Source organism: Micromonospora siamensis, assembly GCF_900090305.1.
Taxonomy (GTDB): domain Bacteria; phylum Actinomycetota; class Actinomycetes; order Mycobacteriales; family Micromonosporaceae; genus Micromonospora; species Micromonospora siamensis.
Window position 1 is genome coordinate 3,734,455 of record NZ_LT607751.1, and the last position, 55,153, is coordinate 3,789,607.

The window sequence follows — 55,153 nt, forward strand, 5'->3', positions numbered from 1 at the left end:
GTCCGGGTGCGGTGGTGGTCGGTGGTGGGGTGCGGTACGAGGGGCGCCGGTTGCTGCCGGATGTGGACGAGTCGTGTGCCGAGGTGGCGGGGGCGATCACGCCGCGGGTCGGTGGGGTGGGTCCGACGACGGTGGCGATGTTGTTCCGTAACGCGTTGGAGGCTGCCCGGCGGTCGACGGGGGTGGCCTGAGTCAGTTCGGCCGGGCGAGCCAGGTGGAGAGCCAGTCGAAGGCGGGGTCTTCCATGGCCTGCCAGGTGGGGCCGTTGTGGCCGCCGCCGGGCAGGTAGGTGGTGGTGACGGTCAGGGGTGGGTGGGCGAGGCGGGTGAGGGTGCGGGCGTCGTTGGCGCTGTCGTGGTCGGCGCGGCCGGTGGCGAGGTAGAGGGCGACGGGCGGGGCGGGTAGGTGGCGTAGTCGCCAGGCGTCAGGGCGAGGGCCTGGGTGAGCAGCACGGCGGCGGGGCGGAACAGCAGCCGGGCGCGGTGGTGGCGGTGCCAGCCGGCGGCGGTGCCGGTGGCGGCGGCTGCGGTGGCGATCGCGGTGAGGATCAGCAGCGGTACGCCGGTCAGTGTCATGACGGGCACTCCCCTCGTCCTGCCAACGCTGCCACGGGTGGCGGGTCGGGTGGGGAGGTTCGGTGAGTTGTGCCGCCCGGGGGTGGGTCGATGGTGGCGCGGTGGGCTGGGAGGTTGCTGGGTTCAGCCGAGGTCGACCAGGAGGGGGCGGTGGTCGGAGATGGTGGACAGGGGGGTGTCGACGGCGGTGACCGGTGGGAGTCGGTGCAGGTCGTGGCGGTCGGCGAGGATGTGGTCGAGTTGGACGCGGGGTGCGGCGGCGGGGTAGGTGGGGCGGCGGCCCAGGGGGCGCCAGCCGGAGAGGAGTCGGGCGGCGCCGGCGGGGAGGTTGAGGTCGCCGAGGAGGATGCGGGGTGCGGGCAGGGCGCGCAGGGCGCGGACGACCTGGCGGAGTTGGTGGGCGTTCCAGCCGGGGACGAAGGACAGGTGGGTGGCGGCGACGGTGATCGGGCCGTGGGGGGTGGCGAGGACGGCGGCGAGGACGACGCGGGGTTCGTCGCGGAGCAGGATGAGGCCGCCGCCGGGGCCGGGTACGTAGATGGGTGAGCGTACGGGTGCGGGGCGTAGGCGGGTGACCTGCCAGGTGCGTACGGGGTGGCGGCTGATCAGGCCGATGCCGTAGCAGGGTTCGCCGTGGCCGTCGTCGTCGTGGCGGAGGGGGCGGAACTGTTCGCCGGGGGTGCCGACGACGGCGGCGGCGAAGCGGTGTTCGGGGGCGTGCAGGGCGCGGGCGGCGATGGCGGTGAGGTCGAGGTTGCCGCTGCGGCTCTGGTCGCGGTCGACTTCCTGGAGGGCGAGGACGTCGGCGTCGAGGGCGGTGACGGCGGCGGTGAGCCGGTCGGGGTCGACGAGGCCGTCGGTGAGGGATCTGCCGTGCAGCAGGTTGAAGGTGGCCAGGCGCACCTCTGCACCCTACGTGGCCGTGGCAGGGTTGCCGGGTGATCAAGGTGTTGCTCTGTTCGGTGCTGGTGTTCGTGGCGGTGGCGTCGGTGGGGTTGTGGCTGCGTCGGCGGCGGGGGCGGTGAGCGGTCTTCGGTGGTGGTGAGGCTGGCCACAGGGGGTGCCGGCGGGTGTTGGTGGGTGGGGAGAATGGCCGGCCGTGGATTCCGTGACCGTCAGTGCCCTGCTCGCCGCGGCCGCCATGGCTGGTTGGGTCGATGCGGTGGTGGGTGGGGGTGGTTTGTTGTTGCTGCCGGCGTTGCTGGTGGCGGCGCCCGGGTTGCCGGTGGCGACGGCGTTGGGGACGAACAAGTTGGCGGCGATCGCGGGGACGGGTACGGCGGCGGTGACGTATGCCCGGCGTACCCGGGTGGACTGGGTGGTGGCGGGGCCGTCGGCGGGGTTGGCGGTGGTGGCGGCCGGGTTGGGTGCGGTGTTGGCGGGGTCGGTGCCGGCGTCGGCGTACCGGCCGGTGGTGTTGGTGGTGCTGCTGTCGGTGGCGTTGTTCGTGTTGCTGCGTCCGAGTGTGGGGGTGGTGGCGCGGCCGGGCCGGCGTGCCCGGGTGCGGGTGGTGGTGGCGGTGCTGGTGGCCGGTGTGGGGATCGCGTTGTACGACGGGTTGATCGGGCCGGGTACGGGGACGTTCCTGGTGGTGGCGTTCACGGCGTTGGTGGGTGCGGATTTCCTGCACGGTTCGGCGATGGCGAAGATCGTGAACGCGGGGACGAACCTGGGTGCGTTGGTGGTGTTCGGGGTGACCGGGCATGTGTGGTGGTTGTTGGGTGCGGCGATGGCGGTGTGCAACATCGCCGGTGCGGTGCTGGGTGCGCGGATGGCGTTGAAGCGCGGGTCGGGTTTTGTGCGGGTGGTGCTACTGGTGGTGGTGCTGGCGTTGATCGTGAAGTTGGGGCTGGACCAGTGGCGGGCCGCCTGACCGGCACCAGCGGTGTCGGTCAGGCGGCCGGGTTGGTTCAGGCGTGCCGGACGACGTCGTCGTAGTCGAGGCGGGGCAGGCGGGGGAACCAGGCGTCGGGGCCGGGCTTGCCGATGTTGACCACGAGCAGGGACTTCCAGGTGGTGTCGGCGAAGAATTCCTTGTCGACGCCGGTGGCGTCGAAGCCGGCCATGGGTCCGGCGGCGAGGCCGGCGGCGCGGACGGCGAACAGCCAGTAGCCGATCTGGAGGGTGGCGTTGAAGCGGGCCATCTGTTCGCGGCCGGCGGGGTCGTCGGCGAGGGCGTCGCGCATCTGCGGGCGGATCGGGAACAGCGTCGGGATGTGTTCGTGGAAGTCGGTGTCGGCGGCGAGGACGGCGACGGCGGGCGCGGCGGCGGTCTTGGCGCGGTTGCCCTCGGCCATGTGGGTCAGGAGCCGTTCGCGGGGTTCGCCGTCGCGGATGATCAGGACCCGCAGGGGTTGGGTGTTGGCGGCGGTGGGCGGGTACTTGGCGAGGTCGAAGATGGCGCGCAGTTGGGCGTCGGTGACGGGTTCGTCGGTGAAGGTGTTGGCGGTGCGGGCGTCGGTGAACAGCTGCGCCTGCGCGTCGGGGTGCAGGGTGATCGGGTGGGTCACGGTCTCTCCCAAGGAGGGGGGCTGCTTCAGGTACGGAAGCAGCTAGCTTTTTAGTAGTACTTCGGTTCGTGAGCGTAGCGCGTACCCTGGGGGAATGACATCCAGGCTGGAGGCGGACGCGGGTCCCCGCACGTGTGACGAGGGACTCGCCCGGGCCTTCGCGTTCCTGGGCAAGCGGTGGAACGGCGTGCTGCTGGGCACTCTCGCCGGCGGCCCGGCCGGTTTCGCCGAGCTGGCCCGGGCGCTGCCGGGCATCAGCGAGTCGGTGCTCTCCGACCGGCTCGGCGAGCTGACCCGGGTCGGCCTGGTGTCCCGCACCGTGCGGGAGGGCCCGCCGGTGGGGGTCAGCTACCAGCTCACCGAGCGCGGCGCGGCGCTGGCGCCGGCTCTGCGCGCGCTGACCCGCTGGGCGCACGAGAACCTGCCGGCGCCATCGGCCGGCGGCTGCTGACCGGCCGGGCCGGCCGTGTGATCATGGACCGATGCCGGTACGCGCCGAACACGACCGGGCGCTGCTCGCCGAGCTGCTGACCCGCGACCCGGTGCTGCACGCCTACCAGCTGGGCGACCTGGACGACTTCTTCTGGCCGTACACGTCCTGGTTCCGCCGCGACGACCAGGTGGCGCTGCTCTACCACGGCACCGACACCCCGGTGCTGATCGCGCACGCCGACCCCGACGGGATCCCGGCGCTGTCGGCGTTGCTGGCCGACCTGACGCCGCTGCTGCCGGCCCGGCTGTACGCGCACCTCTCCCCCGGCCTGTCCACCGGCCCGTTCGACGTGACGCGGGTGCGGCCGCACCTGCGGATGGCGCTGACCGCGCCGCGGCTGCTGGACCGGGTCACCCCGGCCGGGCAGCCGCTGACCGTCGCGGACCTGCCGGAGCTCACGGCGTTGTACGCCGTGGCGTACCCGGGGAACTGGTTCGACGCGCGGATGCTCGCCACCGGGCACTACGTGGGGGTACGCGACGGCGGCGAGCTGGTGGCGGTGGCCGGGGTGCACGTCCACTCCCCCACCTACCGGGTGGCGGCGCTGGGCAACGTGACCACCCATCCCCGGGTACGCGGGCGTGGGCTGGCCGCCGCCGCGGTGGCGGCGGTGTGCCGCGGGCTGGCCCCGCACGTCGACCACGTGACGTTGAACGTCAGCGCCGACAACGTGGCCGCCCGCCGGTTGTACGCCCGGCTGGGCTTCACCGACGCGGCCGGGTTCACCGAGTGCTGGCTGCGCCCGCGACCGTAGCCGGCGCGAACAGCGGCAGCAGCCGGTCGGTGTCGAGGAACGTGGTGATGCCGGTGACCTGGTTGCCGGCCACGTCGAGCAGCACCAGGGCGAACGGCGTGTGGTGGCCGTCGGGGCCGGGCCGGGTCTGCCAGAACGCCGGTTGGCCGTTGGCGGCGGTGGGCGTGAGCCGGGCGTCGGCGCAGGAGCCGGCGGGGTCCAGCAGCGCCGCCCGGATCCGGTCGCGGCCGCGCAGCCACCACCGCAGCGGCGGCATCGACATGGTGGCGTCGGTGTGCAGCAGACGGACCAGGGCGTCGACGTCGTGCCGTTCGAACGCCGCGCAGTAGTCGGCGAGCAGGGTGCGCTGGGTGTCGTCCAACGGCGGCAGCGGCTGGGTGGGCGCCGGCGCGACCGCCCGCAGGGTGGCCCGGGCCCGCTGCAGGGCACTGGTGACCGCGGCGACGCCGCAGTCCAACAGGGCCGCCACCTCGGACGCGTGCCAGCACAGCACGTCGCGCAGGATCAGCACCGGCCGCTGGCGGGGTGGCAGGTGCTGCAGGGCGGCGACGAACGCCAGCCGCAGCGTCTCCCGTGCCACGGCCAGCTGCTCGGGGCCGGCGTCGGCGGGCAGCAGCCGGCTGTCCGGCGCGGGCAGCACCCAGGCCTGCTCGGGTGCGGTGGCGCCCAGGCCGGTCGCGGCTTCCGCCGCCGGGCCGAGGTCCATGGCCAGCGCCCGGCGTCGGGCGCCCCGGAGCAGGTCGAGGCAGACGTTGGTGGCGATGGCGTACAGCCAGGTCCGGGTCGAGCCGCGCCGCTGGTCGTAGCGGTCCCGGGCGCGCCAGGCCCGCAGCAGGGTCTCCTGGACCGCGTCCTCGGCGTCGAAGGGTGAGCCGAGCATGCGGTAGCAGTAGCCGGTCAGCTCGGCGCGCATCGACTCGAACGGCGGGGCGTCACCGGTGGACGTCTGCGACACCGCCCCACCATACGTACCCGCGCCGACGCCGATGAGTTTCCCGGCCGCGATCCGTATCTCTCGTCGCCGGGCCCGACGTGCCCGGCGACGAGGACGGGAGGACACGATGGGTGGAGACGACCAGCTGCGGCGGGCGGTGCGGGCCGAGCGCGGCGACCAGGTGCGGCTGCTCGCCGCGCTCGAGGCGGGGCAGTGGGACGCGCCGACGCTGTGCGCCGGGTGGCGGGTGCGTGAGGTGGTCGCCCACGTCACCATGCCGTTGCGGATGTCGACCGGGCGGACGCTGCTGGAGCTGGCGCGCTCGCGGGGCCGGTTCGACCGGATGGCCGACCGGTACGCGCGGCGGGAGGCCGCCCGGTTGTCGGCCGAGCAGTTGCTGGCCGTGCGCCGCGCCACCGTCGACCACCCGTGGACGCCGCCCGGTGGCGGTACGCACGGGGCGTTGGCCCACGAGGTGATCCACGGCCTGGACATCACCGTGGGTCTGGGACTGGACCGGCTGGTGCCGGCGCAGCGGATGGCGCTGGTGCTGGCCGGGATGCGGCCCCGCGCCCTGGCCTATTTCGGCACCGACCTGACCGGGGTGCGGTTGCAGGCCACCGACCTCGACTGGGGCCACGGCGCCGGCACGCCGGTGCGGGGCCTGGCGCAGGACCTCCTGCTGGTGGTCTGCGGGCGCCGCCTGCCGGCGGGCCGGCTCGACGGCGACGCGGCGGCCCGCTTCACCCAGGAGCCCTGAGCCGGGGGTCCCGAGCCCGTGGGCCCGGGTGGGGTCAGCGGCGGCGGCTCGGGGAGTCGAACCGGCCGGCGCGGATCTCCCGCAGGGCCCGCCGGCGGCCCTCGCCGCGCAGCGTGTCGACGTAGAGCCGGCCGTGCAGGTGGTCGGTCTCGTGCTGCAGGGCGCGGGCGAGGAACCCGCTGCCGGAGATGGTCAGCGGCTCCCCGTGCTGGTCGAAGCCGTTGACGGTGGCGTGCATGGCCCGGGGGGTCGGGAAGTACAGGCCGGGGATGGACAGGCAGCCCTCCTCGTCGTCCTGCGTCTCCTCGGACAGCTCGATCGTCGGGTTGATCATGTGGCCGCGGTGCCCGTCGGCGTCGTAGACGAACACCTGGGCGCCGACGCCGATCTGCGGCGCGGCCACCCCGGCCCGGCCGGGCGCGCCGAGCAGCGTGTCCATCAGGTCGCCGACCAGGGCGCGCAGGTCGGCGTCGAAGCTGGTCACCGGCTCGCACGGGGTGCGCAGAACGGGGTCGCCGATGATCCGGATCGGGCGCATAGTCATGCCGGGAAGGCTAACCGCTCGTTACCGGCGTTGGTGGCCCACCCGGGCCGCCGCGCGCGTCGACGAGGACCTGCACGCCGTCGAGGAGGCGTTGCAGGCCGAACTCGAAGGCCCGGTCGGGGTCGCCGGGAGCCTGGTACTCCTGCCCGGCGGCGGTGCCCACCCGGGCGGCGAGGGGGAAGCGTCGGGGGTCGAGGACCTTCTCCAGGTAGGGGGCGTGGGCCTGCCACCACTGCTCGTCGGTCATGCCGGTGCGACCGGCGGCCTGGGCGGCCTCCACGGCGGCGCGGACCGCGCCGTGGACGTAGTTGTCCACGAGGGTGACCACGGCGTCCATCTCCAGGTCGGTCAGGCCGATGCCGTCGACGGCGGACAACTCGTGCTCGTACTTGGCGGTGACGTTGGGGCCCAGCGGGGGGCGGGTGGTGGCGACCTGCAGCAGCCACGGGTGGCGCAGGTACAGCGCCCGGTTGTCCCGGGCGACGCGGGTCAGCCGGTCCCGCCAGCCGCCGGCGGTGTCGGTGGGGCGGGTGGTCTCGCCGTGCACGGTGTCGAGCATGACGTCGAGCAGCTCACCCTTGCCGGGGACGTGGGTGTAGAGGGACATGGTGCCCACCCCGAGCCGCTCGGCGACCCGGCGCATGGACAGCGCGGCCAGGCCCTCGGCGTCGGCGACGTCGATGGCGGCGGCCACGATCCGCCCGACACCGAGGTCGCCGCCGCGGCGGCTGGCCTTCTCCCGGGTACGCCAGAGCAGGGCGAGGCTGCGGGCGGGGTCCCCGGTGCCGCTGTACTCGACGCTCATGCCGGTCACCCTACCGACCCGCCTATCGTATGGTGTACGGTACGCCGTACGACATCGACGGGGGAAGGGAGCGGTGCATGCCCGCACCGATCATCGCCACGCGTGGCCTGCGCAAGCGCTACGCCGACACCCAGGCCCTGGCCGGGCTCGACCTGACCGTCCCCGCCGGGGTGGTCTGCGCGGTGCTCGGCCCCAACGGCGCCGGCAAGAGCACCCTGGTACGCGTCCTGGCCACCCTCACCCGACCCGACGCCGGCGAGGCTCGGGTCGCCGGGTACGACGTCCGCGCCGCGCCCCGGCAGGTCCGCGCCCGCATCGGCCTGGTCGGGCAGCACACCGCCGTGGACGAGGTCCTCGGCGGCCGGGAGAACCTGCTGCTCTTCGGCCGGCTGCACCGCCTCTCCCCCGCCCGGGCCCGGACCCGCGCCGACGAGCTGCTGGCCCGCTTCGCCCTCACCGACGTCGCCGACCGGCCCGCCGGCACGTACTCCGGGGGCACCCGACGCCGCCTCGACCTGGCCGCCGCGCTGGTCGCCGACCCACCGGTGCTCTTCCTCGACGAGCCCACCACCGGCCTGGACCCGCGGGCCCGCGCCGGCGTGCACGACGCCGTCCGGGCCCTGGCCGACGCCGGCACCACCGTCCTGCTGACCACCCAGTACCTGGAGGAGGCCGACCGGCTCGCCGACACCGTCGTCGTGGTCGACCACGGCCGGGTGGTCGCCGAGGGCAGCCCCGAGCGGCTGCGCGGCGCCCTCGGCGCCGACCGGGTCGAGGTGCTCCTCGACCACGCCGGTGACCTGGTCACCGCCGCCGACGCCATCGCGGCGGCCACCGGCGTCACACCCCGGGTCGACCCCGACGCGCTGCGGGTGGGCCTGCCCGCCGCCGACCGGGTCGGCGCCCTCGGCGCGGTACTGGCCGCGCTGACCGCCGCCGGGGTCACCGCGGTCGACGTGACGCTGCGCCGACCCACCCTCGACGAGGTGTTCCTGCACCTGACCGCCGACCCGACGGCGGTGGGCCGATGACCACCGCACTGACCGACACGGCCACCCTCACCGGGCGGGCCCTGCGCCACTGGCGCCGGCAACCCACCCCCGTGCTGGTCACCCTGCTGTTCCCGATCCTGCTGGTGCTGATGTTCGGCTACCTGCTCGGCGGGGCGATGGTGGTGCCCGGCGGCGGCGACTACCGCGAGTTCCTGCTGCCCGGCCTGTTCGCCATGACCATGCTCTTCGGCGTCGAGACCACCTACACCGCGGTGACCACCGACGCCGCCCGTGGCGTCACCGACCGGCTGCGGTCCCTGCCGGTCGCCCGGGGCGCGGTGATCGCCGGTCGCGCCACCGCCGACGCGCTGCACGCCGTCGCGGCGCTGGCCGTCATGTTGGCCTGCGGGCTGGCCGTCGGCTGGCAGCCGCACGACGGCGCCGGCCGGGCCCTGGCCGCGGTCGGACTGTTGCTGCTGCTGCGCCTGGCCATGATCGTCGTCGGCATCCACCTGGCGCTGCTGCTGCGCGCCCCCGACTCGGTGGTGGCGTTGCAGATCCTGGTCTGGCCGGTCGGCTTCGCCTCCAGCGCCTTCGTCGCCCCGCAGACCATGCCCGGCTGGCTCGCCTCCGTCGCCGCGTACAACCCGCTGTCGGTCACCGTCGCGGCCTGCCGGGAACTGTTCGGCAACCCCGGCTGGGGCGGTGACGGGTTCACCGCCCGGCACGCCGTCGCCCTCGCCGTGGCCTGGCCGCTGGCGGTCATCGCCGTCGCCGGCCCGCTGGCCGTACGCCGCTGGCAGCGGCTGGACCGGTGAGCGCCGCCGGCACTAGCGTGGCGGTGTCGTCGTGTCCACCCCAGAGGGAGCCCGGCCGTGTATCCACCGATCGAGCCGTACGCGCACGGCCTGCTCGACGTCGGCGACGGTCAGCGGATCTACTGGGAGACCTGCGGCAACCCCGACGGGCGGCCCGCCCTGGTGGTCCACGGCGGCCCCGGCTCCGGGGCCACCCCCGGCTGGCGGCGGATGTTCGACCCGACCGCCTACCGGATCGTCCTGTTCGACCAGCGGGGCTGCGGGCGCAGCCTCCCGCACGCCGCCGACCCGGCCGTGGACCTGTCGGTCAACACCACCGCCCACCTGCTGGCCGACATGGAGCTGCTGCGCGAGCACCTGGGGGTCGACCGGTGGCTGCTGCACGGCGCGTCGTGGGGGTCGTCGCTGGCCCTGGCGTACGCGTCTCGCCACCCCGGGCGGGTCACCGCGCTGGTGCTGTTCAGCGTGGTCGCCAACACCCGCCGCGAGATCGACTGGGTGACCCGTGACATGGGGCGGATCTTCCCCGAGCAGTGGGCCCGATTCCGCGACGGGGTGCCCGAGGCCGACCGGGACGGTGACCTGTCCGCCGCCTACGCCCGGCTGGTCGCCGACCCCGACCCGGCGGTGCGGGAGCGGGCCGAGCGTCACTGGTGCGACTGGGAGGACGTGCACGTCAGCCTCGCCGAGGGGCACCGGCCCAGCGCCCGCTTCGCCGACCCGGTGTTCCGGGCCGCTTTCGTCCGGCTGGTCACCCACTACTTCGCCAACCTGGGGTTCCTGCCCGACGGGCAGCTGCTGCGCGACGCGGGGAAACTCGCCGGCATCCCCGGGGTGCTGGTGCAGGGCCGCCTGGACGTCAGCGGGCCACCGGACATCGCCTGGCAGCTCACCCGAGCCTGGCCCGACGCCCGGCTGGTGATCGTCGAGACCGGCGGGCACGGCATGGGGGCCGGCATGACCGAGGCGGTCGTGGCGGCCCTGGACGAGTTCGCCGGGCACTGACCCCGCACGGCCCGGGCCGGTCAGGGGTGCTCGCCCCGCCGGTACTCCCGCGGCGAGCAGCCGTAGCGGGCGCGGAACAGGCGACTGAAGTGCGCCTTGTCGCCGAACCCCCACCGGGCGGCGACGGCCTGCACGGGCTGGCCCGCCAGCAGCGGGTTGCGCAGGTCCCGGCGGCAGTGCTCCAGCCGTCGGTCACGGATCAACGCGGCCACCCCGGCCGGCTGGTCGGCGAAGAGTCGGTGCAGGCTGCGCAGGGAGATGTGGTGCGCGGCGGCGACCGTGGCGGGGGTGAGCCGGACGTCGTCGAGGTGCCGCTCGACGAAGGCGACGACCTGCTCCCGCAGCGCGCTCTGCCGCACCTCCACCGGCAGGTCACCCTCCCGGCCCAGGTGCTCGGCGAAGGCGGCGGCGATCAGGTCCAGCACGATGCCGGCCAGCGGGGCGGCCTGCACGGCGGCGTACTCGTGCGGCCTGGTGGCCACCCGGCGCAGCAGCTGCGCCAGCAGCGCCGCCATGCCGGTGTCGGTGCCCATCCGGGCCGCCAGCAGCCGGCGCACCCGGTCCGGTGACAGCGGCAGGTCGTGGTGGCGCAGTTGCACGGTGAGGGTGGCGGCCAGCTGCGGGCCGGCGCAGTCGTGCACGGCCACGAACGGGCGACCCATGTCCAGGAAGGTGAACTCGCTGGTGCCCACCTGCGTCTCCTGCCGGTCCTGGGTCAGGATGCTGCGCCCGGCCAGGGGCAGGGCCAACTGGTAGATGTCGGCCTCGGTGCGGCGGACCAGCGGGGCGGGCCGGTGGCACCGCAACGACGAGTAGCGCAGCGAGGTGAGCCGGACCCGGCCCAGCTCGACCAGCCGGGCGGAGGCCACGAAGTCGTGTCGGTGCGGGGTGGTGATGTGGGCCGGCGCCAGGTCCTGCGCCACCATCTCGTTCCAGCTGGCGAGCCGGTCGCCCGGTGGCAGCACGGTGGTGTCCAGGAAGTGGTGGGGTAGCACGTCGCCGGCGTCTTCCTGCCCTCGCCGCGGTCCGGTGGGCGGGCCACCGGCCGCCGCACGATCGTCCACGGTGGTCGGCCCAGCCTACGTCGGTGTCCGGCCGCCGGACCAGCCGCGGTGACCGCTCACCGGCGGGCGGCCGGACCCTGCGTCCGCCGAGTGCGGGCGTCGTCGCGCCAGGCGCGCGGGGAGCACCCGTACGCGGCGCGGAACGCCCGACTGAAGTGCGCCTTGTCGCCGAAGCCCCAGCGCGCGGCGATGGCCTGCACGGGCAGCCCGGCCAGCAGCGGATCGGCCAGGTCGCGGCGGCAACGGTCCAGCCGCCGGGAGCGGATGGTGGCGGCGACGGTGGGCCCGGTGTCGGCGAACAGCCGGTGCAGGGAGCGCGGCGACAGGTGGTGCGCGGCGGCGACCACCGCCGGGGTCAGCGTCGCATCGCCCAGGTGCTGGTCGATGAAGGCGTCGATCTGCGCCCGCAGCGCTGTCTGGCGTACCTCGACCGGCAGGTCGGCGGTGCGGTCGAGGTGCTGCGCGAGGGTCGCCGACACCAGGTCCAGCGTCACGCCGGCGAGGGTCGGTGCGTCGGCCGGACCGTACTGGTCGGGGTGGGTGGCGATCCGGCGGACGAACTGGGCCAGCAAGGCGCCCATCCCCTCGTCGGCGCGCAGCCGCGCGGCGACCAGCCGGCGTACCTGGTCGGGGGCCAGGGGCAGCTCGCGGTGCGGGATCTGCACGGTGACGTTGTCCAGCGGGTCCGGTCCGGTCGTCCAGTGGCTGGCCACGTGCGGGCGGGAGGCGTCCAGGAAGGTGAACTCCGCCGGCAGGCGCAGCTCCGCCTCCTGCCGGTCCTGGGTCAGCGCGCTGCGCCCGGACGCCGGCAGCGCCAGCTGGTAGACGTCGGCTTCGCATCGGCGGACCAGGGCGGGTGGCCGGGTGGAGTGCAACGACGGGTAGCGCAGCGCGGTCAGGCTGGCCCGTCCGAGGTCCACCACCCGGGCGTGGGCGTGGAAGTCGTGCAGGTGGCTGCTGCTGATGTGCGCCGGCGCGGTCTCCCGGGCCACCACCGCGTGCCAGAACTCGAACCGCTGCCTCGGGGGAACCGGCGTGGTGTCGACGACCTGACCCGGTAGCACCCTCGCCCTCGCCTCCGTCGGCTCACCGATCCGGTCCATTGTGGCAGGAGCGGACGCCCGCGGGTCACCGGCCGGCGAGCAGGGCCCGTACCGGCGCGGCCTTCGCCGCGGCCTCGGCCACCTCGGCGGCCGGGTCGCTGTCCCAGGTGATGCCGCCGCCGGCCCAGCCGTGCAACCGGTCGCCGTCGGCGGCGGCCGTGCGGATGGTCAGGCCCAGGTCGAGCCGGCCCGGCCCGACCCAGCCCAGCGCGCCCATGCCGGCGCCCCGCCCGACCGGTTCCACGGCGGCGATCAGGTCCAGGGCGGCCCGCTTGGGGGCGCCGGTGACCGATCCGCCCGGGCAGACGGCCCGCAGCAGCGCCGCCAGGCCGATCCCGTCGGCCAGCTGCGCCGAGACCGTCGACTCGGCCTGCCACAGGTCGCACCAGCGGCGCACCGCGAACAGCTCGTCCACCCGCACCGAACCGGTGCGGGCCAGCCGGGCCAGGTCGTTGCGTTCCAGGTCGACGATCATGATGTGTTCGGCGCGTTCCTTGGCCGAGGCGAGCAGTTCCCGCCGGCCGGCGTCGGTGGCCGGGCGGGTGCCCTTGATCGGCCGGGTCACCACCCGGCCGCCGGTGACCTCGACCAGGGTCTCCGGGGAGGCGCAGCCGATCGCCCAGCCGGCGCCGTGCAGGGTGCCGCCGTAGCGGGCGCCGGGCAGCCCGGCGAGGCGGGCCAGCGCCGGTCGGGGGTCACCGGTGTAGGGGGCGGCGGCGTGTCCGACGACGTTGACCTGGTAGACGTCACCGCGGCCGATGGCGGCGCGGACGGCCTGCACCGCGTCGGCGTGCTGACCGAGGGTCCAGCTGTCCCGCCACGGTCCCAGCCACCACCGGCCCGGTTCGGGTCGCCGTGCGGGCCGGGGCGTCCCGGTGTGGCCGTAGACCACCACCGCCACCTCGGGCAGGGTGGCGGCGGGGTTGGCGGCGCCCGGGGGCGCGCCGAGCATCGCGGCGCCGGCGGCGGCGGAGACGTACAGCGCCGCCCCGCACGGGCCGGTCGGGTCGTGGCGCGCGGGTCGGGTCAGGTCGGCCGCCGTCAGACCGTGCCCGAGCAGGAACTCCTCGGTCAGGGCGGCCGGGTCGCCGCCGTCGGTGGGCCGCCACTCGAAGCGGTCCCACTCGGCGAGGGTGGCGCGGCACGCCGCCGGGGCGGCGGGCACGTCGACCACCCCGTATGGGAGCGTTCCCACACCGTACGGCCCCATCGACCTCATCCGTTCAGCGGATTTCGGGTTAACAAGACGGATGGCTGCTCGATCCCGCGCGCTTTCCCTTGGTACTGTGCGTCACTGGTCATGTGAACCATGACACAGTGCCCCCACAGTCCGGAGAACCCGATGTGCCAGCACCAACCCACCTGCCCTTCCGCCGAGGCCACCGACCGGGAAGCCGCCAAGGTCATCGCCTGTTTCCCTGAGCAGGGCTGGAGCCTGCTCTGCAACGGAGTCATCATCTTCGAGGACACCGGAGAGCTGCTCCCCGACGGCAGCTGCATCGCCCCGCACCGCGGCCCCGCCCGGCACGCCCTCGTCGCCTGACCACCACGCAGCGTACGCGCCGGCCCCACCGGTCCCCCTCCCGGAGGACCCGTGCCGCCGGCGTCGCAGGCCGGGGCGGCGAACCGACCGCCCCGGCGCCACCGCCTCAGTCCTCGAACGCCTCCGGCGCCGGGCACGAGCAGACCAGGTTCCGGTCGCCGTACGCCCCGTCGATGCGCCGCACCGGCGGCCAGTACTTCGCCATCCGGTCCACCCCCGCCGGATACCCGGCCACCGACCGCGGATACCCGTGCGACCACTCGTCGCCGGTCAGCATCGCCGCCGTGTGCGGGGCGTTGGCGAGCGGGTTGTCCCCCGCCAGCCACGCACCGGAACCCACCTTGTCGATCTCCGCCCGGATCGCGATCATCGCCTCGCAGAACCGGTCCAGCTCCGCCAGGTCCTCACTCTCGGTCGGCTCCACCATCAGCGTCCCGGCCACCGGGAACGACATCGTCGGCGCGTGGAAGCCGTAGTCGATCAGCCGCTTGGCCACGTCGTCGACGCTCACCCCGGTCGCCTTCGTCAACGGCCGCAGATCCAGGATGCACTCGTGCGCCACCAGGCCCTTGTTGCCGGCGTACAGCACCGGGAAATGGTTGCGCAGCCGCGCCGCCACGTAGTTCGCCGCCAGCACCGCCACCCCGGTGGCCCGGGTCAGGCCCGGCGCGCCCATCATCCGCAGGTACGCCCACGGGATCGGCAGGATGCCCGCCGACCCGTACTTCGCCGCCGAGATCGCCGGCCGCGCGTCGGCGTGCGCGCCGAGCGGGTCACCGGGCAGGAACGGCGCAAGGTGCGCCCGCACCGCCACCGGCCCCACCCCCGGGCCGCCGCCGCCGTGCGGAATGCAGAACGTCTTGTGCAGGTTCAGGTGCGACACGTCCGCGCCGAACTTGCCCGGCTTGGCGAACCCCACCAGCGCGTTCAGGTTCGCCCCGTCGACGTACACCTGACCGCCGGCGTCGTGGACCTTCGCGCACAACTGCGCGATGCCCGTCTCGTACACCCCGTGCGTCGACGGGTACGTCACCATGATCGCGGCGAGGGCGTCCCGGTGCTTGTCGATCTTCGCGTCGAGGTCGACCAGGTCGACGTTGCCGTCGGCGTCGCAGCCCACCACGACCACCCGCATGCCGGCCATCACCGCCGACGCCGCGTTGGTGCCGTGCGCCGACGACGGGATCAGGCACACGTCGCGGTGCCCCTCGCCCCGGTCCCGGTGGTACGCGCGGATGGCCAGCAGCCCGGCCAGCTCACCCTGCGACCCGGCGTTGGGCTGCACGCTGACCGCGTCGTAGCCGGTCACCTCGGCCAGCCACCCCTCCAGCTGCCCGATCAGCTCCCGGTACCCGGCGGTCTGCTCCGCCGGCGCGAACGGGTGCACGTGCGCGAACTCCGCCCAGCTGATCGCCTCCATCTCGGTGGTGGCGTTGAGCTTCATCGTGCACGATCCCAGCGGGATCATGCCCCGGTCCAGGGCGTAGTCGAAGTCGGCCAGGCGGCGCAGGTAGCGCAGCATCGCCGTCTCCGAGTGGTGGCTGCGGAACACCGGGTGGGTGAGGAAGTCCGACGAGCGGGCCAACGCCCGCGGCAGGCCCGCGTCCACGTCGCCGTCGACGCCGTCGACGCCGAACGCCGCCCACACCGCCGCCAGGTGCGCCCCGGTGGTCGTCTCGTCGCAGGCGATCCCCACCCGGTCGGCGTCGACCAGCCGCAGGTTCACGTTGCGCTGCGCGGCGGCGGCGACCACCTCGGCCGCCCGCCCCGGCACGGTCGCGGTGACGGTGTCGAAGAACGCCACGTCCGCGACCCGCACACCACCGGCGCGCAGCCCGGCCGCGAGCCGCGCCGCCATGCCATGGGTACGCGTCGCGATGGCCCGCAACCCGTCCGGACCGTGGTAGACCGCGTACATGCCGGCCATCACGGCCAGCAGCACCTGCGCGGTGCAGATGTTGCTGGTCGCCTTCTCCCGCCGGATGTGCTGCTCGCGGGTCTGCAACGCCAGCCGGTACGCCGGGTTGCCGTCGGCGTCCTTCGACACCCCCACCAGCCGACCGGGCAGCATCCGCTCCAGACCCGAACGCACCGCCAGGTAACCGGCGTGCGGGCCACCGAAGCCCATCGGCACCCCGAACCGCTGGGTGGTGCCCGCGGCGATGTCGACGCCGATCTCCCCCGGCGGGCGCAGCAACGTCAACGCCAGCAGATCCGCGGCGACCGTGACCAGCGCGCCGGCCGCGTGGGCCGCCTCGACCAGCCCGGCGTGGTCGCGTACCGCCCCGGACGCCCCCGGGTACTGCAGATGCAGGCCGAAGAACTCGCCCGGCAGCTCGTCGCGCTCGGTGTCCACCACGCGTACGTCGATGCCGAGCGGCTCCGCCCGGCTGGTGATCACCGCGACGGTCTGCGGCAGGGTGTCCGCGTCGACCACGTACACCGGGCTCTTGCTCTTCGACGCCCGGCGCGCGAGGGTCATCGCCTCGGCCGCGGCGGTGCCCTCGTCGAGCATCGACGCGTTCGCGGTGGCCAGGCCGGTCAGGTCGGTGACCATGGTCTGGAAGTTCAGCAGCGCCTCCAGCCGGCCCTGGCTGATCTCCGGCTGGTACGGCGTGTACGCCGTGTACCAGGCCGGGTTCTCCAGCACGTTACGGCGGATCACCGCCGGGGTGTGCGTGCCGTGGTAGCCCAACCCGATCATCGACACGGCCACCGTGTTGCGGCCGGCCAGGGCCCGCAGCTCGGCGATCGCCTCGGCCTCGGTGGCCGGCTCGGGAAGGTCCAGGGTGCCGTGCCAGCGAATCACCTCGGGGATCGCGGCGTCCATCAGCTCGTCGATCGAGCCGTAGCCGACGGCCTCCAGCATCCGGCGCTCGTCGGCCGGTACGGGGCCGATGTGCCGGTCGGCGAACTGCTCTGCGGTCATGCGCTGCGCTCCTTGCGGGGGCGAGGTCGACGGGTCGGCCTCCCCCTGAGTCACGCGTGACGCGCTCCACAGCGCCTGCCCACGAGGTCCTTTTGCCTGAGAGGTTCCGGGGAGGAATCTGCCCCTTCGGCGTCGCCCGGGTGGTTTCCGGGCGATCTCTCCCACGTGGGTGGTACCGGCATGGTCAACGCTACCAGCGCCCACGTTTCGCGCGGATGTCCTACCCCCGGCTCAGCCCGCCACCGGGCTCGCCGCGGCCGGCACCGCACCCGCGCCGGCGTCCCCGCCGGCGGTCACGTCGGGGGCGACCGCGCCGGCCAACCCGCCCAGCAGCGCACCCAGCGGCGCGTCCACCCGCAGCGACGCGTACCCGTCGCCGCGGGTCGGGCCCTGGTTGACGATCGCCACCGGGAGACCCTGCCTCGCCGCCGCCAGCACGAACCGCCGCCCCGACATCACCGTCAACGACGACCCGAGCACCAGCAGCGCCCGCGCCCCGCCGACCAGGTCGAAACACCGCGACACGCGCGCCGCGGGCACCGTCTCACCGAAGAACACCACGTCCGGCTTGAGCATCCCGGTGCCGCAGAACGTGCAGTCCACCATCCGGAACCCGGCCACCTGCCCGTCGTCGAGGTCCACGTCGCCGTCCGGGTTGACCGTCACCGCGGCCACGTCGAAGTCGGGGTTGGCCTCCCGCAGGCGCCGGTCCAGCTCCTCCCGGGAGGTGCGGTTGCCGCAGTCCAGACAGACCACCTCGTCGAGGCGCCCGTGCAGCTCCACCACCGGCGCGCTGCCCGCCGCGGTGTGCAACCCGTCGACGTTCTGGGTGATCACCGCGTCGACCAGGCCGGCGGCCTGCAGGCGGGCCACCGCCCGGTGCCCGCCGTTCGGGGCGGCCCTGGCGATGGTCCGCCACCCCAGGTGGCTGCGCGCCCAGTAGCGGCGCCGCGCCACCGGATCACCGGTGAACGTCTGATACGTCATCGGGGTGTGCCGGCGGGCCGCCCCGCTGGGCCCCCGGTAGTCGGGGATGCCCGACTCGGTGGACAGGCCCGCCCCGCTGAGCACCACCACACCACCGGCGGCCACCAGCCGGTGCAGGGCGTCGATCGTCTCGGTCACCCGTCCATGCTGCCTCGCCCCACCCCCGCCCGGCGACCGCGCACCGGTGACCCTCGTCGCCGCCGACCGGCCCCGCGGACCCGCCCACGGCACTAGGTTGCAGGTATGCGCGTCGTCATCGCCGGAGGGCACGGCAAGATCGCCCGGCTGCTGGAACGGGAACTGACCGGCCGCGGCGCCACCGCCGTCGGCCTGATCCGCAACCTCGACCACGCCGCGGCGCTGCGCGCCGCCGGCGCCCTGCCCGTCGCCTGCGACCTGGAACGCGCCGGCGTCGAGGAGGTCGCCGGGCACCTGGGCGGCGCGGACGCGGTGGTCTTCGCCGCCGGCGCCGGCCCGGGCAGTAGCGCCGCGCGCAAGGACACCGTCGACCGGGCCGCCGCCGTGCTGCTCGCCGACGCCGCCCAGGCCGCCGGGGTACGCCGCTACCTGCTGGTCTCCTCGATGGGCGTGGACCAGCCACCGGCCGCCGGCACCGACGAGGTGTGGGCGGCGTACCTCGCGGCCAAGAAGGCCGCCGAGGACGACATCCGCGGCCGGGACCTCGACGCGACCGTCCTGCGCCCCGGCCGGCTGACCGACGACCCGCCCACCGGGCGGATCACCCTCGCCCCGCACGTGCCGCCCGGCGCCGTCACCCGCGCCGACGTCGCCCGGGTCCTCGTCGCCCTGCTGCACCACCCCGGCACCGCCGGCGCCGTCCTGGAACTCACCGACGGTGACACCTCGATCGCCGACGCCGTCGCCGCCGCCGACACGCCCTGAACCACACCGGCCCGACGGAAGCCGACCGCGGCGGGGCGACGGTGGGCGTCAGCCGCCGAGGACACCGCGCAGCTGCGCCGCCGCGCCACCGGCCGCCGCGGCGTCCGCGCGCAGCTGGTCCGACTGGGCGGTGAGGTACTGCTGCCAGCGGTCCAGCTGCTGCTGGGCGGCCGCCACCGCGGCCAACGCCGCCGCGTGCCGCTCCTCCAACTGCTGCAACTTGCGCTGCAACTCGTGCACCCCCGGACCGCCGACCGGCGGCAGCGGACCCGACCCGCCCAGCACACCACCGTTGAGCAGCCCGTTGGACGCCGGCGCGCTCATCTCACCGGCACGCCGGTGCGCCTCGGCGAGGATCTCGTCGGCCTGCCGCCGGGCGTCGGAGATGATCTCCGCGCCCTCCGCGCTGGCCTCACCGATGGTGCGGTTCGCCTCGTCCTGCGCCCGCATCGCCAGCTCCACCGTCATCGGGTCCGGACCCGACGGCGCGGTGTTCGACGGCAGGGTGCCGTGCCGCAGCATCTCCACCTGGCTCAGCAGGCCCTGGTTCTCCCGCTTCTGCCGCTCCAACTCCGCGGCCAGCAGGGAGATCCGGTCGTCGGCGGACCGGACGACCTCGCTGACCTCCTCCGCGGCCAACCAGTGACTGCCCCGGAACCGGCGGGCCTCCAACATGGCCAGCGCACGGGCCGTCTCACCCTGGTCCACCAGACCGGGCATGCTGATCCGATGGTCGGAGTGATGGTCGATGCTCATCGGGCACCTGTCCAACTGAAGTCGCGCGGGGCAGCGGCGCCGGCCTCGGCGAGGGGCGGGTAGAGGGAGTGATCGTAGCTCTCCGTCAGAATCTGCTCAGGCTGCACACCCGACCGCGCCAGTATCGTGATCGTCTCCCGGGTCATCTCCGGGCTACCGCACACCAGGATCTCCGTGTCCGTCCACGGCCCCAACCGCACCGCCGTGTCCCCCGCCTTGCCGATGGCGCCCTGCCAACCCCACCCGGTCTCCACCGTCGGCACGTACCGCAGCCAACCCGCCGCGCCGTTCTGCCACGCCTGCGCCGGCGGCATCGACGCCAACTGCGCCAACGCCTGGTCGTCGTACAGGTCGTCGGGGGTGCGACCCCCCACCACCAGCGTCGTGCGCCGCCCCGAGCCCTGCTGCAACGCCTCCACCACCGCCCGCAACGGCGCCAGGCCCGTACCCCCGGCCACCAGCAGCAACGGCAACTGCGGCGACCGGTCGTACGACGACAGCGCCGTGCCCACCGGATGACCCAGCAACAGCCGGTCCCCGGCCCGCAACTTACGCACCAGATGGGTGGAGAACCGGCCGGTGGCCCGCACGTGGAAGTCGATGGTGCCGTCCGCGCGCGGCGCGTTCGCCGGCGACAGGTACCGCCACGTCCGCAGCTCCGGCACCTGCACCGGCAGCGACTGCCCCGGCAGGTAGTTGCACAGGTAGTTCGGGCGCACCGTGAACACCGACACGTCGGAGCGACGCCGCTCCACACCCAGCACGTCGGCCTCCCAGTACGGCGGCGACGAGCGCTCCGCCTCGGCCGCGCCGGTGAGCATCAACTTCGCCACCACCTCGTACGCCGCCGCCCACTCCGCCTTCAACGACGGCGTCCAGTACGGGCCGAGGAACCGCTCCAGGGTGGCCAGCAACGCCTGACCCACCCAGATGTAGTGCCGCTCCCCCATCGCCACGTGCCGGCCCTGCTGGTCCTGCCCGTGGAACCGCCGGTGGTCGGCACCCAACCGGTGCGCGAACGCCGTCAACGCACCGGGATCGTCCAGATTGGTGATGATGTGACCCAACGCCTTGAGGAGCTTGTCCTCCTGGTACTGCATGTTCGTCGGGAACATCGAACGGGTCTCCGGAGCGACCACGAACAACGTCGCGTAGAAGTACTTCGACGCTTCCGCGCCGGCGGCGGAGAACTGGCTCCAACTCTGCCGCAGGGCCGCGCTGTCCATCGTCAGTCCTCCTGCTTACGGGCGATCGCGTGACGCTCCCGCAGAGTCAACCCCATCGCGCCGTCGGCGGCGTAGGCGCGGTCCCCCTGCCACAGGTTCGGGTTCGGCACCCGGGTGTCGTAGTAGCGGTGGTGCACCGCGTGCAACGCCGCCCACCCGACACTGCCGTTGAGCCACGACCAGTCCGCGTACACCGCCCGACCCGCCCGCTCCTCCTGCCCGCAGAACTTCATGAACAGCTCCGACTCGGTGTGCGGATCCGACACCCGCACGCCGGCCGCCTTGAACGAGTGCAGCACCGCCTGGTTGATGACCAGCACCGCGTGCTCCCGCCACAGGGTGTCCTCCCGGCTGGTGTCCAACCCCAACGCCGTCGCCACCACGTGCAACTGGTCGTACCGACCCGGGTCGCCCATGTTGCGGGTCCCGATCTCGTCGGACAGGTAGTGACCGTTGAACGGCGCGCAGCTGTAGTCCACCCCACCGACCCGCAGCCGCATGTTGCTGATCACCGGCAGGGCGTGCCAACGCAGCATCAGATCCGCGAACCACGGATGGTCCGGATGCGACAGCGCCACCTCCCGCACCAGCTCACGCGGCACCTCCACCACCGACGGGTCCTCCGTGGCCGTCTCGATCACCCACGGCAGCGGATCGAACCGCCCCGGCACCGGCGGCGGCCGCCACCCCAACCGCAGCGCCGCCTCCGTCATCTCCACCTGCGCCGGATCACCCAGCACCGAACCGTCGGGCTGCCGGTGACCGCAGTACCGGATCAACTGGTCGTTCCAGATCCGCGCCCGCGGCCCCACCCCCGGCCGGTCCGGCGCGAACACCGTCATCACCGACTGGATCCGCCCACCGTTGTCCCCGGTGGCCAGGTGCGCCGCCAGCTCCTTGGCGATCCCCGCCGCCGTCGTGACGTGCCGCCGGTCGCGGACCTTCAACCCCGCCCACCGCACCCGACCCACACAGCGCACCGAGTTGCGCCACGCCACCTTCGCCCCGTACACCAGCTCCTCACGGGTGTGCCGGTACGAGCCGGTCAGCGCGATCTCCTCGCCGACCTGCTCCAACCGCTGCGCCAACCCCGGCAGCTTGCGTTCGGTGTGGAACAGACCCAGGAACTCCTCGGCCTCCGCGGCGACGTCCGCGCCGCCCTCCGGCGCCACCTCGACGTCACCCGCCGGGTCCCGCGGGGTCACCGCACCGGTCACCGGACAGGTCGTCGTGGCATGGTCTGCGACAGCACTGCCGGCCCTCACGGGACGCAGGCCGACATGGTGGTCAGTGTGCACTTCGGCTCGTTTCCCCGTCCTCCGGCAGGCGGCGGCGCGACTGCCACGCCGTCCCCAACTCGGCCCCACCATCCACACGACCATCACTCACAGTGACAAATCGCTCTCAGTGGTGATCACCCAGCACAGGATTCCTGCCCACAGGAAAACTGTCAACAAGCCGATTCCACCCGGGATAGTCCATAAGGGACCACACCGGTCCGTGCCCATACGACAGTGCCGCGGCCCACCCGGACCGCGGCACCCCGAAAAACCCGATCAACCAGCCCGACGCCGCGCCCGCCGCGCCGCCAGCTCGTCGCCCACCGGCTCCGCACCGACCACCGGCTCCGCACCCACCGCCGCAGCCGGCTCCGCCGGCAGATGCGACAACGAACCCTGGATCTCCTTGAACGCACCACCGATCGCGATGCCGAACACGCCCTGCCCACCCTGCAACAGGTCGACCACCTCCTCCGGCGACCGGCACTCGTACACCGTCGTCCCGTCGGAGATCAACGTGATGCCCGCCAGATCATCCACCCCACGCGACCGCAACGCCTCGATCGCCTTACGGATGTTCTGCAACGACACCCCGGCATCCAACAACCGCTTCACGACCTTCAACACCACCAGGTCGCGGAACGAGTACAACCGGGACGTCCCCGAACCCGACGCGTCCCGCACACTCGGCACCACCAACGACGTACGCGCCCAGTAATCCAACTGCCGGTAACTGATACCCACCGCGTGACACGCCGTCACACCCCGGTACCCCACCGAACCGTCACCATCGGTTGCCGACCCCGGCGGGACCAACCCCGCACCCTGCTGCTGCGTACCCGGCTCGGGATCTCGCGGCTCGTGCATCCGGACAACCTCCCCGCCCGTGCGGCGACACGCCGTTTCCGCGACGCGCGCCCCTCGACACGGCAACCCTATAGCGCCATGGAAGGGATACCACGCAGGAACCGTCGCGACACGCCGCCGCGAAGATCACCAACCGCGACCGGAACACCCACAGTCACAGCTTGTGACAACCAACCCGGACGGCCCACCACACCCGGGCCACCGGATCAACCCGCGAAATCCTCCGGCCGCACCTGCTCCAGGAACTCCCGGAACTTCTCGACCTCGTCCTCCTGCTCATCGGGAATCACGATCCCCGCCTCACTGAGGACCTGCTCCGCACAACGAATCGGAGCACCAACCCGCAACGCCAACGCGATCGAATCACTCGGCCGGGCCGACACCCGCACCCCGTCCCCGAGCAACAGATCAGCGTAGAAGACGTTCTCCTTCAACTCGGTGATCTCCACCGCCCGCAACGGCGCACCCAACGCCACCAGCACATCCCGCAGAAGATCATGAGTCAACGGCCGCGCCGGCTTCACACCCTGCTGCTCATAGGCAATCGCCGTCGCCTCGACCGCGCCGATCCAGATCGGCAGATAGCGGTCCCCCTCGACCTCCCGCAGCAGGACGATCGGCTGGTTGCTGGGCAACTCCACCCGAACTCCGACCACGCTCAGCTCGCGCACCGCCGCCTCCGTGTCGTCGTCGCCTACGCACCGCGCCCTTCCCTGCACGGTACACGGACCGCGACACGGTCGTCCCATGCGCTCACCTGCACCACGCGCCGCCGGAAAGGGGTTACCCCGGCAAGCCTACGACACGCTCCCCGGAACAGATCTCGCACCGCCCGCCCCGACCCACCAGACACCGAACGGGCGCCGGCGGCCCCAGCCACCGACGCCCGTCGACACACACCTCACCGGCCCAACGTCGACCGCAACCCCACCCGCACCAACGCGGCATGCAACTGCTGCGACAACGCCACCAACTCCCGCGCCGTTTCCGCCGCCCGCGCCTGCGCCGCAGGATCCGACTGCCGCATCAACGGCGCCACCAACTGCGCGAACAGACCGACCTCCCGATCCGCCGCCGTCCGGTAACCCCGCAGATGCCGCGGCTCCAACCCGTACGCCGCCAGACCCGCCACCGCCCGCGCGATGATCAGCGCATCACCGTCGTACCAACCCGGCGGATCCGACACCAGCACGCCGAGCCGCTCCAACTCCACCAACGTCGACTCGGCGACCCCACTACGCGCGATCAGATCCACCCGCGAAAGCCGCACCTGAGACGACTCGGCAGGCTCCTCCGCACCACGCCCCGGAACCTCACCACCGGGACCCACCGCCACCAACGTCGGCCGCTGCCGACCCGGCGGAGCACCATCACCGGCGTCCCACTGCGCCAACTGGTCCCGGATCACCCGCAACGGAAGATACTGATCCCGCTGCGCAGCCAACACGAACCGCAGCCGGGCCACATCGTCCCAGCTGTACTTCCGGTAACCCGCCGCCGTCCGCTGCGGTTCCACCAGACCCTCGGCCTCGAGAAACCGCAACTTCGAAATGGTGGTGTCCGGAAAATCCACCCGCAACTGAGCCAGCACCTCGCCGATACTCATCAGCGGTTGGGACCGTGCCGCCCCGGGCGGCGTCGAAGCCGCAGGCTCGTTCACCCCCGGCCGGCCTCCTCCTCCGGGCGCGGACCGGCGATGAACACCACCCGGAACTTACCGATCTGCCCCTCGTCACCATTGCTCAACGTGGCCGCCTCGACCCGCTCCCGGTTCACGTACGTGCCGTTCAGGCTGCCCACGTCGCGCACCGTGAACGTGCCACCATCCCGGTGGAACTCGGCGTGCCGCCGTGACACCGTCACATCGTCGAGGAAGATGTCACTGTCCGGATGCCGTCCACTGGTCGTCACATCGTGGTCCAACAGGAACCGGGCACCCGCATTCGGCCCACGACGCACCACCAGCAGCGCCATACCCGGCGGCAGCGAACCGGACATCCGGCTCGGCACCACATCGGTATCCGGACCCTCCAGCACTTCGTCGAGCGAACCGAGATTGAGCGTCGAAGTGACGTCGAGCGGGGGGAACTCGTCGCCTGGGCGCGTCATGGGACCACCTCACGGATCAGATCGGTCAGCGTCGGGCAATGGCGGGTCTGGCCGCCGGGCAATCCACAGACCCAGCGGCTGGCTCCCCGTGCCAGGGAAGGCAAACACCACGAACGCTCAACTATTGGGTTCTCGGTCGACTGGGCGAGCCTAGCCAGCGCCGAAATGCAGGGCAACCGGACGCGCGGAACCAACCCACGCCCCGGCCAGGACAACTCAGCTCTCGACGAGCTCGCGGTACGCGCCGGCGGTCAACAGAGAATCCAGCACCGCCGGATCCTCGACCGCGATCTCCACCAACCAACCCGCACCGTACGGATCAGTGTTGATCACCTCAGGCGTGTCAGCCAACGCCTCGTTGCGCGCCGCCACCGTGCCACTCACCGGCGCGTAGATCTCCGACACCGACTTCGTCGACTCGATCTCACCCAGCGACTCACCCGCCGCCACCACCGCGCCAGGCTCCGGCAGCTGGACATACACGATGTCACCCAGAGCATCCTGAGCGAAATGGGTGATACCGACCCGGACCGTACCGGCATCGCCACCCACCACCCACTCGTGCTCGGCGGTGTAACGCAGATCCTCAGGAATCACCAGACGCGTCCTTCATCCATCGAGGCACCGGAGAACCGGCGCGGCCGCGCCGGTCACGAGACCGGACGGGCGTGTTCCAGCTTCAACGGATCATGCAGCGCCGAAACCTCGACCGTCCCACGATCCTCGACGATCACGTTACCGCCGCCACCCTGAACCGACGCGACCACCCCGCCGGGAATGTTGAGCGCCGTACGCATCGTCGCCGGATCACCGATCACCGTGATCGTAAACGGACCCGACAATCGGCGCCCGTCCACCACCAGCCCACCGTTCTCCCCGTCCAGGAAATACGTCGACGCCACGATCCGCGCCGGCGTACCCCCGGCACCCGAGATCTGCATCGCCTCCGCACCCGCGCCCCGCAGCTCCTGCACCGCGTCCAGCACCCGGTTCGCCGTGATCTGACCAGTGCCAGGCTCGAAACTCACCGTCAGACCCGGACCCGTCGCCGGCAACGTCCCCGCCAGGATCCCCAGCTCGTCCGCCCGCCGCGTCGCCTCCTCCAACGCCGCCTTCCGACCCTGCTCACCCGAGCGCAACTGCCGCTGACTGTCCTCCAACGCCGCGATGTCCTGCCGCAGCCGCGTCTCCCGCTGCCCCAGGTCCGACAGGATCCGCACCAGGTCCTCCTGCCGGGTGGCCCCCGCCGCCGGATCCGTCGACGTCGTCCGCAACTGCACCACCAGCGTGAAGCCCAGCAACGCCAACAGCGCCGCGATCATCACCGATGCGCCGCTGACCCGCCCCCGGCCACCACCGGCCGCCCCGGCACCACCGGCCGCCGCAGCCTCGGTCGGCTGCCCGTCCGACGGCCCGTCGTCCACCGGCCGCTCGACCGGACCGGCCGGCTCCACCGGCGCCAACGGACTCAACTCGTCAGCATCCGGCGCCTCCGGCCGCGGATCCGGCTCACCCGCCGGCCCCTCCGGACGTGCCGGCTCCACCGGCTCCGGCCAACCGGTACCCGTGCCGCTGCGCTCGTCCTCGCTCATCCTCAAGAACCTACGCCCGGAACAGGTGACGACGGATCGCCGCCACGTTGCCGAAGATCCGCACACCCAGAACCACCACCACACCGGTCGACAACTGACCACCCACACCCAACTGGTCACCCAGATAGACGATCAGGCCAGCCACCAGCACATTCGAGATGAACGACACCACGAACTGCTTGTCGTCGAAGATCCGGTCCAGCTTCGCCCGCACCCCGCCGAACACCGCGTCCAACGCCGCCACCACGGCGATCGGCAGATACGGCTGCAACGCGACGGGCACCGTCGGGTCCAGGTACACCCCCAGCACCACACCGGCGAGCAACGCCAACACCGCGATCATCGGCCACCTCCGGAGGGGCTGGGCGAAACACCCGGACCGGACGGCCCGGGACTGGACGAACGACCACCGCCCGAGATCGAGGGACTCGGACTCACCGACGGCCTGGCGTAGCGTAGCTGCGGCTCCGCGGCAGCCGGCAGGCTGAGGCCCTCCGCCTCCCGCACCCCGAACGACAAACCGGTCTTCTTGGCCACCTCCTGCAACACCAGCGCCGCCCGACTGTCCCGGAACCGACGATCCATCGACCCCGGACCGATCGCCGACACCTCGTACGGCCCGGTCACCGGGCGGTAGTCCACCAGGATCGCGTCCCCCGCCGACCGGATCGTCGTCGTCGCCGTCAACCGCTGCCCGTTGATCGCGATCGCCTCCGCGCCCGCGCCCCACAGGTCGTTCGCCACCCGCTGAAGATCCAGGTACAACACCTGCGGCGGGCCCGCAGCCGCACCGGTCACCGCGTCGGTGTCCTGCACCGCATCGGCCAGCCGCACCACCACGCCGTCGCCGCGCACCCGACCCAGCCCGGTGCCCGCCTCCAGCTCCCGCAGCCGCGCCGCCTGCGAACCACCCAGCGCCGCGTCCCGCTGCCGGCCGACCTCCTCGCGCAACTGGTCCGCCCGCACCGACAACCGGTCGGTCTCACCGGCCCGCTCCCGGATCTGCTCCACCAGGCCCGCCCGGGTCTGGCTGCGTTCCGGCTCCGCCGCCGCGGTCTCCCGGTAGGCCACCGCGAACAGCACCCCGAGCGCCACCGTCACCAGCAGGCTCACCGCCCGCGCCGACACACCCCGCCAGCCACCCGCGGGTGACGAACCCTCGGCCGCGCGCCGCCGGGCGGCCGCCGCGTCGGCGTACCCCGGATCCAACGGGTTGCGGAACAACTCGGTCAGGAAGTCCGGCGCGTACACCCGCGTCGCCGGACCCCGGCCCTCCCCGGAGCCGTCGCTCACGCCGTCACCTTTCCGGAACCGTGCCGTACCGCCCGGACCAGGCGGCTCGCCTGCACCACGTACATCACCCCGGCCGCCCAGTACAGGACCAGCCCCCACCAGGCCAAGCCCCAACCGATCGCACCGGCCGCGGTCGCCGCCGCCGGCACCGAGGCCGCCACCAGCAGGATCGGGAACGCCGCCAACAGCAGGAAGGTCGCGGTCTTGCCCACGTAGTGCACCGGCGGTGGGCCGTACCCGTAGCGGCGCAGCACCGCCAGCGACCCGAGCAGCAGCAGTTCCCGCGCGAGCAGCGCGGCGGTGAACTGCCACGGCACCACCTCGCGGGCGGTGAACGCCAGCAGCGTGGCCAGGATGTAGAGCCGGTCGGCGAACGGGTCGAGCAGCTCCCCCAACCGGCTCACCTGGCCCAGGCGCCGGGCCACCCAGCCGTCCACCCAGTCGGTGGTGCCACCGATCGCCAGCACCACCACGGCGGCCACGTCCGCGCGGGCGACCAGGAAGAGCCAGAGGAAGAGCGGTACGCCCAGCAGGCGCACGAAGCTGATCAGATTGGGCAGGGTCAGGACCCGGTCCCGCGCGGCGGACGCCTGCGGCGCCGGGTACTCATCCCGAGCCTGTGGACGCGACACCGAACCTCCCCTCGCAGCACCCTCCGACGCCCGGCGTACCGGTCGCTGCGTGGGACATGCGCGTAAGCGGGCCGGTCGTCGTCCACCGGCACCCTCTGCGATCCCGAAACTGGGATCTCCCCCGGCGACCCGGCGACCGGAACGATCGCGGGTCGGTGATTTGCGTTGCCACTATATCGGGCTCACGTCCGCTCTCCCGGTCCCGCTTTGCCGGTGTCGGCGTCTGTCGTGGCTGATGTGCCGAGGGTCACCACCCGTAAGGCGTCCTAGGACACTAGTTGACGGCGCGACCGGGGTCGGACACGACGGGACGAAGCTCGCTCAGGCCGTGCGGGCCTGCGGATCGGCCTCCGCCGGGGCGCCCACCGGATTCAGCGCCGCCGCCTGCCCGAACGCCAACAGCGCCAGCAGCAGCTCGTGCTGCACCCGCGGCGGCATCCGGTCCAGCACCGCCTGCACGGCCTGGTGGCGGCGCTCCTTCAGCTCCCGCAACAGGGTCTCCGCCGCCGTGGTGGGAGTCAGCCGGACCTCGCGCCGGTCCCTCGGGTCGGCCACCCGGCGCAGCAGGCCGGTGGCCTCCAGCCGGTCGCAGAGCCGACTGGCCGACGAGGGCACGACGTCGAGCAGCTCGGCCAGCCGGTTGACGTTGATGTCGGGGCGGCTGCTGATCAGCGAGAGCACCCGCAGCTGGGTCGGCGACACCGGCACCGAGTGCCGCGAACCGGCCCCGTCGAGCACGCCGAGCAGCGCCTCGGCAGCAGCATCGATCGCCGCGGCTAGATTCGGAGGTCGTTCCACCCGATGTCCCCTGCGATCGTCACGCTCGTGTTCCGCTACCGGCCGGTTACCGCTGCCACCTCTGGTCCTGACCAGCGGAACCGCGCCAGTCCAGACAGACGACGACCGCGTCGTCGCGCAGGTCGGCGTCGGCGTGGTAGGCGTGCAGTTCGCGCATCACCGTACCAACTGCCTCGGCGGCCGGTTGCAGCCGAGTCGACCGCATCGCCCGCGCCATCGACCGGCGCCCGTACGGCTCGGCACCGTCCGGAGTGGCCGCGTACACCCCGTCGCTGACCACGAAGAGCCGGTCCCCCGGCTCCACCTGGAGTTCCTGGGCCGCGTACCGGGTCTCGGCGAACATCCCCAGCGGCAACTGCTGCTCCAACTCGATCCGGGTCACCGCCCCGGCGCGCAGTCGCATCAGGTGCGGCGAGCCGGCGTCCACCGCCCGGGCCCGGCCCGTCGCGGTGTCCAACTCCAGCAGCAGCGTCGGCACGTTCCGGCTCCCCCGGTGCTGGTAGAAGATGGTGTCCGAGGCCAGCTCGGCCTGCTCGACCAGGGTCCCGCCGGAACGGCGGGCGTTGCGCATCGCGTTCACCGTCACCGCGGTCAGCACCGACGACGCCAGGCCGGTGCCGGCGCCGTTGAGCACCGTCACGGTGAGCCGGTCACCGTCGACCGACCAGTCGAAGTGGTCACCGCCCACCGTGTACGCCGGCTCCAGCTGCCCGGCCAGCAGGAACGACCCGTGCGTGACGCTGCGTCCGGGCAGCAGGTCCCACTGCATCTCGGCGGCCATGCTGAGCCGCTCCCGCCGGCGTACCCGCCGGTAGCGGTCGGTCTCCCGGTCCGCCGCCCGCAACGCCACCGCCAGGTCCCCGGCGATGTCGACGGCGGCCTGCACGGTCGCGGCGTCCGGCGTACGCGGCAGCTCGATCAGCAGCACGCCGAGCCGCTCACCCCAGGTGGTCAACGGCAGGTAGAGCCGGCAGCGCCCCTGCTCGTCGGCGTCCTGGACCGCCTGCTGGCTGCTGAAGCAGCGCTGCGCCACCGTGTGGCAGGCCAGGAACCCGGCCGCGGGCAGCTCCGGGTCGAGCACCGGCCACAGGCCGGTGATGCGGTAGTCGGCGATGAACACGTCCGTCCGCGACGCGTCCAGCGCGGACCGGACGGCGCGGTCGGCGGCCTCCACCAACTGGTCGGGTGGAGCCTCGCGGAGAGCGCGCGACACCGGTCCGGGCGCGTGCGGCATGTCGTCCTCCGGGACAGATTCTTGCATCAGAGCAAGCATCATACGAAGCCTCCCCGACACCCTCGGCCGCCCCGTCCCGCACACCGGCGGGGCGGTGTCGCGGTATGGCCGCCGGGGCCGGGTCCGGCCCGGGATACTGGCCCGGGACGTACCAGGCCAGGAGGTGCGGTGTGAACTCGGCAGACGGTGCGGCCGTGGTGGTCGGCGTGGACGGCTCCGAGTCCGCCCTGCGGGCCGTGCGACTGGCCGCCGCCGAGGCCGGCCGGCGGGGCCGGCCACTGCGGGTGGTCCACGGGTTCATCTGGCCGCTGCTGCACGTGCCGATCACCCCGCTGACCGAGGGCCCACCCCGGGGTGGCCTGCGCCACCAGGCCGAGGACCTGGTCGCCGCCGCGGTGGACGCCGCCCGGCAGGCGGCGCCCGACGTCCGGGTCACCGGCGAGATCATCGACGGGGAGGCGTCCGCGGCGCTGCTCGGCGAGACCCCCACCGCCGCGCTGATCGTGCTGGGCGACCGGGGGCTGGGCGGCTTCACCGCCCTGGTCGTCGGCTCGGTGGCGATCCAGGTCGCCACGTACGCCGACTGCCCGGTGCTGGTCGCCCGGGGCGCCGAGCGCGCCGACGGGCCGGTCGTGGTGGGCGTGGACGGCTCCCCGTCGTCGCACGGCGCCGTGGCGTTCGCCGCCGAGGAGGCGGTGCTGCGCGGCACCACGCTGCACGCGGTGCACGCCTACCGGCACCCCGCCTCCAGCGGGCCGGGCGACATGCAACCTCTGGTGTACGAGGAGCACCAGTTGCGCGGCGAGGAGGACCGGGTGGTCGCCGAGGCGCTGGCCGGACTCGCCGACCGGCACCCGGAGCTGTCGGTCACCCGGGAGGTCACCCGTGGCCGGCCGGTGGCCGTGCTGACCGACGCGTCCCGCCGGGCCCAGCTGGTCGTCGTCGGCGGCCAGGGCCACGGCGAACTCAGCGGGCTGCTGCTCGGCTCGGTCAGCCACGGGGTGCTGCACCACGCCGACTGCCCGGTGACGGTGGTCCGGGCCCCCGCCTGAGCACGTTGGGGTCCGGTCAGAACGGGTAGACCCCCGGCGTACGCCGCACCGGCGGCGACGACCGGAGGAGGCAGCGATGCCAGGACCACGGCCGGGCAGCAACGCGTACGACAAGGAGCGGGCCCGCCTGCGGGATCTGATCGAGAATTCCGGACGCGCGGCGGACCAGGAGGCCAACCAGGTCGCGAACCGGATCCTTCAGGAGGATCGCGGCCAGCGGGGCGTGGTCCGGGGCGAGCGCACCTTCGGCCCGAAGGGCGAACGCGAGCCCGGTGACCCGAAGTGAGGGCGTCCCGGGCGGTCGACGGGGCGATCGCCGGGGCGGTGGGTAGCGCGGTGCTCAACGTGGTCAGCTACCTCGACATGGCGCTGCGGGCCCGCCCGGCCAGCAGCACCCCCGAGGAGACCGCCGGCCGGCTGGCCGGGGTGGCCCACGTCGACCTGGGGTCCGGGGAGCGGGCGGCCAACCGCCGCTCGGGCCTCGGGCCCGTGCTCGGCTACGCCACCGGCATCGCCGCCGGGGCGGTGTACGCGGTGCTCGCCGGTGACCGGCGGGTGCCCACCCCGCTGGCCGTGGCGCTGCTCGGCGGTGGGGTGATGGCCACCTCCGACGGCTCCATGACCGTGCTGGGCGTCACCGACCCGCGCACCTGGGGGCGGTCCGGGTGGATCGCCGACCTGATTCCGCACCTGGCGTACGGGGCGGCGGCCGCAGCCACCCTGCGGAGGCTGCGACCGCCGGCGTGACCCGGCCGGGCGTCAGCCCCGGTCGCTCTCGTCGTCGGCCACCGGCTCACCGGCCGGCCCGTACGGCGACACCTGCCCCTTCGGCACCGGCCGCCCGACGTCCGCGTTCGAGGTCCCCCGGTTGAGCGGATTGCCGCTCGCCCGGGGGCCCTTGCTGTCCTGGCTGGTCGCGCCCTTGTTGTTGCGGCGGAACTCCTCCTGCTGCGGATTGACCACGGGTCTCTCCTTCCCCGGTGGGAGCACACGGCGTCGGCCGTGCGCCACCGGCCGCGTACCCGGCCCCGCCGGGCGCATTCCGGTCCCGTCGGGGCGTCTGGCCGGGGCCGGGGCGGGTAACCGGCAGGGATGGGTGACGACCGGACGACCGCCAGGGTGCTGCTGGAGCGGCAGGGCCGCACGTACGCGCAGGAGGCCGGCATCGGCCTGGCCGACCGGCCGGGACCGCTGTACCAGCTGCTGGTGCTGACCACCCTGCTGAGCACCCGGATCCGGGCCTCGGTGGCGGTGGCCGCCGCTCGGGAGCTCTTCGCGGCCGGCTGCCGGACGCCGCAGGCGATGGAGGCGACCGGTTGGCAGGAGCGGGTCGACGCGCTGGGTCGCGGACACTACCGCCGCTACGACGAGCGGACCGCCACCATGCTGGGCACCGGCGCCCGCCTCTGCCTGGACCGCTGGCACGGAGACCTGCGGCGGCTGCACCGGGAGGGCGACGGCGACCCGACGGCGCTGCGGCGGCTGCTGACCGGGTTCCCCGGCATCGGACCCACCGGCGCGGACATCTTCCTGCGCGAGGTGCAGGCGGTCTGGCCCGACGTCCGCCCGTACGCCGACCGCCGCGCGCTGGCCGGCGCCGAACGTCTCGGGCTGCCGGCGAATCCGCGCGGCTTGGCCGGGCTGGTCCCCGAGGGCGAGTTCGGCCGGTTCGCCTCGGCCCTGGTGCGGGTGGCGCTCGGCGAGGAGTCCGCGGGTGAGGTGAACCGGACCGTCGCCACCGCGACGGCCCGCTGAGACGTCACTTGGCCGGCTTGTCACCCGGCCTGGTCAGGTACCACACCAGCAGGGCGGCGGCCACCGCCAGTAGCACCAGGCCGCCGGAGAGGCCGCGCTCGTCGCTGCTGCGGCCGCTCACCCCGAAGTAGATCACCGCCAGCCCGGCGAGCACGGCGAGGAGCTTGCGTATCCCTTGGTCCTTCACGACCCGGACGGTACGGCCGCGCCGGTGCCCGGTCGGCGTTTTCCCGACCGGTCACCCGATGGTGGCTCAGTCGGTCTCCAGGTCGTCCAGTGAGATGGCGTGCGTCATCAGCCAGCGGGCCAGCGCCGACATCCCGAACAGCCACAGCGGCGCGGATTCGGTCGGGCCGTTGGTGGCGAAGATGGCGAACCGCAGGTCCGGCGCCCGGTACGCCTCGATCCGCCACCGGTGGTTCTTGTCCCGCCAGACCGCCGAAGGGTCCATGGCGTCACCGTAGGTGACCAGGGTGCCGTCGCGGGCCCGGACGGCCGCTCAGCCGCCCGTTGCCGGGTCGGCGGCCGGGAAGGCGGCGACGAACTCGGCGACCTCCGGCCGGTGGTCGTCGGCCCGCCAGGCCAGCGCCAGCTCGGCCGGCGGCAGCCCACGCACCGGACGGTACGCCACGTCCGGTCGCGGATAGAGCCGGGCGTTCCCCTCGGCCAGCAACACCACCCCCAACCCGGCGGCCACCGCCTCCAGCGCCTCGTCCGCCGCGACCGCCTCCACGCCCACCACCGGTTCCCGGCCGGCGCGCTGCGGCACGGCCAGCCAGAAGTCCCGCAGCGGTCCCGCCGTGCCGGGCAGCGCCACGAACGGCTCGTCGCGCAGGTCGGCGAAGTCCACCTCCGGGCGGGCGGCCATCGGGTGGGCCGCGGCCGTCGCCACCCACCGGCGCTCCCGGGCGAGCACCCGCACCGCGAGGTCCCCGCTGGCCACCGGCAGCCAGAGGAACGCCACGTCGGTGGCGCCGGTGGCGAGACCGGCGGTCGGGTCGTCCCAGCCGGACAGCCGCAGGGTGATCCGCCAGCCCCGCTCCCGGAACGACTGGAGCACGCTGCGCTGCAGGTCCCGGCCGACGGCGGTCTGCAAGCCCACGGTCAGGCTCACCGCGGCGCCGGCGCCGCGGGCCGCCCGTACCGCCGCGTCCCAGCCGGCGAGGAGGTCACGGGCCCGGGGCAGCAGCTCCGCGCCGGCCGGGGTGAGCGCGACCGTACGCGCCCGCCGGTCGAACAGCGCCAGCCCGAGCTGTCGCTCCAACGCCCGGACCTGTTTGGACAGGGCCGGCTGCGACACGAACAGCCGCTCGGCCGCCCGGGAGAAGTGCAGCTCCTCGGCGACGGCGACGAAGTACCGCAGCTCCCGCAGGTGGACGTCCATAACCAATGGTTATAGCAGCGGGTCTTGGACGCCGGTCGGGTTCCGCGGTGAGGCTGGAGACCGCCTGCGGGGCCACCGGCCCCACCATCGGATGCGAGGACCCACCCATGACCACCCTGCCCACCCGTACGCTCGGCACCCTGCGCAGCTCCGCCCTCGGCTACGGCGCGATGGTGCTCTCCCCCGGCATGTACGGCGCCGTCGACGACGCCCGCGGTCTGGCCGCCCTGCGCGCCGCCCTCGACGGCGGCGCCACCCTGATCGACACCTCCGACGGGTACGGCCCGGACGGGCACAACGAACGCCTCGTCGGCGAGGCGATCCGGGGTCGCCGCGACGAGGTGCTGGTCGCCACGAAGTTCGGCTTCCGGATCCCCGAGGGCGCCGCCGCCCACCGCTTCCCCGTCTCGTACACCTTCGGCGAACTGGCCGTCAACGCCGAGCCCCGGCACGTCCGGCGCTACGCCGAACAGTCGCTGCGCAACCTGGGCACCGACGTGATCGACCTGTACTACCCGCACTTCCCGGACCCGCAGGTGCCGATCGAGGAGACCGTCGGCGCGGTGGCCGACCTGGTCACGGCGGGCCTGGTCCGGCACCTGGGCCTGTCGAACGTGACCGCCGAGCAGGTGCGCCGGGCGCACGCGGTGCACCCGGTGGCGGCGGTGCAGACCCAGTGGTCGCTGTGGCAGCCGATCGAGCCGGAGCTGCACGCCGCCGCCCGCGCGGCGGGCGCCGGGATCGTCGCCTGGAGTCCCCTCGGTGGCGGCTTCCTCACCGGCACCGTGGACCGGGTCGACCCGGACGACTTCCGCCGCAACCTGCCCCGGTTCGACCCGGCGAACCTGCGCGCCAACATCGACCGGTACGCCCCGCTGCGCGCGGTCGCCGCCGACCTCGGACTGACCCCGGGGCAGTTGGCGCTGGCCTGGCTGCTGCACCAGGACCAGCACGTCGTGCCGATCCCCGGTAGCCGCACCCCGGCCCACATCGCCGAGAACCTCTCCACCGCGCGGGTGCGCCTGCACCCGGACTCGCTGGCGCGGATCGAGGCCGCCCGTGCGGCGTTCGCCCCGCGGGGCGAGGGAGCCCTGCTGGTCTGACGGTCAGCCCGGCACCAGAGTCCCGCCGAGCAGGAACCGGCCGGCGACGACCAGCGCCGACGCGACCGCGTCACGCCGTCGGGGTGACCACCTCGCGGGCGTCGTCGGGCAGTCGCCGGGTGGCCCCCCGTCGGTCCAGCAGCTCCAGCAGGGGCACCGCCACCCGCCGGGTGGTGTCCAACGCCTGCCGGGCGGCGCTGAGCGTGAACGGCTGCGGCAGCCCGGCCAGCACCCGCACCGCGGCGTCGGCCGCCCCGGGCAGCAGCACCACGTTCTCGGCCAGCTTCAACAGCGCGCCGGCCCGTACGGCGGCCCCGATCTCGCGTGGGCCCAGCCCCAGGGTGGCGAGGCGGTCGGCCTCGGGGGCGCGGAACGGGCGGTCGCCGTACTCGGCGCGGACCCGGGCGACGGCGCGGGCCACCGGCTCGGGCAGGGTGTCGGCGGCGGCCGCGGTGACCCGGCCGTCGCGCAGCCGCAGCGGCGGGCGCAGCAGCGCCTCCACCAGGGCCCGGTCGGGCAGGTCGAGGCGTTGCCGGAGCACCTCCAGCGGCACCCCCGGCTCCAGCGGGTGCTCGCGGGCGTACCGGGTGACCTCCTCGGTGAGCAGGGCGGCCAGGCGACGCCAGTGCCCGGGGTCGGCCAGCCAGTCCCCGGCGACCGGGGCGACGTCGACCGGGATGCCCATCCGGGTCAGCTCGCCGGCCCGGACCAGCCGCCGGCGGCGCAGCTCACCGGCGAGGTCGGGGCGGCCGTCCAGCTCGGCCAGCACCGTGGCCCGGGCGGTCGCGGCGCCGCGCCGGGCCAGCGGCGGCGGGGTCACATCCAGCACGGTCACCCCACCGGCGACGTGGTGCCGGCCGGGGTCGCGCAGCAGCGCCCGGTCGCCGACCAGCAGCGGCAGCGGGCGGGCCAGCCGCAGCCGGACGGTGTCCGGGCCGAGCGGGCGTACCCGCACCGGCACCGCCGCCGACCCGACGTGCAGGGTGAGGGTGGCGGGCAGGTCGGCGGCCGGATCGCCGGCCAGCCGCACGTCGACCAGGTCGGTGCGGCCGAACCGGCCGGGGGTGAGCAGGGCGTCGCCGCGGGCCAGCCGGTCCCGGGACACCCCGCGCAGGTTCACCGCCACCCGGGCCACCGCGTCGACCTCGCCGTGCGCGGCGCCCAGCGAGTGCAGGCCGCGTACCCGGACCGGCTCGCCGCTACCGGCCAGCTCCAGCTGGTCGCCGACGCGCAGCCGGCCGGCGCCGAGGGTGCCGGTGACCACGGTGCCGCTACCCCGGATGGTGAACGCCCGGTCCACCCAGAGGCGCACCGGCGCGTCGGGCACCGGCGCGGGCAGGCCGGCGACCAACCGGTCCAGGGCGTCACGCAGCTGCGGCAGGCCCGCACCGGTCGCGCCGCTGACCGCGACCGCCGGCACGGACCGAAGCGAGGTGCCGGCGAGCCGCTCCCGGGCCTCGGCCAGCGCCGGGCCCGGATCGGCCAGGTCGGCGCGGGTGACCACCAGCAGGCCGGCGGAGACGCCGAGCGCGTGCAGCGCCGCCAGGTGCTCGGTCGACTGCGGCATCCAGCCCTCGTCGGCGGCGACCACCAGCATCGCCGCCGGCACCGGCCCGACCCCGGCCAGCATGTTCGGCACGAACCGCTCGTGCCCGGGTACGTCGACGAAGGCGACGGTCCCGCCCGACGGCAGCGCCGTCCAGGCGAACCCGAGGTCGATGGTCATGCCCCGGCGGCGTTCCTCGGCCCACCGGTCCGGTTCCATCCCGGTCAGCGCCCGCACCAGGGTGGACTTGCCGTGGTCGACGTGCCCGGCGGTGGCGATCACCCACACGGCTGGTCACCCACCCGCAGGATCGCCGTCCGAAGTGCCTCGTCGGCGCCGGCCGGCACGCAGCGCAGGTCCAGCAGCAGCCGGCCGCGCACCACCCGGCCCAGGACGGGCTGCTCGCCGGTGCGCAGCGGTTCGGCGTACGACTCGGGCAGGCTCAGCGCCCACGAGTCCAGTTCGACGCCGGGCGCCCCGCCGCCGCCGACCACCGAGGCGCAGGGCACCACCTCGGCCTTGCGGCCGTCGACGCCGAGGGCGTCCCGCAGGCGCTCGGCCCGTTCGCGCAGCGCCGCCGGGTCGGCGTGCAGGGCGGCCCGGGTGGGGGTGGTGGGCCCGTGCAGGGTGCCGGCGAGCGCGGCCAGGGTGAGCTTGTCGACCCGCAGCGCCCGGGCCAGGGGGTGCCGGCGCAGCCGCTCGACCAGGTCGGTGTCGCCGAGCAGCAGGCCGGCCTGCGGGCCGCCGAGCAGCTTGTCGCCGCTCGCGGTCACCAGGTGCGCGCCCGCGCGCAGGGTGGTCGCGGCGTCCGGCTCGTCGGGCAGCAGCGGGTCCGGGGCGAGCAGCCCGGAGCCGATGTCGGCGACCACCGGCACGCCCAGGGTTGCCAGCTCCTGGACGGCCACCGCCGAGGTGAAGCCGGTGACCAGGAAGTTCGACGGGTGCACCTTGAGCACGAAGCCGGTCCGCGGGCCGACCGCGGCGGCGTAGTCGGCCAGCGTGGTGCGGTTGGTGGTGCCCACCTCGCGCAGCCGGGCGCCGGTGCTCTCCAGCAGGTCGGGCAGGCGGAAACCGTCACCGATCTCCACCAGTTCACCGCGGCTGACCACGATCTCCGCGCCGGCGGCCAGGGCGGTGGCGGCGAGGACCAGCGCGGCGGCGCCGTTGTTGACCACGTGCACGGCGCCGGCGTCCGGCACCGCGGCGGCGAGCGCGGCGAGCGCGTCCCGGCCCCGCCGGGCCCGCCGGCCGGTACGCAGGTCCAGCTCCACGTCGGTGTGTCCGGCCGCGGCCACCACCGCCTCGACGGCCGTGGCCGACAGCGGCGCCCGGCCCAGATTGGTGTGCAGCACGACGCCGGTGGCGTTGAGCACCGCCCGCGGCGCGGCGGTGGCGACGGCGGCGAGCGCGGCGTCGCGTACCCGCTCGGGGGTGATCTCACCGCGGCGGGCGCGGTCCTGGGCCGCGGTGACCGCGGCCTTCACCCGGCCCCGGCCGATGCTGTTCGCGGCGGCGGCGAGGTCCGGGTCGGCGAGCAGCGCGTCCGTGCGCGGCACCCGCCGCCGGGGGTCGGCCGGGCCGTCGCGCATCACGTCATCTCCACAGGGCCAGCTTGGCGGAGACGGACGGGAATCGAACCCGCCTGGCCCGGATCCCGGACCACACCGGTTTTGAAGACCGGGAGGGGCACCAGCCGCCTGAACGCCTCCACCACGCAGTCAACCACAGCCCGGCGCGGGTCGCTCGGCGCGGGGTCAGCCCTGCTCGGCGGCCCGCCGGTCGGCGCGTTCCCGCTGCGGCACCACGGTGTAGCGCGGGTCCTTCGCCGACGCCACACCGCCGTGGAAGATCCCGAAGCGGGTGCAGACCGACGCGGCGAGCAGCGCTCCGCCGGAGACCGCCGACAGGACCCTGCTGCGCCGGCCGATCAGCGCACCGACCACACCGGCGGCGGTCAACGCCCGCCCGGCCTTCAACAGCTTGCCGGGGGTGCCCTGGGCGTAGGGCTCGCTGAGCAGCCCGAGCCGGTTCTCCACCCGGTGCGAACCCCACAGCTCCATGGCCGCGCCGGCCACCGCGAACCGCCGCGCCGGGCCCGCCTGGTCGGTCGGGGCAGCGAGCAGGCCCACGCCGGCGCCGCTGGCCAGCGCGCTGCCCGCGAAGATCATCGGAAGTTCCGGGTACGCCTCGTGCCAGGACGGGACGGCCGTGTCGGCCAGCAGCACCCCGGTGTACGTGGCCAGCAGCGGCGCGGTGGCCGCGGCGGCCAGCCCGGCGGCGTGCCCCACCGGGGGCAGCAGCCGCCGGCCGAGGCCGAGCACGCCCCGCTCGGGCAGCCAGGGCGCGGCCTCGGCGACCGCCGCCACCCCGGCGGCCGGGCCGAAGGCGCTCAGGATCCAGGTGCCCACCGACATCGGCGAGGTCAGCTTCGCCACCCGCAGCATGTGGTGGAACCGGCTCGGCCGGCCCAGGTCGTTGATGAGGAAGAAGGCGCTGGTGCCCACCGCCGCCAGCGAGGTGACCCGCCCGGCCCGGCGCAGCGCCGGCCGGCCGGTGAGCTGCCCGCCCGCGGCCAGCAGCGACGAACCGGCCGCGAGACCACCGGTGAACAGGTACGCCGCGATGTCCCACTTCCACACCGGCGCCTTGAGCACGGGCCGCCCGTAGTAGGAGGTGAACTCGGCCGGCGGGACGTTGAGCTGCTCCCCGCCGCCCCTGCGCCGGCCGCCGCGCCGCCGTTCCGTCGGTGGCACGTCCCAGGGTGGCTGCGGGGCCAGTCCGGCTTCGGCCGCCCCGGCGTCGGTGCGGGCCACCCCCGCGCCGGTTCCGGTGGCCCGACTGCCGCCCGCCTCGGCGAGCCCGCCGCTCTGCTTCGGGCCGTGACCGCCGGAGCCGCCGGGGCGATCCTCGGTGGCCAGCCGGTCGCGGAACCGACGGAACAGGGCGCCGACCGGGGCGCGGTCCGGACTCACGATGAACCTCCGACGAAGGCGGCGACGGCCGCCGCCGCCATGGCCAGGGCGGCCAGCCCGGCCCGCTTGTACATCCGGGGCAGGTCCCGGGTGGTGACCACCGGGTCCGGCGGCAGACCGTACACCTCCGGCTGGTCGAGCAGCAGGAAGAACGCCCCGTCGCCGCCGACGCCGTCGGTCGGGTCGTGGCCGTAGAGCCGGGCCTCCGGCACGCCCCGCTCGTGCAGGGTGGCCACCCGCTGCGCGGCCCGCTCCCGCAACTCGTCGAGCGGGCCGTACTGGATGGACTCGGTGGGGCACGCCTGCGCGCAGGCCGGGGTCATCCCGGCGCCGAGACGGTCGTAGCAGAGCGTGCACTTCCACGCCCGTCCGTCGTCCTTGCGCTGGTCGATCACTCCGTACGGGCAGGCGGAGATGCAGTAGCCGCAGCCGTTGCAGATGTCCTCCTGCACCACGACCGTGCCGAACTCGGTGCGGAACAGCGAGCCGGTGGGGCAGACGTCCAGGCAGGCCGCGTGGGTGCAGTGCTTGCACACGTCGGACATCATCAGCCAGCGGAAGTCGGTACGGCTCTCGGCGCCGGAGCCCCGGCCGGGGGGCTGCGCGCCCGGCATCCCCAAGAACTGCGCGCCGCCGCTCGTGCCGGCGCCGTTCGCCGGCGCGGAGCCGGTCACGGCGCCGTTCGCCGGTGCCGAGCCGGTCACGGCGCCGTTCGCCGTGACGGCGCCCACCGGGGCGCCCAGCACGTCGACCGCCCCTGTCCCGGTCATCCGGGCCGCCGCCGACGGCGAACCCAGGGGCACCCCCGGCTCGGTGCCCGTCGGGTTGCCAGTGCCGGCGGCCACCGCCGCCGAGGCGGCGCTGACCGAACCGCCGGTCGGGTTGCCGGCGAACGGCGGGGTGCGGTGCCCCGCCGGGAGCGGCTGCTCGATGAACGCGACGTGCCGCCACGAGTTCGCGGTCAACGCGCCGGTGTTGTCGTACGACATGCCGAGCAGGTCGAAGCCGGACTCCGGGACGGCGTTCCACTCCTTGCAGGCCACCTCGCACGCCTTGCAGCCGATGCAGACGCTGGTGTCGGTGAAGAAGCCCATCCGGGGGCCGGCGGCGGACCAGCCCGCGTCCGGCGCCGGGTCCAGGGGCCCGTAGAGGCTGTTGGCGTCGGGAATCATTCGGGGTTCTCCCTCGGCCCGTCGTCGCTCGGCCCCGCCGGGTGGCGGACCTCGGTGGTGACGATCGGCGGTCGCCGACCCGGCACTATCCCGGCCCGGCGCTGGTAGTCGCCCACCAGCTCGAGCAGGGCCGGCCCGGTCGGGCGGCGACCCGGTCGCACGTCACAGGTGCCGACCTTGCTCTCCTGGATCAGCACGTTCGGGTCCAGGGTGATGCCGAACAGGTCGTTGGCGGAGTCGCCCGTCACCATGCCCTCGAACCCGAAGTGGTACGGCAGCCACAGCTGATGGATCACCCGCCCGTCCACCCGCAACGGGGTGAGCCGATCGGTGACCAGCACCTTCGCCTCGATCACCGCGCGCCCGCTGACCAGGTGCGCCCAGCCCAGGTGCTCCACGCCCGCCTCGGCGGCCAGCTCCGGCGACACCTCCACGAACATTTCCGGCTGCAGCTCCGCCAGCGGGCGCACCATCCGGCTCATCCCGCCGGCCGTGTGGTGCTCGGTGAGCCGGCTGACCGTGAACACGTACGGGAAGACCTGGCTGTGCTCCTGCGGCGGGCTCGGGTTCACCGAGTTCACCGGGTGGTCGTACACCTTGCGGGTCGGGTTGGCCTGCTGGCCGTAGAGCGGGTTGCGCATCGGCGACTCGGCCGGCTCGTAGTGCGTGGGCAGCGGGCCGTCCAGCACGCCGCTCGGCGCGTACAGCCAGCCCTTGCCGTCGCCCTGCATGACGAACGCGTCGTCACCGGCGAGCGCCTCCGGCCCGGACGCGCCCTCCGGCGGCCGGTACGTCGGCGGCTTCGTCTTCTCGAAGTCCGGCACGTCGTGGCCGGTCCACTCGCCCTTGGCCTCGTCCCACCAGACGTAGCGCTTGCGTTCGCTCCACGGCCGGCCCTGCGGGTCGGCGGAGGCGCGGTTGTAGAGGGTGCGCCGGTTCGCCGGCCACGCCCAACCCCACTCGGCGGCCACCCAGTCCTGCTCGTGGCGGGACTTGCGGCGGGCGGCCTGGTTCACGCCGTCGGCGTACACGCCGGTGTAGATCCAGCAGCCCACCGCGGTGGAGCCGTCGTCCTTGGCCTCGGCGAACGAGGCCAGCGGGCGGCCGGTGGCCACGTCGTACCCGTTGATCTCACGCAGCACCGCCTCGGCGCTGGGCTCGGCGTGCTGGCCGTGGGTGGGATAGTCCCAGGCCAGGTCGAGCAGCGCCCGGTCACGCGGGTGGTCGGAGTCGGCCAGCTTCTCCCGCAGCCTGAGCCCGAGGTGATAGAAGAACCACAGCTCGGAGCGGGCGTCGCCGGCCGGGTCGAGGGCCTTCTCGCGCCACTGCAGCAGCCGCTGCGTCTGGGTGAACGTGCCCTCCTTCTCCACGTGTGAGGCCGCCGGCAGGAAGAACACCTCGGTACGGCACTGCTCCGGGACGATCTCCCCGGTGGCGACCTCGGGCCCGTTCTTCCAGAACGTGGCGCTCTCGATCATGAACAGGTCGCGGACCACCAGCCAGTCCAGGTTGGCCATGCCCAGGCGCTGGGCGCGCCCGTGCGCGGAGCCGACGGCCGGGTTCTGGCCGAGCAGGAAGTAGCCCTTGATCTTGCCGTCGATCATGTTGAGCACCTGCTGGTAGGTGCCGTGGTCGCCGGTCATCCGGGGCATGTAGCCGTAGCAGAAGTCGTTCTCCGGGGTCGCCTTCTCCCCCCAGTACGCCTTGAGCAGGCTCGCCGCGTACGCCCGCGAGTTGCCCCAGAAGCCCTTCTGCCCGGGGTGGCGGATGCTGTCCACCCACTCGTCGAACGTGCGGTGGTCGGCGTGGTTCGGCATCGGCAGGTAGCCGGGCAGCAGGTTGAACAGGGTCGGGATGTCCGTGGAGCCCTGGATGGAGGCGTGCCCGCGCAGGGCGAGCACCCCGCCGCCCGGGCGACCCATGTTGCCCAGCAGCAGCTGGATGATCGCCCCGGTGCGGATGTACTGCACACCCACCGAGTGCTGCGTCCAGCCCACCGAGTAGATCAGGCAGCCGGTGCGCTCCCGGCCGGAGTTCTCCGTCCACGCCTGCGCCAGCTCCAGGAACTTCTCCCGCGGGATGCCGCAGACCCGTTCCACCATCTCCGGGGTGTAACGGGCGAAGTGCCGCTTGAGGATCTGGTAGACGCAGCGCGGGTGCTGCAACGTCTCGTCCCGCTGGGTCTTCCCGTGCACCTGGGCGCCGTGCGACTCGTGCCGCAGCCCGGCCGCGCTGTCCCGCTCCTTGGCGGTGTGCCCACTGCCGGAGTCCGACTCGTGGCCCTCGTACTGCCAGGAGTCCTGCACGTAGCTGCCGGTCTCCGGGTCGAAGCCGGAGAAGAAGCCGTCACCGTCCTCGGTGTCCTCGAACCGCTCGCTGACGATCGCCGCGGCGTTGGTGTACGCCAGCACGTACTCCCGGAAGTCGAGCTCGTTGGACAGGATGTGGTTGACGACGCCACCGAGCAGCGCGATGTCCGTGCCCGCCCGGATGGGCAGGTACGTGTCGGCGAGCGCACTGGTGCGGGTGAACCGCGGGTCGACGTGGAAGACCTTGGCGCCGCGGCGCTTCGCCTCCATCACCCACTGGAAGCCCACCGGGTGGGCCTCGGCCATGTTCGAGCCCTGGATGACGATGACGTCAGCGTTGGCGACGTCCTGCTGGAAGTCCGTCGCACCACCGCGACCGAAGCTGGCCCCCAGACCGGGGACGGTGGCGGAGTGTCAAATACGGGCCTGGTTCTCGATCTGGAGTGCCCCCATCGCTGTGAACAGCTTCTTGATGAGGTAGTTCTCCTCATTGTCCAGCGTCGCCCCGCCGAGGCTGGAGATGCCCAGTGTGCGGTTGAGCGGCCGGCCCTCGTCGTCGACGTCCTCCCAGGTCTCCGCGCGGGCGGCGAGGATCCGGTCGGCGATCATGTCGACCGCGACGTCGAGCTCCAGGTCCTCCCACTCCGTGGCGTACGGCCGGCGGTAGCGGACCTTGGTCTGCCGCAGTGGGCTGGTGACCAGGCTCTTGCTGGCCGAGCCCTTCGGGCAGAGCCGGCCGCGGGAGATCGGGCTGTCGGGGTCGCCCTCGATCTGGGTGACCCGGCCGTCCTTGACGAACACCCGCTGGCCGCAGCCCACCGCACAGTAGGGGCAGACCGACCGGGCCATGCTGTCGGCCGTCTCGGTCCGGGCGGTCAGCTCGGCGGACCGGCCGGACTGCGCGGCGGCGCCCCGACCCAGCGGGTCGGTGCCGGTGAGTTGCCGGTAGACCGGCCACCCCTCGATGAAGGTCCGCAGCCCCACCCGGACACCTCCTCCACGCTGCCGGAAGCTGACCTTCTGAACATAGGCCAGGGCGTGGGGGTCCGCGACTCGAGCGACAGATCATTTTCCGGGCGGGGCCGCCGGGCGGGGAAACAGTTCCGCCCCCGGCCGGAGCCGGGGGCGGAACGGGTGCCGGTGTGCAGGTCGCCTCTCGGCGAGTGGCGCGACGCGGCTCCAGCCGAACGGTATTCCGCGAAGGCAATTTAGGTGAGGCCCGGGGACACTGGACACACCGACACCTCACTCAACCTACCTCGGGGTGTGGTTGTTCCCGCTGTCCTTCCGGCGGGGCTCGGCCTTCCGGCGGGGCTCGCCCCCGAGCCCGCCGCGGTCGGCTTCCGTCCGTCGGTCGCGCTCCTTCTCGGGTACGCCCGCGCGGGGCGTTTCGGATCTTGGACGGTTTCTGTTCGTGGCGAACGGTAAGTGTCCAAGATCTGCTGGATGCGCCGCTGGCCGGCACCCGTCAGGGGTGCCGGCCAGCGTGTCGTTCAAGCGGTGTCAGTTGTTCCAGTGCTGGGCGACCAGGTCGGCGGCCTGCTGCTCCCACTGCGCGTACGCATCCGGGTACGCCGACACCTGCACCGTCTGGGCGGCGTCGGTCAGCGGCATGTCCTGCCACCCGTCGACCTGCTTCAGACCCTTCAGGAACGCCAGGGTGGAGTACTCGGGATCGGTGATCTGCTCAGGCGTTCCCCAACCACTGGACGGGCGCTGCTGGAACAGGCCCAGCGAGTCGTGGTCGTTGCGGTCGCCGAGGTGGCCCAGGTTCTCCAGCTTCGACTCCTGCAGGCTGGTGGCGATCGAGACCACGGCGGCCCGCTCCGGGAGACCGGCCTTCTTCGTCGCGGCGATGATCGCCTTCACATTCGCGGTCTGCTCGTCGTTCAGATCGATGTGCGACTGGGTGCCCTGCACGCCGTGCGGGATCAGCTTGCCGGCGTCCGGCTTGTCGGCCTGCACCGCCACCGCCACCGGCTTGCCGTGCACCGGCTCAGCGGCATGAGCGGCGACCGGACCGGCGAACACACCACCGGTGAAAGCAAGACCAGCAATACCCATCACACTCTTGGTCAGCATCGAGTTCATGACGAAGCTCCTCGGGGGTCGGCACGCCACCCGACAGGGGGCAGGCGACGCGCAAGCACCACGACAGGCGCTCAAAACAACAGGGGAAAGTCTTTGGGGGGTCTCGCACGGCCGCGGACCCGGGGCGCTCGTCGCGACCGATCTGCTGCCAGCCAGCCGAAGCACGAGGGCTCGTCGGGGCGGCGGACCACGTGTAACGACCGGGGACCGGGGATCATTCCGGGGGCCCGGCCCGAACCACAGGCACCGGGGCCGGCAGCCCGGGGTGCTACCGCGGCCGTCGGGGTGCTGTAACGACCCCCGACCCGGGATCATTCCAGGCCCGATCCCTGAGGCATCGGGGCCGGCAGCCCGGGTGCTGCCGCGGTCGTCCAGGGGGTGTAACGACCCCGCCCGGGCCACCATTCCGCTGGCGGGATGCCACCGGTCACACCCAGAAACCGGACGATCGGGTCGTCGGATGACGTTACGCCGGGGTGCGGTGGGCCGAAATCGGTCAATCGCGTCATCGGATTGCCCACCAGGCCGCTACAGACGTGAGAGCGCTGACGACTCGAGCGGGCCCGACGGCCCCAGGGGACCTCTTCACCCCCTCGTCAGTAAGCGCCACGGCGGCGGGCGCTCTGCGGCAGGTGGGGTCGTCCGGCGGGCGGGGCAACACGACTTGCCGCAGGTCGTGGGACGGCTGGGGTGCTGTCGCCCCAACCTGCGGTCGTCTGGGGTATCCGAATGACCCATGTGGGGGCGTGACGGCCATGTGCGGTCGTACCGGATTGTCGGCTGCCCGCAACGACCCGGATTGCCGCATGCCGTGCGCTCCGGCACGGGTGCGGCGTGAGTCGTTGGTGCTCTCAGGTCCGTAGACGCACAGGAGGACGTGACCGGCGACCCGGCGCAGCCCGTGCCGAGGGGCACCGCCACGGGCCGACGGCGCAGGTGGGCGCGCCGCGGGCCGGCGCGGGGTTACCCTGACAACATGCAGGCCCTCTCCCCCAGCGCACCCCCGGTGGCCCTCCTGGCCCGCCCGGGGCGTCCCGCCGTGGTGGCGCGGACCCTGGCCGAGCTGGCCGGTCCCACCGGCGGCGTGGTGGAGCTGCCGGTACGCCTGATGTGGAGCAGCGAGCGCACGTTCGACCTGGGCGACCCGGACGACCTGCTCTGGATGTACGAGAACGTGCTGCGCGAGACCACCCGCGCCGACGACCTGCGGCAGTTGGTCAACGGGCGGCTGCTGGGGCGGGTGTGGCCGATGCTCAACCTGCCCCGGGGCGTACGCCAGGCGTGGGAGCGCGAGCACCCGGGCCTGCGGGCGGCGTGAGCACACCTCACCTGCACGGGTTCTACCGCGACGTGGCCCGGGTGGCGCTGTCGGCGGCCGGGCGGCACCGGTTCGTCCTCGGCGGCGGGGTGGCGTGGGCGGCGCACGGGCTGGTGACCCGGCCGACCGAGGACGTCGACCTCTTCGCCGACGTGGAGGGGGCGGCCGCGGCGGCCGCCAGCGACGTGCGTACGGCGCTGGAGCGGGCCGGCTTCGAGGTGACCGCCGCCGACCCGGACAGTGAGCTGGGTGAGCTGTTCGCCGGTTTCGACCGGGACGTGCGGGACTTCGTCGTCACCCGGGACGGCCGGCAGATCCGGCTGAGCCTGGCCCGCCTCGACCGGTACCGCAGCCCGGTGGTGATGGACCTGGGCCCGGTGATGGACGTCCGCGACCTGATCGCCAACAAGACCGCGGCGCTGGTCAACCGGCGCGAGGTGCGCGACTACATCGACGTCGCCGCGGCACTGGACCAGTACGACGTGGCGGAGCTGCTGGAGCTGGCCCGGCAGGTCGACCCCGCGCTCGACCCGGACGACGTCCGGGAGGCCGGCCGCTACCTGGACCGGGTGCCGGACCGCCGGTTCGCCCGGTACGGGCTGGACGCGCCACAGGTGGCGAGGCTGCGGCAGCGGTTGGCGGGCTGGCCCCGCTGACCGAGCGCGCCAGGTAGCCAGGGTGTTACACGCAGGTGCCGTGATGCGGCGGTGAAGTGAAACACCGCGCACGGCTGTGGCAGGAGGGACACCTGCTGTTCTATGGTGCGCAACGGCGCTCCTAGAGGCGCTTTACCCCCATGGAAAGGCACGGCATGACCTCCTCCTCCGGCGCCTCGCGCCGCCAGGTGCTCGCCGTCGCGGCCGCCGCCGCGTCCGCTCCCCTGATCGCCGGCGCGCCCGCCCGGGCCGCAGCCGCCACCGGGGCGAAGACCTGGGACCTGACGATCCTGGGCACCTCGGACACCCACGGCAACGTCTACAACTGGGACTACTACAAGGACGCCGAGTACGACGACAAGGACCACAACGACGTCGGCGTCGCGAAGCTGGCCGCCCTGGTCACCCAGATCCGTGCGGAGCGCAGGGGCAAGGCGACCCTGGTGCTCGATGCCGGTGACACCATCCAGGGCACCCCGCTGGCCACGTACTACGCCAAGCAGGAGCCGATCACCGAGACCGGTGAGACGCACCCGATGGCAAAGGCGATGAACATCCTGCGGTACGACGCCGTCACGCTCGGCAACCACGAGTTCAACTACGGCCTGCCGCTGCTGGCGACCTGGATCGAGCAGCTGGGCTTCCCGGCGCTCGCCGCCAACGCCGTCAACGCGGCGACCGGCAAGCCGGCCTTCACCCCGTATGTCATCAAGGAGGTCCGGCTCGGCGGGCACGGCGCCCCGAGGATCAAGGTGGGCATCCTCGGCCTGACCAACCCGGGCGTGGCCATCTGGGACAAGGGCAACGTCGAGGGCAGGCTGGTCTTCCCGGGCATGGTGGAGACGGCGGCCAAGTGGGTGCCGATCATGCGGGAGCGCGGCGCCGACCTGGTGATCATCTCGGCGCACGGCGGCGACAGCGGCACCTCCAGCTACGGCTCGGAGCTGCCGAACGAGAACCCGGTCGCGCTGATCGCCCAGCAGGTGCCGGGCATCGACGCGATCCTGTTCGGCCACGCCCACAACGCCGTCGAGATGCGGATGGTCAAGAACCTCGACACCGGCGTCGAGGTGCTGACCACCGAGCCGTCGAAGTGGGGTCAGCGGCTGTCCCGGATGGACTTCACCCTGACCCGCGAGGGCGGCCGCTGGCAGGTCGTCAGCAAGAAGTCGGCCCTGCTGAACACCAACACCGTCGAGCCGCACAAGGCGGTGCTCGCGGCCGTACGCGGCCAGCACGGCAAGACCGTGGACTACGTCAACACGGTCGTCGCGCAGTCCGAGGTGGAGCTGTCCGCCGTCGAGTCGCGCTACAAGGACACCCCGATCCTGGACTTCATCAACCACGTCCAGGCCGAGGTGGTCGGCAAGGCGCTGGCCGGCACCGCGTACGCGGGCCTGCCGGTGCTGTCGATCGCCGCGCCGTTCAGCCGTACCGCGGTCTTCCCGCAGGGTGACGTGCGGATCCGCGACGTGGCCGGCCTGTACGTCTTCGACAACACCCTCGAGGCGGTCGTCCTGACCGGCGCCGAGGTGAAGGCGTACCTGGAGTACTCGGCGAAGTACTTCACCACCTTCGCGGTCGGCGCCCCGATCGACCTGGCGAACATCAACGACAAGAACGTGCCGGACTACAACTACGACGTGATCTCCGGCGTCGACTACGACATCGACATCTCCAAGCCGGTCGGCCAGCGGATCACCCGCCTGGTCCTGGCGGGCACCGACACCCCGGTTCCGGCCGACGCGCAGTTCGTCGTCGCGGTGAACAACTACCGGCGCAGCGGTGGCGGCAACTTCCCGGGCATCGTGAAGACCCAGGTCTACAACCAGCAGCAGGAGATCCGCCAGCTGCTGATCGACTGGGCGCAGGCCAAGGGCGTCATCCGCCCGGCCGACTTCTACGTGCCGAACTGGAAGCTGGTGCGCGAGGGCGTGCCGGTCTTCTGACCCGTACCGGACCCGACGGGCCGCGAACCACACCGGTTCGCGGCCCGTCGGCCGTCGTACGCCGGTCAGCCGCCCGCGCGCAGGTCCCAGTCGGGAGGTCCACCGATCGGCTCGGGCCGGTCGCGGCGGACCTCGGTCTCGGAGGCCGTGGCCCGGTCCTCCGGCGCCACCCGGTCCGGCAGCTCGCCGAAGCGGACGTGGCGCAGGAACGCGTACTCCTCGTCGGTGAACGACTCGCGCTGCTCGCTCATACCGACAGTGTGCGCCGCCCGGTCGACAGGGGGAATCAGCCGACCCGCCTGGCCGGGAGCCGGTCGAGCAGGGACAGGGCCGCGCGCACCGGGCGCCTCGAGAGGGTGTCGGCGAAGCTCGCCCGGCCCTGACAGAATCGGACGAACATCCGCCAGCCGGCCGGAGTGGCCAGCAGCCCGTGGAAGACCTCGGGCCGTCGCTCGAAGACCTCCAGCAGCCGGTGCCCGGCCCGCATCTCCGGCACCAGCCGGCGCCGTACCTCCCGCTCGTAGGCGTCCGGGTCGTCGGCGGCGACCGCCTCCCCGGCCAGCCGGCCGGAACGCAACGCGTAGCTGATGCCCTCCCGGCTCCACGGCTCCAGCAGGCCGGCCGCGTCCCCGACGACCAGCACCCGGCCCCGGCGCAGCGGCGAGTCCGCCTCCCGGCACCGGGTGAGGTGCCCGGAGTCGTGCTCCGGGGTCAGCCCGGACAGCCCGAGCCGGTCGACGAAGTCGCGCAGGTAGGCGCGGGTCCGCTCGCCCTGACCGCGCGCCGCGATCACCCCGACCGTCAACCGGTCGCGTTTGGGGAACACCCACGCGTACGACCCGGGAACCGGCCCCCAGTCCAGCAGCAGCCGACCCCGCCACCGGCGCTGCTCGACGGGCGGCACCGGCACCTCCAGTTCCAGGCCCAGGTCCACCTGCCGGTGCCGCACGCCGACGTGCCGGGAGGTGATCCCGGAGGAGCCGTCGGCGCCGACCACGGTGCGGGCGCGTACCTGTTCACCGCCGGCCAGGCGCAGGCGTACCCCGTCGGGGTCCTCCTCCAGCGCGCGTACCGCGACGCCCTCGCGGACCTCGGCGCCGGCCATGATCGCGGCGGCCCGCAGCCGGTCGTCGAACTCCTCCCGGCGGACCATGGCCACCAGCGGCTCCCCGGCCTGGCGGGTGAAGCCGCGCCGACCGTCCCGGGTGAAGCTCACCCGGTCGACGTGGTCGTGCGCCGGCACCTCGATCCGGTCGGCCACCTCGGCCAGGGAGGTGCCGATCAGGCCCCCGCCGCAGGTCTTGTAACGCGGATGGGTGGCCCGTTCGACGACCAGGGTGCGGACCCCGGCGCGGGCGGCGGCGTGCGCGGCGGACAGGCCGGCGGGGCCACCGCCGACGACCGCGAGATCCCAGACGACCACCGGTGCAGCCTAGGGCACGCACGCCGGCGGGGCCGGTCACCGGGCGGGCCGGAACCCCCCGATCGGGTGGGCATCATCGCAGGTCGGAGGGGTAACCGCCAGGCGCAGACCGCCCGCCGACCCGGGCGGGTCACGCCGAGGAGGAACAACGATGCAGCAGGTACGGCTGTCGGAGACCGAGGAACGGGTTTACCAGGCGGTGGCCGCGCTGGAGGCGCGGGGACACGTCCCCTATCCCGACCTGATCGCCGAGGAGGCCGGGATGAGCGCGGACGACCTGCACGCCCCGCTGCACGCGCTCACCGAGAAGAACCTCCTGCACCGGGAGGACTCGCCCATGGTCGGCCTGGACTTCGGCCCCCGGTGGTGTGCGCGTCAGATGGCCTGACGGCGCCGTTTGCCGGTGACGGCCCCGGGTAGCGGTCAGGAGTGGATGATCGACGGACATCGGGTGGCACGATGAGCGCGGACCGCCCGACCGCGGCCGACAACGAGCCGCAGTACGACGAGCGGCGCCGGTGGAAGGCGCTCGGCGTCGGGCTGGTGGCCGCGTTCATGACCCTGCTCGACGTGAGCATCGTGAACGTGGCCGTACCCTCGATGGACCGGGCCCTCGGGGCCACCCCCAGCGACCTGCAGTGGGTGCTGTCCGGCTACGCCCTGACCTTCGGTCTGGTGCTGGTGCCCGCCGGCCGGTTCGGCGACGCCCGGGGAAGACGCAACGCCTTCGTCTTCGGCGTCGCGCTGTTCACCGTCACCAGCGCGCTGGCCGGCCTGGCCCGCTCACCGGAGTGGCTGGTCGCCGCCCGACTGCTCCAGGGCGCCGCGGCCGGCGTGGTCAACCCCCAGGTCAGCGGACTGATCCAGCAACTGTTCCGGGGCGCGGAACGGGGACGCGCGTTCGGCCTGCTCGGCGCGACCATCGGCATCTCCACCGCGGTCGGGCCGCTGCTCGGCGGGCTGCTCATCCAGGTCGGCGGCGAGCAGCAGGGCTGGCGCTGGGTGTTCTTCGTCAACGTCCCGGTCGGCATCCTCGCCGTGCTGCTCGCCTGGCGGCTGCTGCCCGCCCGCCCCACCGGCAGACCGGACCGGCACCGGCTCGACCCGGTCGGCGTGCTGCTGCTCGGCGTCGGGGTGACCCTGCTGCTGCTGCCACTGGTGCAGCACACCCAGTGGCACGGGCCGTGGAAGTGGGCGCTGATCCCGGTCGGCCTGGCGTTCCTGGCCGGCTTCGGGCTCTGGGAACACCGGTACGCCCGCTCCGCCGCACCCATGTTCGACCTGCGGCTGTTCACCCTGCGGTCGTACTCCCTGGGCGCGCTGGTCGCGCTGGTCTACTTCGGCGGGTTCACCGCCATCTTCTTCATCTTCACCCTGTACCTGCAAAACGGCCTCGGCTACAGCGCCCTGGTGGCCGGCCTGGCCATCACCCCGTTCGCGTTGGGTTCGGCCGTGGCGTCGGCGCTGGGCGGCCGGGTCGTCACCCGGTACGGCCGCCCACTGGTCGCCGTCGGCCTGTTCGTGGTGGTGGTGGGGCTGGTCGCGACGGTGCTCGTGCTGCGCGGATCGCCCTCCGGGTCGGTGCCGCTGCTGACCGCCGGGCCGCTGCTGGTGGCCGGGCTGGGCAGCGGTCTGGTGATCGCGCCGAACCAGACGCTGACGCTCTCCGAGGTGCCCGTGCCGCAGGCCGGCAGCGGTGCCGGAATGTTGCAGACCGGGCAGCGGATCGGGTCCGCCGCTGGCATCGCCTCGGTGGGGGCGCTGTTCTTCTCGTCCCTGGCGGACAGCGGGAACGACTGGGGGGCGGCGTTCCGGCAGTCACTGGGGCTGGCGGCCGGGATCATCACCGTCGCCCTGGTCGCCGCGCTGGTCGACATCCTGGCGGGACGGCGGGCGGATCACCGGGCCCGCGCCGCTGGCTGACCCCGGACACGCCGCTGGCCGGCACCCGTCAGGGGTGCCGGCCAGCGGCGTCGTTCAGGTCTGCGGTCAGTTGTTCCAGTGCTGGGCGACCAGGTCGGCGGCCTGCTGCTCCCACTGCGCGTACGCATCCGGGTAGGCCGACACCTGCACCGTCTGCGCGGCGTCGGTCAGCGGCATGTCCTGCCATCCGTCGACCTGCTTCAGACCCTTCAGAAACGCCAGGGTGGAGTACTCAGGATCGGTGATCTGCTCAGGCGTTCCCCAACCACTGGACGGGCGCTGCTGGAACAGGCCCAGCGAGTCGTGGTCGTTGCGGTCGCCCAGGTGGCCCAGGTTCTCCAGCTTCGACTCCTGCAGGCTCGTCGCGATCGAGACCACGGCGGCCCGCTCCGGGAGACCGGCCTTCTTCGTCGCGGCGATGATCGCCTTCACATTCGCCGTCTGCTCGTCGTTCAGATCGATGTGCGACTGGGTGCCCTGCACACCGTGCGGAATCAGCTTGCCGGCGTCCGGCTTGTCGGCCTGCACCGCCACCGCGTTGCCGTGCACCGGCTCAGCCGCGTGAGCGGCGACCGGACCGGCGAACACACCACCGGTGAAAGCAAGACCAGCAACACCCAGCACACTCTTGGTCAGCATCGAGTTCATGACGAAGCTCCTCGGGGGTCGGCACGCCACCCGACAGGGGGCAGGCGACGCGCAAGCACCACGACAGGCGCTCAAAAGCACAGGGGAAAGTCTTTGGTGTCCGGCACGGCCACGGACCCAGCGGGGCTCATCGTGGCGGCGGACCAGGTGTAACGACCGGGGGCCGGGGATCATTCCGGGGGCCCACCCCGAACCAGAGGCATCGGGGCCGGCGGCCCGGGGTGCTGCTGCGGTCGTCCAGGGGGTGTAACGACCCCGCACCGGCCGCCATTCCGCCGCCGGGACGCCGCCGGTCACGCAGGGTTTCGGACAACCGATCCCAGATCGCCCAGGCCGATGGCCGGATCTCCCCCGGCGCGCCCGCGCCGGCCGGGTGCGGCGGCCACCCACCCCTCCCCGCAGAGGCGGCTGCATGTCCTTGCGGTGCCTACAGACTTGAGAGCACCGATGACTCACCCAGCGGGCGGCCCGTCTGACAGCGGGCCGGCGCGCCATGTCCCCGATATTCCGGTTCCGCCGCAAGCGCCGCCACCAGGAGCCAGTCCACCCCCCGTGAGTCACCCATGCTCTCAGGTCCGTAGTGCGACGAACTCCCCCTCAGGCGCCAACGCAAGAGGTGCGAGACGGGCCGGCCGGCCCCCGTGGATCGGGAGCCGGCCGGCCCGGTGCTGGTCACGCGGCCCGTCACCACAGCTGGGCGACGATGTCCGCTGCCTGCTCCTCCCACTGCGCGTACGCGTAGGGGAAGGCGGAGACCTGGACGGTCTGCGCGGCCGTGGTCAGCGGCAGGTCCCGCCATCCACCGATGTTCTTCAGCGCGCCGAAGAACGCCTTGGCCGAGTAGTCGGGGTCGGTGATCTGCTCGGGCGAACCCCAACCGGACGACGGGCGCTGCTGGAACAGGCCCTGCGAGTCGTGGTCGTTGTACGCGCCCAGATGGCCGAGGTTGTAGAGCTTCGACTCCTGGAGCGAGGTGGCGACGCCGATCACGGCGCCCCGCTCCCCCACACCGCTCTCCTTGGCCGCCTTCACGATGGCCTTGGCGTTGGCGAGCTGCGCGTCGTCGAGCGGGATGCGCGACTGCGCGCCCTCGACACCGTGCGGGATCAGCTTCTCCCGGTCGGGCCGGTTGCCCTTGGTGGGGACCTTGTCGCCGCCGGTGGTCAGCGCCGACTCGACGGTGGCACCCCGCTTACCGGTGGCCAGTTCGATCGCCGCGGTGGCTCCGGCGTGCGGGCCGGTGGTGACCGGTGCGGCGACGGCGGTCGGGCCGAACGCGAGGCCGCCGAGGACGGCGACGCCCGCGACGGTCAGTGCGGTCCTGCTGTTCGGGGTCTTCGCGACGG

59 protein-coding genes, 1 tRNA gene and 1 riboswitch (2 of these 61 running past the window's edge) are annotated in these 55,153 nt (G+C 73.5%); of the genes, 20 read left to right on the forward strand and 40 right to left on the reverse strand.

What is annotated here, in order from left to right; translation table 11 throughout:
* Positions 1-191, forward strand: the final stretch of a protein-coding gene (locus GA0074704_RS17310) for a bifunctional 5,10-methylenetetrahydrofolate dehydrogenase/5,10-methenyltetrahydrofolate cyclohydrolase (RefSeq protein WP_088971467.1). It extends 688 nt beyond the left edge of the window; 191 of the gene's 879 nt are visible here — the last part of the coding sequence; its start codon lies beyond the left edge, outside the window; its stop codon occupies positions 189-191.
* A gap of 111 nt (positions 192-302) precedes the next feature.
* Here GA0074704_RS17310 and GA0074704_RS17315 read toward each other — a convergent pair whose 3' ends face one another.
* Positions 303-575, reverse strand: a complete 273-nt coding sequence (locus GA0074704_RS17315) for a hypothetical protein (protein WP_088971468.1) — start codon at positions 573-575, stop codon at positions 303-305.
* Positions 576-698: 123 nt separating this feature from the next.
* Positions 699-1,478: an endonuclease/exonuclease/phosphatase family protein gene (locus GA0074704_RS17320; RefSeq protein WP_088971469.1), complete on the reverse strand. Its 780-nt coding sequence runs from the start codon at positions 1,476-1,478 to the stop codon at positions 699-701.
* 196 nt (positions 1,479-1,674) lie between these two features.
* Between GA0074704_RS17320 and GA0074704_RS17325 the strand changes: the two genes are divergently transcribed.
* Entirely contained in the window at positions 1,675-2,448 is a 774-nt protein-coding gene (locus GA0074704_RS17325) for a sulfite exporter TauE/SafE family protein (protein WP_269458901.1), read from the forward strand.
* Positions 2,449-2,485: 37 nt separating this feature from the next.
* Here GA0074704_RS17325 and GA0074704_RS17330 read toward each other — a convergent pair whose 3' ends face one another.
* The gene (locus tag GA0074704_RS17330) at positions 2,486-3,085 is read right to left on the reverse strand and encodes a malonic semialdehyde reductase (RefSeq protein WP_231926502.1); all 600 of its coding nucleotides are present in this window, start codon (positions 3,083-3,085) and stop codon (positions 2,486-2,488) included.
* A gap of 94 nt (positions 3,086-3,179) precedes the next feature.
* Here GA0074704_RS17330 and GA0074704_RS17335 point away from each other — a divergent pair, with 94 nt between their 5' ends.
* On the forward strand, positions 3,180-3,536 hold the full coding sequence (locus GA0074704_RS17335) for a winged helix-turn-helix transcriptional regulator (protein ID WP_088971471.1): 357 nt from the start codon (positions 3,180-3,182) through the stop codon (positions 3,534-3,536).
* 31 nt (positions 3,537-3,567) lie between these two features.
* Positions 3,568-4,332 (forward strand): GNAT family N-acetyltransferase, encoded by a 765-nt coding sequence (locus tag GA0074704_RS17340; RefSeq protein WP_088971472.1) that lies wholly within the window; start codon positions 3,568-3,570, stop codon positions 4,330-4,332.
* Here the strand turns inward: GA0074704_RS17340 and GA0074704_RS17345 are convergent.
* Positions 4,301-5,287, reverse strand: coding sequence for a sigma-70 family RNA polymerase sigma factor (locus tag GA0074704_RS17345; RefSeq protein WP_231926504.1), 987 nt, complete (start codon positions 5,285-5,287; stop codon positions 4,301-4,303). The genes GA0074704_RS17340 and GA0074704_RS17345 overlap by 32 nt on opposite strands.
* A gap of 106 nt (positions 5,288-5,393) precedes the next feature.
* Between GA0074704_RS17345 and GA0074704_RS17350 the strand changes: the two genes are divergently transcribed.
* Positions 5,394-6,026: a maleylpyruvate isomerase family mycothiol-dependent enzyme gene (locus tag GA0074704_RS17350; RefSeq protein WP_088971473.1), complete on the forward strand. Its 633-nt coding sequence runs from the start codon at positions 5,394-5,396 to the stop codon at positions 6,024-6,026.
* A gap of 34 nt (positions 6,027-6,060) precedes the next feature.
* On the opposite strand, the gene def is transcribed toward GA0074704_RS17350, so the two are convergent.
* Together def and GA0074704_RS17360 are read right to left on the reverse strand one after the other, a co-directional pair.
* Positions 6,061-6,570 (reverse strand): peptide deformylase, encoded by a 510-nt coding sequence (def, locus tag GA0074704_RS17355; RefSeq protein ID WP_088971474.1) that lies wholly within the window; start codon positions 6,568-6,570, stop codon positions 6,061-6,063.
* Positions 6,571-6,580: 10 nt separating this feature from the next.
* On the reverse strand, positions 6,581-7,375 hold the full coding sequence (locus GA0074704_RS17360; RefSeq protein WP_088973762.1) for a TetR/AcrR family transcriptional regulator: 795 nt from the start codon (positions 7,373-7,375) through the stop codon (positions 6,581-6,583).
* 77 nt (positions 7,376-7,452) lie between these two features.
* On the opposite strand from GA0074704_RS17360, the gene GA0074704_RS17365 reads away from it, so the two are divergent.
* The 3 genes from GA0074704_RS17365 to pip are packed head-to-tail and all read left to right on the forward strand — an operon-like array spanning position 7,453 to position 10,190.
* Positions 7,453-8,406, forward strand: a complete 954-nt coding sequence (locus GA0074704_RS17365; protein ID WP_088973763.1) for an ATP-binding cassette domain-containing protein — start codon at positions 7,453-7,455, stop codon at positions 8,404-8,406.
* The gene (locus GA0074704_RS17370) at positions 8,403-9,185 is read left to right on the forward strand and encodes an ABC transporter permease (RefSeq protein ID WP_088971475.1); all 783 of its coding nucleotides are present in this window, start codon (positions 8,403-8,405) and stop codon (positions 9,183-9,185) included. The genes GA0074704_RS17365 and GA0074704_RS17370 overlap by 4 nt, the downstream gene beginning before the upstream one ends.
* A 57-nt stretch (positions 9,186-9,242) precedes the next feature.
* A complete protein-coding gene (pip, locus tag GA0074704_RS17375; RefSeq protein WP_088971476.1) occupies positions 9,243-10,190 on the forward strand; it encodes a prolyl aminopeptidase in 948 nt (315 codons plus the stop codon).
* 20 nt (positions 10,191-10,210) lie between these two features.
* Here the strand turns inward: pip and GA0074704_RS17380 are convergent, their stop codons facing one another.
* From GA0074704_RS17380 to GA0074704_RS17390, 3 genes are read right to left on the reverse strand one after another with little or no spacing between them, the layout of a single operon-like run.
* Entirely contained in the window at positions 10,211-11,254 is a 1,044-nt protein-coding gene (locus GA0074704_RS17380; protein ID WP_088971477.1) for an AraC-like ligand-binding domain-containing protein, read from the reverse strand.
* Positions 11,255-11,310: 56 nt separating this feature from the next.
* Positions 11,311-12,357, reverse strand: coding sequence for an AraC-like ligand-binding domain-containing protein (locus GA0074704_RS17385; RefSeq protein WP_088971478.1), 1,047 nt, complete (start codon positions 12,355-12,357; stop codon positions 11,311-11,313).
* Between the two features lie 25 nt (positions 12,358-12,382).
* The gene (locus tag GA0074704_RS17390; protein WP_088971479.1) at positions 12,383-13,576 is read right to left on the reverse strand and encodes a chorismate-binding protein; all 1,194 of its coding nucleotides are present in this window, start codon (positions 13,574-13,576) and stop codon (positions 12,383-12,385) included.
* A gap of 123 nt (positions 13,577-13,699) precedes the next feature.
* Between GA0074704_RS17390 and GA0074704_RS17395 the strand changes: the two genes are divergently transcribed.
* Entirely contained in the window at positions 13,700-13,900 is a 201-nt protein-coding gene (locus GA0074704_RS17395) for a DUF5999 family protein (protein ID WP_088971480.1), read from the forward strand.
* 106 nt (positions 13,901-14,006) lie between these two features.
* On the opposite strand, the gene gcvP is transcribed toward GA0074704_RS17395, so the two are convergent.
* Positions 14,007-16,829 (reverse strand): aminomethyl-transferring glycine dehydrogenase, encoded by a 2,823-nt coding sequence (gene gcvP / locus GA0074704_RS17400; RefSeq protein ID WP_088971481.1) that lies wholly within the window; start codon positions 16,827-16,829, stop codon positions 14,007-14,009.
* 74 nt (positions 16,830-16,903) lie between these two features.
* Positions 16,904-17,003, reverse strand: a riboswitch (glycine riboswitch).
* A gap of 57 nt (positions 17,004-17,060) precedes the next feature.
* Positions 17,061-17,954 (reverse strand): NAD-dependent protein deacetylase, encoded by an 894-nt coding sequence (locus tag GA0074704_RS17405; protein WP_088971482.1) that lies wholly within the window; start codon positions 17,952-17,954, stop codon positions 17,061-17,063.
* A 105-nt stretch (positions 17,955-18,059) separates the two neighbouring features.
* Here GA0074704_RS17405 and GA0074704_RS17410 point away from each other — a divergent pair, with 105 nt between their 5' ends.
* Entirely contained in the window at positions 18,060-18,719 is a 660-nt protein-coding gene (locus GA0074704_RS17410; protein WP_088971483.1) for an NAD(P)H-binding protein, read from the forward strand.
* 48 nt (positions 18,720-18,767) lie between these two features.
* Here GA0074704_RS17410 and GA0074704_RS17415 read toward each other — a convergent pair whose 3' ends face one another.
* From GA0074704_RS17415 to GA0074704_RS17480, 14 genes are all read right to left on the reverse strand, one after another.
* Positions 18,768-19,475 (reverse strand): SPFH domain-containing protein, encoded by a 708-nt coding sequence (locus GA0074704_RS17415; RefSeq protein ID WP_231926506.1) that lies wholly within the window; start codon positions 19,473-19,475, stop codon positions 18,768-18,770.
* On the reverse strand, positions 19,472-20,701 hold the full coding sequence (locus GA0074704_RS17420; RefSeq protein WP_088971485.1) for a globin domain-containing protein: 1,230 nt from the start codon (positions 20,699-20,701) through the stop codon (positions 19,472-19,474). The genes GA0074704_RS17415 and GA0074704_RS17420 overlap by 4 nt, the downstream gene beginning before the upstream one ends.
* A 2-nt stretch (positions 20,702-20,703) precedes the next feature.
* The gene (locus tag GA0074704_RS17425) at positions 20,704-21,906 is read right to left on the reverse strand and encodes a nitric oxide synthase oxygenase (RefSeq protein ID WP_231926932.1); all 1,203 of its coding nucleotides are present in this window, start codon (positions 21,904-21,906) and stop codon (positions 20,704-20,706) included.
* 351 nt (positions 21,907-22,257) lie between these two features.
* The gene (locus GA0074704_RS17430) at positions 22,258-22,848 is read right to left on the reverse strand and encodes a MerR family transcriptional regulator (protein ID WP_088971487.1); all 591 of its coding nucleotides are present in this window, start codon (positions 22,846-22,848) and stop codon (positions 22,258-22,260) included.
* 206 nt (positions 22,849-23,054) lie between these two features.
* Positions 23,055-23,519, reverse strand: a complete 465-nt coding sequence (locus tag GA0074704_RS17435; RefSeq protein WP_088973764.1) for a bifunctional nuclease family protein — start codon at positions 23,517-23,519, stop codon at positions 23,055-23,057.
* A 230-nt stretch (positions 23,520-23,749) separates the two neighbouring features.
* Positions 23,750-24,454: a transcriptional regulator FtsR gene (gene ftsR, locus GA0074704_RS17440; protein ID WP_172880925.1), complete on the reverse strand. Its 705-nt coding sequence runs from the start codon at positions 24,452-24,454 to the stop codon at positions 23,750-23,752.
* Between the two features lie 50 nt (positions 24,455-24,504).
* The gene (gene odhI / locus GA0074704_RS17445; RefSeq protein WP_088971489.1) at positions 24,505-24,957 is read right to left on the reverse strand and encodes an oxoglutarate dehydrogenase inhibitor Odhl; all 453 of its coding nucleotides are present in this window, start codon (positions 24,955-24,957) and stop codon (positions 24,505-24,507) included.
* 216 nt (positions 24,958-25,173) lie between these two features.
* Complete coding sequence (gene gcvH, locus GA0074704_RS17450; protein ID WP_088971490.1) at positions 25,174-25,554, reverse strand: glycine cleavage system protein GcvH; 381 nt, start codon at positions 25,552-25,554, stop codon at positions 25,174-25,176.
* A 53-nt stretch (positions 25,555-25,607) separates the two neighbouring features.
* The gene (locus GA0074704_RS17455) at positions 25,608-26,549 is read right to left on the reverse strand and encodes a DUF881 domain-containing protein (protein WP_088971491.1); all 942 of its coding nucleotides are present in this window, start codon (positions 26,547-26,549) and stop codon (positions 25,608-25,610) included.
* A 10-nt stretch (positions 26,550-26,559) separates the two neighbouring features.
* Positions 26,560-26,892: a small basic family protein gene (locus GA0074704_RS17460; protein WP_088971492.1), complete on the reverse strand. Its 333-nt coding sequence runs from the start codon at positions 26,890-26,892 to the stop codon at positions 26,560-26,562.
* Entirely contained in the window at positions 26,889-27,842 is a 954-nt protein-coding gene (locus GA0074704_RS17465) for a DUF881 domain-containing protein (protein WP_088971493.1), read from the reverse strand. The genes GA0074704_RS17460 and GA0074704_RS17465 overlap by 4 nt, the downstream gene beginning before the upstream one ends.
* Entirely contained in the window at positions 27,839-28,474 is a 636-nt protein-coding gene (locus GA0074704_RS17470; RefSeq protein WP_088971494.1) for a CDP-alcohol phosphatidyltransferase family protein, read from the reverse strand. The genes GA0074704_RS17465 and GA0074704_RS17470 overlap by 4 nt, the downstream gene beginning before the upstream one ends.
* Before the next feature lie 321 nt (positions 28,475-28,795).
* The gene (locus GA0074704_RS17475) at positions 28,796-29,272 is read right to left on the reverse strand and encodes a MarR family transcriptional regulator (RefSeq protein ID WP_088971495.1); all 477 of its coding nucleotides are present in this window, start codon (positions 29,270-29,272) and stop codon (positions 28,796-28,798) included.
* Between the two features lie 46 nt (positions 29,273-29,318).
* Positions 29,319-30,506, reverse strand: a complete 1,188-nt coding sequence (locus GA0074704_RS17480; protein ID WP_088971496.1) for a PP2C family protein-serine/threonine phosphatase — start codon at positions 30,504-30,506, stop codon at positions 29,319-29,321.
* 170 nt (positions 30,507-30,676) lie between these two features.
* Between GA0074704_RS17480 and GA0074704_RS17485 the strand changes: the two genes are divergently transcribed.
* The 3 genes from GA0074704_RS17485 (at position 30,677) to GA0074704_RS17495 (ending at position 32,305) form a co-directional block, all read left to right on the forward strand.
* Positions 30,677-31,558, forward strand: a complete 882-nt coding sequence (locus GA0074704_RS17485; protein WP_088971497.1) for a universal stress protein — start codon at positions 30,677-30,679, stop codon at positions 31,556-31,558.
* Between the two features lie 76 nt (positions 31,559-31,634).
* Positions 31,635-31,844, forward strand: a complete 210-nt coding sequence (locus GA0074704_RS17490) for a phosphatidylethanolamine-binding protein (protein ID WP_088971498.1) — start codon at positions 31,635-31,637, stop codon at positions 31,842-31,844.
* Positions 31,841-32,305: a hypothetical protein gene (locus GA0074704_RS17495; protein WP_088971499.1), complete on the forward strand. Its 465-nt coding sequence runs from the start codon at positions 31,841-31,843 to the stop codon at positions 32,303-32,305. Before GA0074704_RS17490 ends, GA0074704_RS17495 begins: the two co-directional genes overlap by 4 nt.
* 12 nt (positions 32,306-32,317) lie before the next feature.
* Here the strand turns inward: GA0074704_RS17495 and GA0074704_RS17500 are convergent, their stop codons facing one another.
* The gene (locus tag GA0074704_RS17500; protein WP_088971500.1) at positions 32,318-32,521 is read right to left on the reverse strand and encodes a hypothetical protein; all 204 of its coding nucleotides are present in this window, start codon (positions 32,519-32,521) and stop codon (positions 32,318-32,320) included.
* 129 nt (positions 32,522-32,650) lie between these two features.
* Between GA0074704_RS17500 and GA0074704_RS17505 the strand changes: the two genes are divergently transcribed.
* The gene (locus tag GA0074704_RS17505; RefSeq protein ID WP_088971501.1) at positions 32,651-33,313 is read left to right on the forward strand and encodes a hypothetical protein; all 663 of its coding nucleotides are present in this window, start codon (positions 32,651-32,653) and stop codon (positions 33,311-33,313) included.
* Positions 33,314-33,317: 4 nt separating this feature from the next.
* On the opposite strand, the gene GA0074704_RS17510 is transcribed toward GA0074704_RS17505, so the two are convergent.
* The 3 genes from GA0074704_RS17510 to GA0074704_RS17520 all read right to left on the reverse strand — a co-directional run bounded on the left by GA0074704_RS17510 (position 33,318) and on the right by GA0074704_RS17520 (position 34,697).
* On the reverse strand, positions 33,318-33,485 hold the full coding sequence (locus GA0074704_RS17510; RefSeq protein ID WP_088973765.1) for an amidophosphoribosyltransferase: 168 nt from the start codon (positions 33,483-33,485) through the stop codon (positions 33,318-33,320).
* 81 nt (positions 33,486-33,566) lie between these two features.
* Positions 33,567-33,764, reverse strand: coding sequence for a hypothetical protein (locus tag GA0074704_RS17515; RefSeq protein ID WP_088971502.1), 198 nt, complete (start codon positions 33,762-33,764; stop codon positions 33,567-33,569).
* A gap of 48 nt (positions 33,765-33,812) precedes the next feature.
* Positions 33,813-34,697, reverse strand: a complete 885-nt coding sequence (locus GA0074704_RS17520; RefSeq protein WP_088971503.1) for a LysR family transcriptional regulator — start codon at positions 34,695-34,697, stop codon at positions 33,813-33,815.
* A gap of 107 nt (positions 34,698-34,804) precedes the next feature.
* Between GA0074704_RS17520 and GA0074704_RS17525 the strand changes: the two genes are divergently transcribed.
* A complete protein-coding gene (locus tag GA0074704_RS17525; RefSeq protein ID WP_088971504.1) occupies positions 34,805-35,800 on the forward strand; it encodes an aldo/keto reductase in 996 nt (331 codons plus the stop codon).
* Between the two features lie 70 nt (positions 35,801-35,870).
* On the opposite strand, the gene selB is transcribed toward GA0074704_RS17525, so the two are convergent.
* The 7 genes from selB to GA0074704_RS17560 form a co-directional block, all read right to left on the reverse strand.
* Positions 35,871-37,634, reverse strand: coding sequence for a selenocysteine-specific translation elongation factor (selB, locus tag GA0074704_RS17530; protein ID WP_088971505.1), 1,764 nt, complete (start codon positions 37,632-37,634; stop codon positions 35,871-35,873).
* Positions 37,625-38,935 carry an L-seryl-tRNA(Sec) selenium transferase gene (gene selA / locus GA0074704_RS17535; RefSeq protein WP_088971506.1) on the reverse strand — a complete coding sequence of 437 codons (1,311 nt, stop codon included), beginning with the start codon at positions 38,933-38,935 and terminating at the stop codon, positions 37,625-37,627. Before selA ends, selB begins: the two co-directional genes overlap by 10 nt.
* A 24-nt stretch (positions 38,936-38,959) precedes the next feature.
* Positions 38,960-39,055: transfer RNA gene (locus tag GA0074704_RS28840), tRNA-Sec, on the reverse strand.
* Positions 39,056-39,100: 45 nt separating this feature from the next.
* Positions 39,101-40,318 (reverse strand): NrfD/PsrC family molybdoenzyme membrane anchor subunit, encoded by a 1,218-nt coding sequence (nrfD, locus tag GA0074704_RS17540; protein ID WP_231926508.1) that lies wholly within the window; start codon positions 40,316-40,318, stop codon positions 39,101-39,103.
* A complete protein-coding gene (locus tag GA0074704_RS17545; RefSeq protein ID WP_088973767.1) occupies positions 40,315-41,487 on the reverse strand; it encodes a 4Fe-4S dicluster domain-containing protein in 1,173 nt (390 codons plus the stop codon). Before GA0074704_RS17545 ends, nrfD begins: the two co-directional genes overlap by 4 nt.
* A complete protein-coding gene (gene fdh / locus GA0074704_RS17550) occupies positions 41,487-44,783 on the reverse strand; it encodes a formate dehydrogenase (protein WP_157743707.1) in 3,297 nt (1,098 codons plus the stop codon). Before fdh ends, GA0074704_RS17545 begins: the two co-directional genes overlap by 1 nt.
* Before the next feature lie 519 nt (positions 44,784-45,302).
* The gene (locus tag GA0074704_RS17560; protein WP_088971509.1) at positions 45,303-45,890 is read right to left on the reverse strand and encodes a hypothetical protein; all 588 of its coding nucleotides are present in this window, start codon (positions 45,888-45,890) and stop codon (positions 45,303-45,305) included.
* Between the two features lie 976 nt (positions 45,891-46,866).
* Between GA0074704_RS17560 and GA0074704_RS17565 the strand changes: the two genes are divergently transcribed.
* From GA0074704_RS17565 to GA0074704_RS17575, 3 genes are all read left to right on the forward strand, one after another.
* Positions 46,867-47,208: a hypothetical protein gene (locus GA0074704_RS17565; protein ID WP_088971510.1), complete on the forward strand. Its 342-nt coding sequence runs from the start codon at positions 46,867-46,869 to the stop codon at positions 47,206-47,208.
* Positions 47,205-47,864: a nucleotidyl transferase AbiEii/AbiGii toxin family protein gene (locus GA0074704_RS17570; protein ID WP_231926509.1), complete on the forward strand. Its 660-nt coding sequence runs from the start codon at positions 47,205-47,207 to the stop codon at positions 47,862-47,864. Before GA0074704_RS17565 ends, GA0074704_RS17570 begins: the two co-directional genes overlap by 4 nt.
* A 155-nt stretch (positions 47,865-48,019) precedes the next feature.
* Positions 48,020-49,813 (forward strand): bifunctional metallophosphatase/5'-nucleotidase, encoded by a 1,794-nt coding sequence (locus GA0074704_RS17575; protein ID WP_088971512.1) that lies wholly within the window; start codon positions 48,020-48,022, stop codon positions 49,811-49,813.
* Positions 49,814-49,878: 65 nt separating this feature from the next.
* On the opposite strand, the gene GA0074704_RS17580 is transcribed toward GA0074704_RS17575, so the two are convergent.
* Both GA0074704_RS17580 and GA0074704_RS17585 read right to left on the reverse strand, forming a co-directional pair.
* Positions 49,879-50,064 carry a hypothetical protein gene (locus GA0074704_RS17580; protein WP_088971513.1) on the reverse strand — a complete coding sequence of 62 codons (186 nt, stop codon included), beginning with the start codon at positions 50,062-50,064 and terminating at the stop codon, positions 49,879-49,881.
* Positions 50,065-50,099: 35 nt separating this feature from the next.
* Positions 50,100-51,236, reverse strand: a complete 1,137-nt coding sequence (locus GA0074704_RS17585; protein ID WP_088971514.1) for a geranylgeranyl reductase family protein — start codon at positions 51,234-51,236, stop codon at positions 50,100-50,102.
* 151 nt (positions 51,237-51,387) lie between these two features.
* Here GA0074704_RS17585 and GA0074704_RS17590 point away from each other — a divergent pair, with 151 nt between their 5' ends.
* Positions 51,388-51,624: a hypothetical protein gene (locus GA0074704_RS17590; protein WP_088971515.1), complete on the forward strand. Its 237-nt coding sequence runs from the start codon at positions 51,388-51,390 to the stop codon at positions 51,622-51,624.
* 71 nt (positions 51,625-51,695) lie between these two features.
* Positions 51,696-53,159 (forward strand): MFS transporter, encoded by a 1,464-nt coding sequence (locus GA0074704_RS17595; RefSeq protein WP_088971516.1) that lies wholly within the window; start codon positions 51,696-51,698, stop codon positions 53,157-53,159.
* A gap of 66 nt (positions 53,160-53,225) precedes the next feature.
* Here the strand turns inward: GA0074704_RS17595 and GA0074704_RS17600 are convergent, their stop codons facing one another.
* Together GA0074704_RS17600 and GA0074704_RS17605 are read right to left on the reverse strand one after the other, a co-directional pair.
* Positions 53,226-53,807 carry a hypothetical protein gene (locus GA0074704_RS17600; protein WP_088971517.1) on the reverse strand — a complete coding sequence of 194 codons (582 nt, stop codon included), beginning with the start codon at positions 53,805-53,807 and terminating at the stop codon, positions 53,226-53,228.
* A 684-nt stretch (positions 53,808-54,491) separates the two neighbouring features.
* Positions 54,492-55,153 carry the 3' portion of a hypothetical protein gene (locus GA0074704_RS17605; RefSeq protein WP_088971518.1) on the reverse strand. The gene runs 46 nt beyond the window's last position, so the window shows 662 of its 708 coding nt (coding positions 47-708); its start codon lies off the right edge, out of view; its stop codon occupies positions 54,492-54,494.

Excerpts from the sequence above, each read along its gene's own strand:
- def (WP_088971474.1), bottom strand. The coding sequence starts at position 6,570 with ATGACTATGCGCCCGATCCGGATCATCGGCGACCCCGTTCTGCGCACC.
- GA0074704_RS17575 (WP_088971512.1), top strand. The coding sequence starts at position 48,020 with ATGACCTCCTCCTCCGGCGCCTCGCGCCGCCAGGTGCTCGCCGTCGCG.
- GA0074704_RS17490 (WP_088971498.1), top strand. The coding sequence starts at position 31,635 with ATGCCAGGACCACGGCCGGGCAGCAACGCGTACGACAAGGAGCGGGCC.
- GA0074704_RS17315 (WP_088971468.1), bottom strand. The coding sequence starts at position 575 with ATGACACTGACCGGCGTACCGCTGCTGATCCTCACCGCGATCGCCACC.
- GA0074704_RS17410 (WP_088971483.1), top strand. The coding sequence starts at position 18,060 with ATGCGCGTCGTCATCGCCGGAGGGCACGGCAAGATCGCCCGGCTGCTG.
- GA0074704_RS17390 (WP_088971479.1), bottom strand. The coding sequence starts at position 13,576 with ATGAGGTCGATGGGGCCGTACGGTGTGGGAACGCTCCCATACGGGGTG.
- GA0074704_RS17360 (WP_088973762.1), bottom strand. The coding sequence starts at position 7,375 with ATGAGCGTCGAGTACAGCGGCACCGGGGACCCCGCCCGCAGCCTCGCC.
- GA0074704_RS17560 (WP_088971509.1), bottom strand. The coding sequence starts at position 45,890 with ATGAACTCGATGCTGACCAAGAGTGTGATGGGTATTGCTGGTCTTGCT.
- GA0074704_RS17565 (WP_088971510.1), top strand. The coding sequence starts at position 46,867 with ATGCAGGCCCTCTCCCCCAGCGCACCCCCGGTGGCCCTCCTGGCCCGC.
- GA0074704_RS17600 (WP_088971517.1), bottom strand. The coding sequence starts at position 53,807 with ATGAACTCGATGCTGACCAAGAGTGTGCTGGGTGTTGCTGGTCTTGCT.
- GA0074704_RS17525 (WP_088971504.1), top strand. The coding sequence starts at position 34,805 with ATGACCACCCTGCCCACCCGTACGCTCGGCACCCTGCGCAGCTCCGCC.
- GA0074704_RS17335 (WP_088971471.1), top strand. The coding sequence starts at position 3,180 with ATGACATCCAGGCTGGAGGCGGACGCGGGTCCCCGCACGTGTGACGAG.
- GA0074704_RS17480 (WP_088971496.1), bottom strand. The coding sequence starts at position 30,506 with ATGCCGCACGCGCCCGGACCGGTGTCGCGCGCTCTCCGCGAGGCTCCA.
- GA0074704_RS17365 (WP_088973763.1), top strand. The coding sequence starts at position 7,453 with ATGCCCGCACCGATCATCGCCACGCGTGGCCTGCGCAAGCGCTACGCC.
- GA0074704_RS17455 (WP_088971491.1), bottom strand. The coding sequence starts at position 26,549 with ATGAGCGAGGACGAGCGCAGCGGCACGGGTACCGGTTGGCCGGAGCCG.
- GA0074704_RS17430 (WP_088971487.1), bottom strand. The coding sequence starts at position 22,848 with ATGCACGAGCCGCGAGATCCCGAGCCGGGTACGCAGCAGCAGGGTGCG.
- GA0074704_RS17415 (WP_231926506.1), bottom strand. The coding sequence starts at position 19,475 with ATGAGCATCGACCATCACTCCGACCATCGGATCAGCATGCCCGGTCTG.
- GA0074704_RS17590 (WP_088971515.1), top strand. The coding sequence starts at position 51,388 with ATGCAGCAGGTACGGCTGTCGGAGACCGAGGAACGGGTTTACCAGGCG.
- GA0074704_RS17350 (WP_088971473.1), top strand. The coding sequence starts at position 5,394 with ATGGGTGGAGACGACCAGCTGCGGCGGGCGGTGCGGGCCGAGCGCGGC.
- selA (WP_088971506.1), bottom strand. The coding sequence starts at position 38,935 with ATGCGCGACGGCCCGGCCGACCCCCGGCGGCGGGTGCCGCGCACGGAC.
- GA0074704_RS17505 (WP_088971501.1), top strand. The coding sequence starts at position 32,651 with ATGGGTGACGACCGGACGACCGCCAGGGTGCTGCTGGAGCGGCAGGGC.
- GA0074704_RS17515 (WP_088971502.1), bottom strand. The coding sequence starts at position 33,764 with ATGGACCCTTCGGCGGTCTGGCGGGACAAGAACCACCGGTGGCGGATC.
- GA0074704_RS17520 (WP_088971503.1), bottom strand. The coding sequence starts at position 34,697 with ATGGACGTCCACCTGCGGGAGCTGCGGTACTTCGTCGCCGTCGCCGAG.
- GA0074704_RS17460 (WP_088971492.1), bottom strand. The coding sequence starts at position 26,892 with ATGATCGCGGTGTTGGCGTTGCTCGCCGGTGTGGTGCTGGGGGTGTAC.
- GA0074704_RS17595 (WP_088971516.1), top strand. The coding sequence starts at position 51,696 with ATGAGCGCGGACCGCCCGACCGCGGCCGACAACGAGCCGCAGTACGAC.
- GA0074704_RS17395 (WP_088971480.1), top strand. The coding sequence starts at position 13,700 with ATGTGCCAGCACCAACCCACCTGCCCTTCCGCCGAGGCCACCGACCGG.
- odhI (WP_088971489.1), bottom strand. The coding sequence starts at position 24,957 with ATGACGCGCCCAGGCGACGAGTTCCCCCCGCTCGACGTCACTTCGACG.
- GA0074704_RS17580 (WP_088971513.1), bottom strand. The coding sequence starts at position 50,064 with ATGAGCGAGCAGCGCGAGTCGTTCACCGACGAGGAGTACGCGTTCCTG.
- GA0074704_RS17385 (WP_088971478.1), bottom strand. The coding sequence starts at position 12,357 with ATGGACCGGATCGGTGAGCCGACGGAGGCGAGGGCGAGGGTGCTACCG.
- GA0074704_RS17370 (WP_088971475.1), top strand. The coding sequence starts at position 8,403 with ATGACCACCGCACTGACCGACACGGCCACCCTCACCGGGCGGGCCCTG.
- gcvP (WP_088971481.1), bottom strand. The coding sequence starts at position 16,829 with ATGACCGCAGAGCAGTTCGCCGACCGGCACATCGGCCCCGTACCGGCC.
- GA0074704_RS17420 (WP_088971485.1), bottom strand. The coding sequence starts at position 20,701 with ATGGACAGCGCGGCCCTGCGGCAGAGTTGGAGCCAGTTCTCCGCCGCC.
- GA0074704_RS17340 (WP_088971472.1), top strand. The coding sequence starts at position 3,568 with ATGCCGGTACGCGCCGAACACGACCGGGCGCTGCTCGCCGAGCTGCTG.
- ftsR (WP_172880925.1), bottom strand. The coding sequence starts at position 24,454 with ATGAGTATCGGCGAGGTGCTGGCTCAGTTGCGGGTGGATTTTCCGGAC.